General features: G+C 57.3%; 51 protein-coding genes and 2 pseudogenes (1 of these 53 running past the window's edge). 33 read left to right on the top strand and 20 right to left on the bottom strand.

Annotated features, from left to right (window positions below; translation table 11 throughout):
• The 3 genes from ABLU87_RS08235 to yeiP form a co-directional block, all read right to left on the bottom strand.
• Window positions 1-304, bottom strand: partial view of a GTP-binding protein gene (locus tag ABLU87_RS08235; protein WP_128334732.1) — the beginning only. 674 nt of this gene lie to the left of the window's left edge; only the first 304 of its 978 coding nucleotides appear in the window; it begins with the start codon at window positions 302-304; its stop codon lies off the left edge, out of view.
• 118 nt (window positions 305-422) lie between these two features.
• Window positions 423-1,889 (bottom strand): fructuronate reductase, encoded by a 1,467-nt coding sequence (locus tag ABLU87_RS08230; RefSeq protein WP_025106745.1) that lies wholly within the window; start codon window positions 1,887-1,889, stop codon window positions 423-425.
• A 282-nt stretch (window positions 1,890-2,171) separates the two neighbouring features.
• A complete protein-coding gene (gene yeiP, locus ABLU87_RS08225; RefSeq protein WP_004122911.1) occupies window positions 2,172-2,744 on the bottom strand; it encodes an elongation factor P-like protein YeiP in 573 nt (190 codons plus the stop codon).
• A 148-nt stretch (window positions 2,745-2,892) separates the two neighbouring features.
• Between yeiP and ABLU87_RS08220 the strand changes: the two genes are divergently transcribed.
• Window positions 2,893-3,144: a YkgJ family cysteine cluster protein gene (locus ABLU87_RS08220; RefSeq protein ID WP_014230170.1), complete on the top strand. Its 252-nt coding sequence runs from the start codon at window positions 2,893-2,895 to the stop codon at window positions 3,142-3,144.
• A 25-nt stretch (window positions 3,145-3,169) separates the two neighbouring features.
• On the opposite strand, the gene setB is transcribed toward ABLU87_RS08220, so the two are convergent.
• Window positions 3,170-4,351: a sugar efflux transporter SetB gene (setB, locus tag ABLU87_RS08215; protein ID WP_032721873.1), complete on the bottom strand. Its 1,182-nt coding sequence runs from the start codon at window positions 4,349-4,351 to the stop codon at window positions 3,170-3,172.
• Between the two features lie 331 nt (window positions 4,352-4,682).
• On the opposite strand from setB, the gene fruB reads away from it, so the two are divergent.
• From fruB to ABLU87_RS08185, 6 genes are all read left to right on the top strand, one after another.
• Window positions 4,683-5,813, top strand: coding sequence for a fused PTS fructose transporter subunit IIA/HPr protein (gene fruB, locus ABLU87_RS08210; RefSeq protein ID WP_032750633.1), 1,131 nt, complete (start codon window positions 4,683-4,685; stop codon window positions 5,811-5,813).
• A complete protein-coding gene (gene fruK, locus ABLU87_RS08205; protein WP_004103928.1) occupies window positions 5,814-6,752 on the top strand; it encodes a 1-phosphofructokinase in 939 nt (312 codons plus the stop codon).
• A gap of 16 nt (window positions 6,753-6,768) precedes the next feature.
• On the top strand, window positions 6,769-8,457 hold the full coding sequence (gene fruA, locus ABLU87_RS08200) for a PTS fructose transporter subunit IIBC (protein WP_014230167.1): 1,689 nt from the start codon (window positions 6,769-6,771) through the stop codon (window positions 8,455-8,457).
• Between the two features lie 324 nt (window positions 8,458-8,781).
• Window positions 8,782-9,717, top strand: a complete 936-nt coding sequence (locus ABLU87_RS08195) for a pseudouridine kinase (protein WP_025106748.1) — start codon at window positions 8,782-8,784, stop codon at window positions 9,715-9,717.
• The gene (locus ABLU87_RS08190) at window positions 9,710-10,645 is read left to right on the top strand and encodes a pseudouridine-5'-phosphate glycosidase (RefSeq protein WP_128334734.1); all 936 of its coding nucleotides are present in this window, start codon (window positions 9,710-9,712) and stop codon (window positions 10,643-10,645) included. The genes ABLU87_RS08195 and ABLU87_RS08190 overlap by 8 nt, the downstream gene beginning before the upstream one ends.
• Before the next feature lie 95 nt (window positions 10,646-10,740).
• A complete protein-coding gene (locus ABLU87_RS08185; protein ID WP_014230164.1) occupies window positions 10,741-11,991 on the top strand; it encodes a NupC/NupG family nucleoside CNT transporter in 1,251 nt (416 codons plus the stop codon).
• A 31-nt stretch (window positions 11,992-12,022) separates the two neighbouring features.
• Here the strand turns inward: ABLU87_RS08185 and ABLU87_RS08180 are convergent, their stop codons facing one another.
• From ABLU87_RS08180 to ABLU87_RS08170, 3 genes are all read right to left on the bottom strand, one after another.
• A complete protein-coding gene (locus tag ABLU87_RS08180; RefSeq protein ID WP_014839060.1) occupies window positions 12,023-13,114 on the bottom strand; it encodes a sugar kinase in 1,092 nt (363 codons plus the stop codon).
• A 1-nt stretch (window position 13,115) separates the two neighbouring features.
• Entirely contained in the window at window positions 13,116-13,973 is an 858-nt protein-coding gene (gene nfo, locus ABLU87_RS08175; protein ID WP_014230162.1) for a deoxyribonuclease IV, read from the bottom strand.
• Between the two features lie 96 nt (window positions 13,974-14,069).
• Window positions 14,070-15,119, bottom strand: a complete 1,050-nt coding sequence (locus ABLU87_RS08170) for a YeiH family protein (protein WP_047723226.1) — start codon at window positions 15,117-15,119, stop codon at window positions 14,070-14,072.
• Window positions 15,120-15,292: 173 nt separating this feature from the next.
• Between ABLU87_RS08170 and yieE the strand changes: the two genes are divergently transcribed.
• From yieE to cirA, 3 genes are all read left to right on the top strand, one after another.
• On the top strand, window positions 15,293-16,159 hold the full coding sequence (yieE, locus tag ABLU87_RS08165; RefSeq protein ID WP_014839059.1) for a DNA-binding transcriptional regulator YeiE: 867 nt from the start codon (window positions 15,293-15,295) through the stop codon (window positions 16,157-16,159).
• 159 nt (window positions 16,160-16,318) lie between these two features.
• On the top strand, window positions 16,319-17,788 hold the full coding sequence (locus ABLU87_RS08160) for an amino acid permease (RefSeq protein WP_004852681.1): 1,470 nt from the start codon (window positions 16,319-16,321) through the stop codon (window positions 17,786-17,788).
• A gap of 303 nt (window positions 17,789-18,091) precedes the next feature.
• Complete coding sequence (gene cirA / locus ABLU87_RS08155; RefSeq protein ID WP_014230158.1) at window positions 18,092-20,065, top strand: catecholate siderophore receptor CirA; 1,974 nt, start codon at window positions 18,092-18,094, stop codon at window positions 20,063-20,065.
• 110 nt (window positions 20,066-20,175) lie between these two features.
• On the opposite strand, the gene ABLU87_RS08150 is transcribed toward cirA, so the two are convergent.
• From ABLU87_RS08150 to fghA, 3 genes and pseudogenes are all read right to left on the bottom strand, one after another.
• Entirely contained in the window at window positions 20,176-20,286 is a 111-nt protein-coding gene (locus ABLU87_RS08150) for a DUF5431 family protein (RefSeq protein WP_305955786.1), read from the bottom strand.
• A pseudogene (locus ABLU87_RS08145) lies at window positions 20,235-20,387 on the bottom strand (Hok/Gef family protein); the annotation flags it as partial. The gene ABLU87_RS08150 and the pseudogene ABLU87_RS08145, both read right to left, overlap by 52 nt.
• A 236-nt stretch (window positions 20,388-20,623) precedes the next feature.
• Window positions 20,624-21,460, bottom strand: a complete 837-nt coding sequence (gene fghA, locus ABLU87_RS08140; RefSeq protein WP_014839058.1) for an S-formylglutathione hydrolase — start codon at window positions 21,458-21,460, stop codon at window positions 20,624-20,626.
• A 368-nt stretch (window positions 21,461-21,828) separates the two neighbouring features.
• Here fghA and folE point away from each other — a divergent pair, with 368 nt between their 5' ends.
• The 6 genes from folE (at window position 21,829) to mglC (ending at window position 28,802) form a co-directional block, all read left to right on the top strand.
• A complete protein-coding gene (folE, locus tag ABLU87_RS08135; RefSeq protein WP_004103895.1) occupies window positions 21,829-22,497 on the top strand; it encodes a GTP cyclohydrolase I FolE in 669 nt (222 codons plus the stop codon).
• A gap of 15 nt (window positions 22,498-22,512) precedes the next feature.
• Window positions 22,513-23,670 (top strand): DUF418 domain-containing protein YeiB, encoded by a 1,158-nt coding sequence (yeiB, locus tag ABLU87_RS08130; RefSeq protein WP_014230156.1) that lies wholly within the window; start codon window positions 22,513-22,515, stop codon window positions 23,668-23,670.
• A 155-nt stretch (window positions 23,671-23,825) separates the two neighbouring features.
• Window positions 23,826-24,848, top strand: coding sequence for an HTH-type transcriptional regulator GalS (gene galS / locus ABLU87_RS08125; RefSeq protein ID WP_103815424.1), 1,023 nt, complete (start codon window positions 23,826-23,828; stop codon window positions 24,846-24,848).
• 289 nt (window positions 24,849-25,137) lie between these two features.
• Complete coding sequence (gene mglB / locus ABLU87_RS08120) at window positions 25,138-26,136, top strand: galactose/glucose ABC transporter substrate-binding protein MglB (protein ID WP_014230154.1); 999 nt, start codon at window positions 25,138-25,140, stop codon at window positions 26,134-26,136.
• A 119-nt stretch (window positions 26,137-26,255) separates the two neighbouring features.
• Window positions 26,256-27,776: a galactose/methyl galactoside ABC transporter ATP-binding protein MglA gene (gene mglA / locus ABLU87_RS08115; RefSeq protein ID WP_103815422.1), complete on the top strand. Its 1,521-nt coding sequence runs from the start codon at window positions 26,256-26,258 to the stop codon at window positions 27,774-27,776.
• A 15-nt stretch (window positions 27,777-27,791) separates the two neighbouring features.
• A complete protein-coding gene (gene mglC, locus ABLU87_RS08110; protein ID WP_004852662.1) occupies window positions 27,792-28,802 on the top strand; it encodes a galactose/methyl galactoside ABC transporter permease MglC in 1,011 nt (336 codons plus the stop codon).
• Between the two features lie 191 nt (window positions 28,803-28,993).
• Here mglC and sanA read toward each other — a convergent pair whose 3' ends face one another.
• The 5 genes from sanA to ABLU87_RS08085 all read right to left on the bottom strand — a co-directional run bounded on the left by sanA (window position 28,994) and on the right by ABLU87_RS08085 (window position 32,976).
• Entirely contained in the window at window positions 28,994-29,710 is a 717-nt protein-coding gene (gene sanA / locus ABLU87_RS08105) for an outer membrane permeability protein SanA (protein WP_004852661.1), read from the bottom strand.
• A gap of 124 nt (window positions 29,711-29,834) precedes the next feature.
• Complete coding sequence (gene cdd, locus ABLU87_RS08100) at window positions 29,835-30,719, bottom strand: cytidine deaminase (RefSeq protein WP_103815420.1); 885 nt, start codon at window positions 30,717-30,719, stop codon at window positions 29,835-29,837.
• A 127-nt stretch (window positions 30,720-30,846) separates the two neighbouring features.
• Complete coding sequence (locus ABLU87_RS08095; protein ID WP_004122851.1) at window positions 30,847-31,542, bottom strand: CidB/LrgB family autolysis modulator; 696 nt, start codon at window positions 31,540-31,542, stop codon at window positions 30,847-30,849.
• Complete coding sequence (locus ABLU87_RS08090; RefSeq protein ID WP_014230151.1) at window positions 31,539-31,937, bottom strand: CidA/LrgA family protein; 399 nt, start codon at window positions 31,935-31,937, stop codon at window positions 31,539-31,541. The genes ABLU87_RS08095 and ABLU87_RS08090 overlap by 4 nt, the downstream gene beginning before the upstream one ends.
• A 121-nt stretch (window positions 31,938-32,058) precedes the next feature.
• Window positions 32,059-32,976: a LysR family transcriptional regulator gene (locus tag ABLU87_RS08085; protein WP_004852655.1), complete on the bottom strand. Its 918-nt coding sequence runs from the start codon at window positions 32,974-32,976 to the stop codon at window positions 32,059-32,061.
• A gap of 126 nt (window positions 32,977-33,102) precedes the next feature.
• On the opposite strand from ABLU87_RS08085, the gene ABLU87_RS08080 reads away from it, so the two are divergent.
• The 9 genes and pseudogenes from ABLU87_RS08080 (at window position 33,103) to ascB (ending at window position 43,622) form a co-directional block, all read left to right on the top strand.
• Window positions 33,103-34,461 carry an aromatic acid/H+ symport family MFS transporter gene (locus tag ABLU87_RS08080; protein WP_049082278.1) on the top strand — a complete coding sequence of 453 codons (1,359 nt, stop codon included), beginning with the start codon at window positions 33,103-33,105 and terminating at the stop codon, window positions 34,459-34,461.
• 11 nt (window positions 34,462-34,472) lie between these two features.
• A complete protein-coding gene (gene gtdA, locus ABLU87_RS08075; protein WP_025106756.1) occupies window positions 34,473-35,510 on the top strand; it encodes a gentisate 1,2-dioxygenase in 1,038 nt (345 codons plus the stop codon).
• 23 nt (window positions 35,511-35,533) lie between these two features.
• Entirely contained in the window at window positions 35,534-36,232 is a 699-nt protein-coding gene (locus ABLU87_RS08070) for a fumarylacetoacetate hydrolase family protein (protein WP_103815418.1), read from the top strand.
• A gap of 8 nt (window positions 36,233-36,240) precedes the next feature.
• Entirely contained in the window at window positions 36,241-36,885 is a 645-nt protein-coding gene (maiA, locus tag ABLU87_RS08065) for a maleylacetoacetate isomerase (RefSeq protein WP_025106757.1), read from the top strand.
• Between the two features lie 8 nt (window positions 36,886-36,893).
• Complete coding sequence (locus tag ABLU87_RS08060) at window positions 36,894-38,087, top strand: 3-hydroxybenzoate 6-monooxygenase (RefSeq protein WP_046877138.1); 1,194 nt, start codon at window positions 36,894-36,896, stop codon at window positions 38,085-38,087.
• 173 nt (window positions 38,088-38,260) lie between these two features.
• On the top strand, window positions 38,261-39,199 hold the full coding sequence (gene dusC / locus ABLU87_RS08055) for a tRNA dihydrouridine(16) synthase DusC (RefSeq protein ID WP_014230145.1): 939 nt from the start codon (window positions 38,261-38,263) through the stop codon (window positions 39,197-39,199).
• Window positions 39,200-39,351: 152 nt separating this feature from the next.
• The gene (gene bglG, locus ABLU87_RS08050; RefSeq protein ID WP_014230144.1) at window positions 39,352-40,185 is read left to right on the top strand and encodes a transcriptional antiterminator BglG; all 834 of its coding nucleotides are present in this window, start codon (window positions 39,352-39,354) and stop codon (window positions 40,183-40,185) included.
• Window positions 40,186-40,238: 53 nt separating this feature from the next.
• A pseudogene (gene bglF, locus ABLU87_RS08045) lies at window positions 40,239-42,210 on the top strand (PTS beta-glucoside transporter subunit IIABC).
• Between the two features lie 17 nt (window positions 42,211-42,227).
• Window positions 42,228-43,622 carry a 6-phospho-beta-glucosidase gene (gene ascB / locus ABLU87_RS08040; protein ID WP_014230142.1) on the top strand — a complete coding sequence of 465 codons (1,395 nt, stop codon included), beginning with the start codon at window positions 42,228-42,230 and terminating at the stop codon, window positions 43,620-43,622.
• Window positions 43,623-43,685: 63 nt separating this feature from the next.
• On the opposite strand, the gene ABLU87_RS08035 is transcribed toward ascB, so the two are convergent.
• Window positions 43,686-44,420: a class I SAM-dependent methyltransferase gene (locus ABLU87_RS08035; RefSeq protein WP_025106760.1), complete on the bottom strand. Its 735-nt coding sequence runs from the start codon at window positions 44,418-44,420 to the stop codon at window positions 43,686-43,688.
• Window positions 44,421-44,539: 119 nt separating this feature from the next.
• Here ABLU87_RS08035 and mdtQ point away from each other — a divergent pair, with 119 nt between their 5' ends.
• Window positions 44,540-45,979 carry a multidrug resistance outer membrane protein MdtQ gene (gene mdtQ / locus ABLU87_RS08030; RefSeq protein WP_064404490.1) on the top strand — a complete coding sequence of 480 codons (1,440 nt, stop codon included), beginning with the start codon at window positions 44,540-44,542 and terminating at the stop codon, window positions 45,977-45,979.
• Between the two features lie 105 nt (window positions 45,980-46,084).
• On the opposite strand, the gene ABLU87_RS08025 is transcribed toward mdtQ, so the two are convergent.
• Window positions 46,085-46,654: a DedA family protein gene (locus ABLU87_RS08025; RefSeq protein WP_014230139.1), complete on the bottom strand. Its 570-nt coding sequence runs from the start codon at window positions 46,652-46,654 to the stop codon at window positions 46,085-46,087.
• Between the two features lie 155 nt (window positions 46,655-46,809).
• Between ABLU87_RS08025 and ABLU87_RS08020 the strand changes: the two genes are divergently transcribed.
• Entirely contained in the window at window positions 46,810-47,397 is a 588-nt protein-coding gene (locus tag ABLU87_RS08020) for a Yip1 family protein (RefSeq protein ID WP_004122818.1), read from the top strand.
• Between the two features lie 176 nt (window positions 47,398-47,573).
• On the top strand, window positions 47,574-48,521 hold the full coding sequence (gene pbpG, locus ABLU87_RS08015) for a D-alanyl-D-alanine endopeptidase (RefSeq protein WP_014230138.1): 948 nt from the start codon (window positions 47,574-47,576) through the stop codon (window positions 48,519-48,521).
• Window positions 48,522-48,614: 93 nt separating this feature from the next.
• On the opposite strand, the gene ABLU87_RS08010 is transcribed toward pbpG, so the two are convergent.
• Together ABLU87_RS08010 and dld are read right to left on the bottom strand one after the other, a co-directional pair.
• Window positions 48,615-49,169 carry a GNAT family N-acetyltransferase gene (locus ABLU87_RS08010; RefSeq protein ID WP_103815411.1) on the bottom strand — a complete coding sequence of 185 codons (555 nt, stop codon included), beginning with the start codon at window positions 49,167-49,169 and terminating at the stop codon, window positions 48,615-48,617.
• 97 nt (window positions 49,170-49,266) lie between these two features.
• A complete protein-coding gene (gene dld / locus ABLU87_RS08005) occupies window positions 49,267-51,009 on the bottom strand; it encodes a D-lactate dehydrogenase (RefSeq protein WP_046877135.1) in 1,743 nt (580 codons plus the stop codon).
• A 194-nt stretch (window positions 51,010-51,203) separates the two neighbouring features.
• Here dld and bglX point away from each other — a divergent pair, with 194 nt between their 5' ends.
• The 5 genes from bglX to ABLU87_RS07980 all read left to right on the top strand — a co-directional run bounded on the left by bglX (window position 51,204) and on the right by ABLU87_RS07980 (window position 57,411).
• Window positions 51,204-53,501, top strand: a complete 2,298-nt coding sequence (bglX, locus tag ABLU87_RS08000; protein ID WP_071846086.1) for a beta-glucosidase BglX — start codon at window positions 51,204-51,206, stop codon at window positions 53,499-53,501.
• A 166-nt stretch (window positions 53,502-53,667) separates the two neighbouring features.
• The gene (locus ABLU87_RS07995; RefSeq protein ID WP_032693700.1) at window positions 53,668-54,585 is read left to right on the top strand and encodes an ABC transporter substrate-binding protein; all 918 of its coding nucleotides are present in this window, start codon (window positions 53,668-53,670) and stop codon (window positions 54,583-54,585) included.
• 7 nt (window positions 54,586-54,592) lie between these two features.
• Window positions 54,593-55,750: an ABC transporter permease gene (locus tag ABLU87_RS07990; protein WP_128334736.1), complete on the top strand. Its 1,158-nt coding sequence runs from the start codon at window positions 54,593-54,595 to the stop codon at window positions 55,748-55,750.
• Entirely contained in the window at window positions 55,743-56,690 is a 948-nt protein-coding gene (locus ABLU87_RS07985) for an ABC transporter ATP-binding protein (RefSeq protein ID WP_049082270.1), read from the top strand. Before ABLU87_RS07990 ends, ABLU87_RS07985 begins: the two co-directional genes overlap by 8 nt.
• The gene (locus ABLU87_RS07980) at window positions 56,674-57,411 is read left to right on the top strand and encodes an ABC transporter permease (protein WP_046877134.1); all 738 of its coding nucleotides are present in this window, start codon (window positions 56,674-56,676) and stop codon (window positions 57,409-57,411) included. The genes ABLU87_RS07985 and ABLU87_RS07980 overlap by 17 nt, the downstream gene beginning before the upstream one ends.
• On the opposite strand, the gene ABLU87_RS07975 is transcribed toward ABLU87_RS07980, so the two are convergent.
• The gene (locus ABLU87_RS07975) at window positions 57,386-57,499 is read right to left on the bottom strand and encodes a protein YohO (protein WP_004103838.1); all 114 of its coding nucleotides are present in this window, start codon (window positions 57,497-57,499) and stop codon (window positions 57,386-57,388) included. The two genes, ABLU87_RS07980 and ABLU87_RS07975, sit on opposite strands and share 26 nt — an antisense overlap.
• Between the last annotated feature and the right edge of the window lie 172 nt (window positions 57,500-57,671).

Genomic DNA, 57,671 nt, shown 5'->3' with positions numbered 1-57,671 from the left:
GGATCTGTTTAGGATGGCCAAGCCCGGTGGGTTCTATCAGCAGGCGATCGGGTTTGCCCTGGCGCAGCAGGGTGTTGAGCCCGACCTGCATCGGCAGACCGTTCACGCAGCACATGCAGCCGCCGGGGATCTCTTTGAGCAGCGCGCCGCTTTCCGCCAGCAGCGCGCCGTCAATGCCCACTTCACCAAACTCGTTGACCAGCACGGCCCATTTTTCATCCGCGGGCTTATGGGCCAGCAGATGCAGAATCGACGTCGTCTTGCCGCTGCCGAGAAACCCCGTGATCAAATTGGTTTTGGTCACTTTTTCTCCAGGATAAATGTAATGTTGTAACAGTTACGCTATCCTGACGAAAAAAAGGGGAAAAGAGAAGTCTTACCGCGGACAGAAGGGGGATCTGTCCGCTAAAAGGCAGAAATTGTTAAGCGTTCAGCGTGCCGGCAATCGCCTGACGCGCGCCAAAAGCGGCGAGCTGATGCCATGCGGCGGTGATATGCGCGACAAACTGCGGGTTCTGCGGCAGGTCGCGGCCGAAGATCTCTTCAAGCGTAAGCAGGGCCGCCACGCGCTGGTGTTCATCGCTGGCAGAAACCCGTTTCTGCATCTTATCGGCCAGCGGATCGCGAATATCAATCGCATTTCCGGCATCGTCAATACCGCTGACGTAGCGCATCCAGCCGGCCACGCCGAGCGCCAGCAGCGGCCAGCGGCTGCCCCGAGCGAGATGGACGCGAATACCCTCAAGCATACGTTGCGGCAGCTTCTGGCTACCGTCCATGGCGATTTGCCAGGTGCGATGCTTCAGCGCCGGGTTGCTGAAGCGCTCGATCAGGCTGTCAGCGTACGCCGTCAGGTCAACGCCCTGAATGGATAAGGTCGGCGCCTGTTCGTCAAGCATCAGGCGGTAGGCGGCGCTGCGGAAAATCGGATCCTGCATGCAGTCGCTAATGTGCGCATGGCCAGCCAGATAGCCAAGCCAGGCGAGAAACGAGTGGCTACCGTTGAGCATCCGTAGCTTCATTTGTTCCCACGGTAAAACGTCATCGGTCATCTGGACGCCCGCGGTTTCCCAATCCGGGCGACCGGCAACAAAGTTATCTTCAATGACCCACTGGATAAAGGGTTCGCAGCTGATTGCGCAGGGGTCTTCCACGCCTAGCGTCGCGCTAATTTCTGCCAGCGACTCATCGGTGGCGGCGGGCACGATGCGGTCAACCATGGTACCGGGAAAGCTGATGTGTTCGGCGATCCACTGCGCCAGCTCGGGGTCCCGTTTTTCGGCCATTCCCAGCACGGCGTTTTTTACCACATGTCCATTATCGGGAATATTGTCGCAGGAGAGGACGGTAAACGGCGGTAGCCCGCGCTGTCGGCGGCGCGCCAGCGCTTCCACCAGAATGCCGGGAACCGATTGCGGCAGCGTCGGATTTTGCAGATCGTGAATAATGCGCGGCTGCGTCATATCCAGCTGGCCGCTGGCCGGATCGATGCAGTAGCCCTTCTCGGTGATGGTCAGAGAGACAATGGCGACCTGCGGTTCGCAAAATTTCTCAATAATGGCGGCCAGCGAATCCAGTTTCGCATTCAGACACTCATGAACGGCGCCGACAATAATCGGCTGATTGCCCTCGGCGCCTTTTTCCAGCACGGTAAACAGGTGGTCCTGCTGGCGAAGCTGGCTCATCAGCCGATCGCCGCTGAACAGGCTAATCTCACAAATCCCCCAGTCTCCGCCGCTGGCGTTGAGCACCCGATCGGTGAGAAGGGCCTGGTGCGCGCGATGAAACGCGCCAAAACCGAAATGCACAATACGCGAACGCAGCTGACTGCGATCGTATCGAGGAAGCTGTACGCCTTCCGGCAGCGTGGCTGTCGCAATGGTTGTCATTCTTAACACACCTGATTAACCAATAATTAACATGATCAGTGTAAAGATATATGACAACAAATTAAATTGGTGAGCCTTATTTATCCGCTTAATGTGAGCTTGATCATGCAATTCTGTCGCGGTAAACGGTCAGGCCGCAAAGTATGCGCAGAGAGCCGGTGAGATTAGCGGTAACTTCGCTATTTTTGGTATAACAGCTTTTGGCGGAGGGGAGATTGCGGATAAGGGGCTAATAAAAAGGACAGCCGCTGGCTGCCCTCCTGGATATTGCAAACGCGGAGTTTAGTCCGCGCGGCCCATGTAGCGGCTCTCTTCGATATGGATGCGGATACGCTCTCCCGCGCTCAGGTATTCAGGCACCTGAACAACAAGGCCGGTGCTCAGCGTCGCCGGTTTGTTACGCGCGCTTGCGGATGCGCCTTTGATACCCGGCGCCGTCTCAACGATTTCGAGATCCACGGTCTGCGGCAGTTCCAGCGCCAGCAGCTGGCCGTCCCAGGTCAGAACCTGCATATCCGGCATGCCGCCTTCCGGCATAAACAGCAGCTCTTCTTCGATCTGCTCTTTGGTGAAGATATACGGGGTGTAATCTTCTTTATCCATAAAGACGTATTCGTTGCCATCGATATAGGAGAAGTCAACGAAGCGGCGGGTCAGGGTGACGGTATCGACGATGTCGTCGCCTTTGAAGCGTTCTTCCACTTTCAGGCCGGTGCGTACATCGGAGAAACGCATTTTGTACAGCGTCGCTGCGCCGCGGGCGCTGGGTGACTGAATATCAATATTTTTAACAATCAGCAGTTTGCCGTTGTAATTCAGCACCATACCTTTTTTAATTTCATTCGCTCTTGGCATTGCAGTAATCCTGTCACTTAAAGGGTCGAAAATATCGCGTAAAACTACTCGCGCCGGGCCTTTCAGGCAAGTGGAATTCGTCTGTTTTGCTATCTTCAGGTAAAACGTTTAGGCTGGGCTGCTAAAAGCGTTATCGGAAGAGTCGATTATGGAATGCCGCCCTGAATGCGGAGCTTGCTGTATCGCTCCTTCTATCTCCAGCCCTATCCCGGGCATGCCGCAAGGCAAGCCGGCAAACACCCGCTGCGTGCAGCTATCGCAAAATAATCTCTGCGCTATTTTTGGCTCGCCGTTAAGGCCGAAAGTGTGCGCCAGCCTGAAGCCGGAAGCGGAAATGTGCGCCACCAATCGCGAAGACGCCATGACCTGGCTGCTTCATCTTGAGCTGAGCACTTCGTGACGGTGCAAGCCCGCGCGGGATACCCTTAAACGTCTTTAATACGCCACAGGCAGGCCTGAGTGATGACCCCCATCACCAGCGCAATCCAGAATACGGCGTGATAGCTCCAGACTTCCGCAACGACCCCCGCCAGCGAACCGGCGATAATCCAGCCAACGCGCGTGGTATTGGTATAAAGCGTGGTGGCCGCACCCGCCTGTCCGGGCATCAGGTCCTGGAAATAGAGCATGCCGATACCGGCCAGGATACCGATAAAAATGGCGTTCAGCGCCTGTAGGGCCAGCAGCAGTCCGGGGGTATGGACGGTTAGCATGCCAACGTAAAACAGCACGCCGGCCACCGCTGAGATGCGCATCAGGAAACGTTTGCCGAAGCGTTTGGCATAATAGCCCGCAATCAGCATGGTCGGGATTTCCAGCCCGGCGGCGGTGCCCATCATGACCCCGGCCAGCTTCTCCGGTAAATGCAGTTCATTGATGATAAACAGCGGCATATTAATGATGTACAGGCTGTTGATTCCCCACATCAGCGTACAGATGATAAACAGCAGCAGCGCGTCGCGGCGGTTGGTACGCGGCGCTTCAAGATGGCCCGTAGCGATCTTCGGCTCTTTACGCATGCTGGGAAGAAAAAACCAGACCATCGCGCCGCAGACCACAAAGGCAACTGCCGCGCTGAGATACATCACCGTAAAGCCAAAACCCATGGCCAGCGCGTAGGCCAGCGGCGGTCCGATAACCCATGCCAGCGACACCTGAGCGCGCAGAATCGAACTAAACATGACCGCCTCACGGCCCGTTTTATCCGCATGCTCGCGGGCGAGGGCAAACATCTGCGGGTTGGCGGTGGAGCCGAAGCTGCTGAGAAATACCCCGATGAACAGCAAAATAAAGTAGTTACGGTTCCAGGCGAAGAGCACGCAGGCCAGCACGCCCATCAGGCAGCAGAAGACGATCAGCCGCTTGCGGTCGCCTTTGCGATCCGAACGCCCGGCGAGGAACTGGCTCACCAGAATGCCGATCACCGCGCTACCGGTAAAAAAGAAGCCGACCATCGCCGGTCGTACGTGAACCTCGTTCGTCAGAAACAGGCTCAGCGTTGGCGTCTGGAGTGCCCCGGCGATACCCGTCAGGAAGGCGACGATCAGAAAGGCGGAAGAGGTGAAATCAAACCCGCGTCGTGGCAGGGCGGCGCTACTGTTTTGCATGTCGGCGTTCATCGGTTTTCAGGAGTCGCGGAGTTTACGCCGTCACTCAGAAAATGAACAGTACCAGGGCACGAATAAATCAAAAAGATGTTTCAAAATCAAACTTCAGCAGAAAGCTGAAGTTTTCCCGGCCTCGACGCTCCCGCTTCAGCAAAAGTGTGCTGTATCTCTAACTTCTGTTATCAGAAAACGAACTTTTCTTGCCTGGCGGCTAATAAAGGTACAGACTTCTTGAAACGTTTCAGCGTCATCGGGAGATTCTCCGGCAGGTAGATGACGCATTTTTTCTCAAAGTAGCTGAAACGATTCAATTCAGCAGGAGAGGAGAACCATGTTCCAGTTATCTGTGCAGGATATTCATCCCGGTCAGCAGGCCGGTAATAAAGAAGAGGCTATTCGTCAGGTTGCCTCCGCGCTGGTCAGCGCGGGCAACGTGGCAGACGGCTACATCAACGGGATGCTGGCTCGCGAGCAGCAAACCTCCACTTTCCTTGGCAACGGTATTGCGATTCCGCACGGTACCACCGACACCCGCGATCAGGTACTGAAAACCGGCGTTCAGGTGTATCAGTTCCCGCAGGGCGTGACCTGGGGCGAAGGGCAAACCGCCTACGTCGCCATCGGTATTGCCGCCAGCTCGGATGAACACCTGGGGCTGCTGCGTCAGCTGACCCACGTGCTGAGCGACGACTCCGTTGCTGAACAACTTAAGTCCGCGACGACCGCTGAAGAGCTGCGCGCCCTGTTGATGGGTGAAAAGCAGAGCGAAGCGCTGAAGCTGGATAACGAGACGCTGACCCTGGACGTTGTCGCCAGCGACCTGCTGACCCTGCAGGCGCTGAACGCCGCTCGGCTGAAAGAAGCCGGCGCGGTCGATGCTTCCTTTGTTAGCCGTACGATTAATGATAAACCGCTGAACCTCGGTCAGGGCATCTGGCTGAACGACAGCACCGAAGGCAACCTGCGCAGCGCCGTTGCCGTCAGCCGCGCGGCCAGCGCCTTTACCAGCGAAGAGCAGCCGGTTTCTCTGCTGATCACCGTCGCGATGGCCGATGACCAGCCAACTGCGGTGCTTAATCGCCTGAGCAATTTGCTGCTCGACAAAAAAGCTGACCGTTTGCTGAAGGCTGATGGTGCCACGCTGCTGGCGCTGCTGACCAGCGACGACGCGATTGCGGAAGATGTTCTCAGCGCGGAATACGTTATCCGCAACGAGCACGGGCTGCACGCGCGTCCCGGCACGATGCTGGTTAATACTATTAAACAATTCTCCAGCGACATTACCGTCACCAACCTTGATGGTTCGGGCAAACCGGCCAACGGCCGCAGCCTGATGAAAGTCGTGGCGCTGGGCGTGAAAAAAGGTCACCGCTTGCGCTTTACCGCGCAGGGTGAAGATGCGCAGCAGGCGCTGGATGCGATTGGCGAAGCGATCGCCGCAGGCCTTGGGGAGGGCGCATAAATGAGCAGACGTGTCGCAACGATTACTTTAAACCCGGCCTATGACCTGGTGGGTTTTACCCCGGAAATTGAACGCGGTGAGGTTAACCTTGTTCGCACCACCGGTTTGCACGCCGCAGGGAAGGGGATCAACGTTGCAAAAGTGCTGAAAGATCTCGGTATCGACGTCACCGTTGGCGGTTTCCTCGGTAAAGACAATCAGGATGGTTTTCAGCAGCTGTTCAGCGAGCTGGGCATTGCTAACCGTTTTCAGGTTGTTCAGGGCCGTACCCGTATCAACGTCAAGCTGACGGAGAAAGACGGCGAAGTCACCGATTTCAACTTCTCCGGCTTTGAAGTCACGCCGGGCGACTGGGAGCGTTTTGTTAACGATTCCCTGAGCTGGCTGGGCCAGTTCGATATGGTTTGCGTGAGCGGTAGCCTGCCGTCTGGCGTCAGCCCGGAAGCGTTCACTGACTGGATGACCCGCCTGCGTAGCCAGTGCCCGTGCATCATTTTTGACAGCAGCCGCGAAGCGCTGGTTGCCGGTCTGAAAGCGGCGCCGTGGCTGGTTAAACCTAACCGTCGCGAGCTGGAAATCTGGGCGGGCCGCAAGCTGCCTGAAATGAAAGATGTGATTGAAGCCGCTCATGCGCTGCGTGAGCAGGGAATTGCCCACGTGGTTATCTCCCTTGGCGAAGAAGGCGCTCTGTGGGTTAACGCATCCGGAGAGTGGATTGCCAAGCCGCCTTCCGTTGAAGTGGTAAGCACCGTTGGCGCCGGTGACTCCATGGTTGGCGGCCTGATTTATGGCCTGCTGATGCGTGAGTCCAGCGAACATACGCTGCGCCTGGCAACGGCAGTTGCCGCGCTGGCGGTGAGTCAGAGCAATGTCGGTATTACCGATCGTACCCAGTTGGCCGCAATGATGGCGCGCGTCGACTTACAACCCTTTAATTAACAGCAGGAGAGGCATAATGAAAACGCTGCTGATTATTGATGCCGGGCTTGGACAGGCTCGCGCCTATATGGCGAAGACCCTGTTAAGCACTGCGGCGCAAAAAGCGCAACTCGAACTGATTGATAACCCGAACGACGCTGAGCTGGCGATTGTGCTGGGCACGGCGCTGCCGGCCGACAGCGCGCTGAACGGCAAAAAGGTCTATCTCGGCGATATTAACCGCGCCGTAGCGCACCCGGAGCTGTTCCTCGGTGAGGCCAAAAGCCATGCAACGCCTTACAGCGCCCCGGCCGCTGCCGCTGTACCCGCAGCGACCAATGGTCCGAAACGCATCGTAGCGGTCACCGCCTGTCCGACCGGGGTGGCGCACACCTTTATGGCGGCGGAAGCGATTGAAACCGAAGCCAAAAAACGCGGCTGGTGGGTGAAAGTTGAAACGCGCGGCTCCGTGGGCGCGGGCAATGCAATCACCCCGGAAGAAGTTGAACAGGCGGATCTGGTGGTGGTGGCTGCCGATATCGAAGTGGATCTGGCGAAATTCGCCGGTAAGCCGATGTATCGCACCACCACTGGTCTGGCGCTGAAGAAAACCGCTCAGGAGCTGGATAAAGCCGTTGTTGAAGCGAAACCGTATCAGCCTGCGGGTAAATCCCAGGCCGCGGCGGAAGGCAAAAAAGAGTCCGCTGGCGCCTATCGCCACCTGCTGACCGGCGTGTCGTACATGCTGCCGATGGTGGTGGCGGGCGGTCTGTGTATCGCGCTCTCCTTCGCTTTTGGTATTAAAGCCTTTGAAGTGAAAGACACCCTGGCCGCCGCGCTGATGCAAATCGGTGGGGGCTCAGCCTTCGCGCTGATGGTGCCGGTACTGGCGGGCTTTATCGCCTTCTCCATCGCTGACCGTCCGGGCCTGACGCCGGGTCTTATCGGCGGTATGCTGGCGGTAAGCACCGGGTCCGGCTTTATCGGCGGTATCATCGCTGGTTTCCTTGCCGGTTACGTGGCGAAAGCGATCAGTACGAAGCTGAAACTGCCGCAAAGTATGGAGGCGCTGAAGCCAATCCTGATCATTCCACTGGTTTCCAGCCTGATCGTAGGTCTGGCGATGATTTACCTGATTGGTAAGCCCGTTGCCGGGATCCTCGAAGCGTTGACCCACTGGCTGCAAACCATGGGCACGGCGAACGCGGTTCTGCTCGGTGCGATCCTCGGCGGTATGATGTGTACCGACATGGGCGGTCCGGTGAACAAAGCGGCCTACGCCTTTGGTGTTGGTCTTCTGAGTACCCAAACCTATGCGCCGATGGCGGCCATTATGGCGGCGGGTATGGTTCCACCGCTGGCGCTGGGTCTGGCGACGCTGGTTGCGCGTAACAAGTTCGACAAAGCGCAGCAGGAAGGCGGCAAAGCCGCTCTGGTTCTCGGCCTGTGCTTTATCACCGAAGGCGCGATTCCGTTCGCTGCTCGCGACCCGATGCGCGTCCTGCCCTGCTGTATCGTTGGCGGCGCGGTCACCGGCGCGATGTCCATGGCGGTCGGTGCTAAGCTGATGGCGCCGCACGGCGGTCTGTTCGTCCTGCTGATTCCTGGCGCGATTACGCCGGTACTCGGTTATCTGATGGCGATTGTCGTCGGTACGCTGGTCGCAGGGCTCTCCTACGCGGTGCTGAAACGTCCTGAAGTTCAGGTAGTCGAAAAAGCAGCCTGATCGACCTATTAAATCGTTCTCAAGGGCAGAGTCTTCTCTGCCCTTTTTTTATGCCTCATCTCCTCCCGCTCATCCTGCCGTATGTGCTCTCCTTCGCATTTTTAAACTGTTTAAAAACCATACGGGGCATTTTTTGTGATTTTGTTCATGTTCATATGAAATCCCTCTTGCTGACCTCTTTACTTTAAAAACATTGCGCTTAACATAAACACATGTTCACATTCAAACATGTGTTTATTGAGGGGTGATGAATGGGAGTATGCTTATTTATTGATATTCAATAATTCCACTGCCATAGCATTTTTTATGCTGGAGGGTATTTTTATGCCTGAAAATGATTACGTTGTGATTATTGGATCGGCAAATATGGATGTTGCTGGTTATTCCAATGTATCGTTGAACTATGCGGATTCTAACCCCGGGAAAATAAAATATACTCCCGGCGGCGTAGGGCGAAACATTGCGCAAAACATTGCCTTGTTAAATAAAACAGCGTGGCTATTATCGGTTGTCGGTGACGATTTTTATGGCCACTCTCTATTAAAACAAACGGCCCAGTCCGGGGTTCACGTCGATAAATGTCAGGTTATCCAGGGGGAAGGTACTTCAAGCTATTTATCGCTGCTTGATAATACCGGTGAAATGCTGGTGGCGATTAATGATATGAGCATCACAGAACATATTACGCCAGCGTTTTTAAGACAGCATCATGATTTTATCCGCAATGCCGCGGTGATTGTCGTTGATTGCAATATCAGCGAGGCCGCTCTCGCCTGGCTGATGGAAAATAGCGGCGCAACGCCCGTTTTTGTCGATCCGGTTTCAGCCTGGAAGTGCGTGAAAATCAGCCAGCATCTGGGGCGTATTCACACCCTGAAACCGAACCGAATTGAAGCTGAAACGCTGAGCGGCATCGCGCTGTCCGGCACGGATGACGTCGCGCGCGTTGCCGACTGGTTTCATCAGCGTGGCCTGAAGCGCCTGGTGCTGAGCATGGGCGGCGACGGGGTTTACTACAGTGAGAAAGAGGGCGAACGCGGCTGGTCAGCGCCGCTGAAAACTCAGGTCGTTAACGTCACCGGCGCCGGTGACGCCATGATGGCCGGCCTTGCCTGCTGCTGGCTCGACGGCTGTTCATTTTCGCAAGCGGTGAAGTTTGCTCAGGGATGCTCTTCTCTGGCGCTCTCATCGGAATTCACCAATAACCCTGAATTATCTTACGCCAACGTAAAAAAGGTAGTGGAGAAAGAATATGTCTGAATTAAATATTTCCTCTGAATTATTACAGGTTTCTGCGGAAGTTCAGCAGGCGTTGAAAAATAATCAGCCAGTAGTGGCGCTGGAATCGACCATTATTTCTCACGGCATGCCATTTCCGGAAAATGCGCAAACGGCGCTGGAAGTAGAAGAAACCATTCGTCGCCAGGGGGCGGTGCCGGCAACCATTGCGATTATTCATGGCGTCATAAAAGTTGGCTTAAGCCGTGAAGAAATTGAACTGCTGGGTCGCGAAGGGCATAACGTCGCCAAAGTTAGTCGTCGTGATTTACCCTTTGTTGTCGCCGCGGGATTAAATGGCGCGACCACCGTGGCGTCCACCATGATTATTGCCGCAATGGCCGGGATTAAAGTCTTCGCTACCGGCGGTATTGGCGGTGTACATCGCGGAGCCGAGCACACGTTTGATATTTCCGCCGATTTGCAGGAGCTGGCAAATACCAACGTCACCGTCGTCTGCGCCGGTGCAAAATCTATTCTCGATCTCGGTTTAACGACCGAATATTTAGAAACGTTTGGCGTTCCGCTTATTGGTTATCAAACCTCTGCGCTGCCGGCATTCTTCTGCCGAACCAGCCCGTTTGACGTCAGCATTCGCCTCAATAGCGCCAAAGAGATCGCCAAAGCGATGGCGGTGAAATGGCAGTCGGGTCTGAATGGCGGCATGGTGGTGGCGAACCCCATTCCTGAAGCGTTCGCGATGCCGGAAGAGAAAATCAACGCCGCCATCAACCGGGCGGTGAAGGAGGCGGAAGAGCAGGGCGTGGTGGGGAAAGCGAGTACGCCGTTCCTGCTGGCCCGCGTAGCGGAGCTGACCGGCGGAGACAGCCTGAAATCCAATATTCAGCTGGTCTTCAACAACGCCATTCTGGCCTGCGAGATTGCCAAAGAGTATCAGCAGGTAGCCTGACGACAGTTGCGGGCCGTTTGCGGTTGCCCGCCCCGATATCAACGATACCGAAAGCCTGGCTCGCGCCGGGTTTTCCACCAGGTAAGGATATCATTATGGACATTATGAGAAGTCTTCTGGGGATGGTGGTGTTGCTGGCCATTGCCTTTGCGCTGTCAGTCAATAAAAAACGCATCAGCGTCAGAACGGTAGGGGCGGCGCTGCTGCTGCAAATCGTCATTGGCGGGGTGATGCTCTACTTTCCGCCGGGCAAGTGGCTGGTCGAGCAGGCCGCGCTTGGGGTACATAAAGTCATGTCCTATAGCGACGCCGGAAGCGCGTTTATTTTTGGTTCACTGGTCGGCCCGAAGATGGACGTGCTGTTTGACGGCGCCGGCTTTATCTTCGCCTTCCGCGTGCTGCCCGCCATCATTTTTGTCACCGCGCTGATAAGCCTGCTTTACTACCTCGGCGTGATGGGGCTGCTGATCCGGATTCTCGGCGGCATCTTCCAGAAGGCGCTGAATATCAGCAAAATTGAGTCTTTTGTCGCCGTGACCACCATTTTTCTTGGGCAAAATGAGATCCCGGCGATCGTCAAACCGTTTATCAACAAGCTCAACCGCAATGAGCTTTTTACCGCGATTTGCAGCGGGATGGCGTCGATCGCCGGGTCGATGATGATCGGCTATGCCGGTATGGGCGTGCCGATTGATTATCTGCTGGCCGCTTCGCTTATGGCTATCCCCGGCGGGATTCTGTTTGCCCGTATGCTGAGTCCGGCAACCGAAGCATCCCAGGTCACTTTCGACAATCTCTCCTTCACCGAGACGCCGCCGAAAAGCGTTATCGAGGCGGCGGCGTCAGGGGCGATGACCGGCCTGAAAATTGCCGCCGGGGTGGCAACGGTAGTGATGGCGTTTGTGGCGATTATTGCTCTGCTGAACGGTATTATCGGCGGCATTGGCGGCTGGTTTGGCTACGGTCACGCCACGCTGGAGGGAATTTTCGGCTTCCTGCTCGCGCCGCTGGCATGGATTATGGGCGTTGACTGGAGCGATGCGACGCTGGCGGGCAGCCTGATTGGCCAAAAGCTGGCGATAAACGAATTCGTCGCCTACCTCAACTTTTCGCCCTATCTGCAAGCCGGCGGCAATCTGGACGTGAAAACCGTTGCGATCATCTCGTTCGCGCTGTGCGGTTTCGCCAACTTTGGCTCGATCGGCGTGGTTGTCGGGGCGTTTTCGGCCATTTCACCGCAGCGCGCGCCGGAGATTGCCCAGCTTGGGCTGCGCGCCCTGGCGGCGGCCACGCTCTCTAACCTGATGAGCGCCACCATTGCCGGGTTCTTTATTGGTCTGGCATAACAGGCTGCGCGCACCGCGCCTGCGGTGCGCGCTACGCCACGCCGGGAAGTAAATTGAGCGCGTTATCAACGGACAACGAGGGGTTGTTGATACCGTCGCTGGCGCGGGTGATGGCGGTGCAGGCCATGGCGAAAGCGACGCTCTCTTTAAAGTCGCTACCGTCGAGATAGCTATAAAGTAGCCCTGCCATTAGCGCATCGTCGGCGCCGAAGCTGTCTATCGTCGTATGGTCCGGCAGACTCATCCGGAAGCGTTCACCCCCTGCTTCGCTACAGAAAACAGCGTCGTCTTCCGAGCAAATCACCACCCGCTGAGTTCCCCTTTCGTGTAGCCATGCTAGCGCCCGATCGCGATCCGCGTCGTTTTCGATAGCCTGTCCCCAGAGGATCTGGAGTTCGCGCAGCGTGGGTTTGAGGGTGTGGATCTTCCCCAGCCATGGGCGAATGCGGTGCGCTTTAAACTCGGACACGGTATCAACAAATACCGGAATGCCGTTAGCCAGGGTAAATACCCACTCCAGCGACTGCTCCGTCAAATTACAATCGACCAGAACGACGCCGGCATGCGTCAGCAGATCCCGGTACTGATTCAGCAGCTGGGGCGTGAGCGACTGTAAAATATGCGTATCGTTAATCGCCAGCACCGTCTCTTCCTGCGGGTTAGCGATGGAGAGATAGGTGGCGGTGTTATGGCCGTGCAGGCGGATACAGCTTTGCACGTTAACGCCCGCCTGGCGGGTTTGCTCCAGCAGCGTTTCGCCGTAAAAGTCGCTGCCGACGGCGGAAATCAAATGCACATCGCGGCCCAGCAGCGCCAGGTTATGCGCGATATTCCGCGCCACGCCGCCGGCGGAGCACTGGATATTCCCCGGGTTGGAGACCGGTTGAGGATAATGAATATCGGCAATTCCGCGGATATCCATATTCACCGCGCCCAGCGAGACGCAGTACTCCTGCTCGGTAAGGATGTAGCCTTTGCCCTTGATGGCCCCCTTACGCGTGAGGTCCATAATATGCGCGGCCACGCGGGAGCGGCTAATCTGCAGAATATCGGCAATCTCATGCTGCTGAATTAGCGGATTGCGCCGCAAAATTTTGAGGATCTGCTTTTCCCTGTCGTTCATATCAGACCGTGGCCTCTTCCGTTTGCTGCGCCCGCAGCCAGGCGATCTCTTCCGCCCAGATATCAGGATTGATCGTTTCCAGAATCAGCGGGATACCGTCAAAGCGGCGGTCCTGCATAATCCAGCGGAAAGCATCATGGCCAATATTGCCTTCACCCAGGCTGTGGTGACGGTCAACGCGGCTGGCGAACGCGCTTTTCGCATCGTTCAGGTGCATACCGCGCAGATACTGGAAACCCACAATTCGGTCGAAATCAGCGAAGGTTTTTTCGCACTCTTCGGCGCTGCGCAGGTCGTAGCCGGCGGCGAAGGCGTGACAGGTATCAATGCACACGCCGACGCGTGATTTATCTTCCACACCGTCGATGATGGCCGCCAGATGCTCAAACTTAAAGCCCAGGTTACTGCCCTGGCCGGCGGTGTTTTCAATGACCGCCGTGACGCCTTCGGTTTTTGCCAGCGCGATATTGATCGATTCGGCGATACGCGCCAGACATTCGTCTTCCGGGATTTGCTGCAGATGGCTACCCGGATGGAAATTCAGCAGCGTCAGGCCGAGCTGCTGGCAGCGGGAGAGTTCATCAATAAAGGCATCGCGGGATTTTTCCAGCGCGTCCTCAACCGGATGACCGAGGTTTATCAGATAGCTGTCGTGCGGCAGAATTTGCCCCGGGCCGAACTGGTACTTTTCGCAGGCGGCTTTAAATTCAGCAATGGTTTCGTCGCTCAGAGGGGCGGCGCGCCACTGGCGCTGGTTTTTGGTAAAGAGGGCAAATGCGGTCGCGCCGATTTCGGCTGCGCGAATGGCGGCGTTGGCTACACCGCCGGAGGCGCTGACGTGCGCTCCAATATATTTCATAAAAAAACTCCAGTTAAGCCGCTGGGGGGAGGGTAATGATAGCGGCTTAGCCGGAGAGTTACATCATCCTTAATACAACCTGAGTAGCGAGGGGCTTCAGGCCATCAGGCTATGAATGGCCAGGTTAATCGCGCCGCCGCCGACAATCAGCCAGACGAAGAGCATCAGCGCCATCAGCAGCGGTTTGGCGCCGGCTTTTTTCAGCGCGCTGACGTGGGTGGTCAGGCCGAGGGCGGCCATCGCCATCGCCAGCAGTACGGTATCCAGCGTGACCAGCATATCGACAACCGCTTTCGGCAGCAGGTGGAAGGAGTTAAACACCGCCACCAGAATAAACAGGATCGCAAACCACGGAATGGTGATTTTACTTTTCTCACCGCCGTTTGCCGGGGCTAATTGCTTCACGCGCGCGGCGAGGAACAGCAGGAACGGAGCCAGCATCATCACGCGCAGCATTTTTGCAATCACCGCCGCGTTTTCCGCGTCCGGGCCCACCGCGTGGCCTGCCGCGACAACCTGAGCAACCTCATGCATCGTCGAACCCATATAAATGCCGTAGGCTTCCGGCGTGAACCAGTGCGCCAGGAAGGGATAAATCGCCGGGTACAGGAAGATGGCAATGGTACCGAAAATCACCACCGTGGCGACGGCGACCGTGACTTTGCTGGCCTCCGCTTTGACGACCGGTTCCGTCGCCAGTACCGCTGCCGCGCCGCAGATGCTGCTGCCGGCGCCAATCAGCCAGCTGGTATGTTTATCGAGGCCGAAAACCTTTTGCCCAAGAAAACAGGCGATAAAAAAGGTGCTGGAAAGCGTCAGAACGTCAATCACGATACCGCCGACGCCGACGTCGGCAATCTGGGCGAACGTCAGGCGAAAGCCGTATAAGATGATGCCGAGGCGCAGCAGGTGCTGCTTGGCAAAAATCACGCCGCCGTCGCAGGGCTGCCAGATTTTCGGGTAAACCGTGTTACCGATGACCATGCCGAATAAAATGGCCAGCGTGAGGGCGCTGAAGCCCGCGCCGGCGATAGCCGGAAAGCTACCGGCCCACAGCGCTGCGCCGGTGAGCAGGGCGGTGAGCGCCAGTCCAGGTGCAAAGTGCCGCAATGGGCGATGTTTAGTCGGTAAAGTGAGTGCTGTCATAACCTTCTCCTTTGTCTGGGAAAAGCATACGACTCGCTGGTTTAAATATAAAATTGATTATATATTTATAATTAATCGAAATAAGTGGTAAAAACGCGGTTTCGCGGTTTGAGAACGATGGGCCTCAGCCTCACGCCGCGGATCGCGAGTCGTCTATAAAGGCAGGAAAAAATATGCATATCACGCTACGGCAGCTGGAAGTTTTTGCTGAAGTTTTAAAAAGCGGATCGACCACTCAGGCGTCGCAAATGCTGGCGCTTTCCCAGTCGGCGGTTAGCGCGGCGCTGACCGAACTGGAAGGGCAGTTGGGGGTGCAGCTCTTTGACCGCGTAGGGAAAAGGCTGGTGGTCAACGAGCACGGCAGGCTGCTTTATCCGCGGGCGCTGGCGCTGCTGGAGCGGGCGCTGGAGATAGAGCAGCTGTTTCGCGGCGACAACGGCGCGATCCGCGTCTACGCCAGCAGCACCATCGGCAACTATATTCTGCCGGAAATCATTGCGCGCTATCGACGGGATCTGCCGGATTTACCGCTGGAGCTGAGCGTGGGCAATAGCCAGGACGTGATCAATGCGGTGGCCGATCTGCGCGTGGATATCGGGCTGATTGAAGGTCCCTGTCACGCCGCGGATATTATCGCCGAACCCTGGCTGGAAGATGAGCTGGTGGTCTTTGCCGCGCCGGATTCGCCGCTGCTGGCAGGGGAGGTGACGCTGCAACGGCTGGCGGAAGCGCCGTGGATTTTACGCGAGCACGGCTCCGGGACCCGGGAAATCGTCGACTATTTATTACTCTCGCATTTACCGGCGTTTCATCTTGGGATGGAGCTGGGCAACTCGGAAGCCATCAAGCACGCGGTACGCCACGGTCTGGGCATTAGCTGCCTGTCGCGACGCGTGGTGGCGGAGCAGCTTGAAGTCGGATCGCTGGTGGAGCTGACGATTCCGCTGCCGCGCTTAACCCGCACCTTGTGGCGCATTCATCACCGGCAGAAGCATATTTCCAAGGCATTACAGCGATTTCTGCATTATTGCGACGTGTAAAAGCGGACGCCACGCGCGCTGGCGTTTTCGGGATTTCATGCTTTACTAATAATCCATGCTCGATCATGAAGCTCTCTTATAACTTTGCAATTGTATCGGATGGATCACAGACACTCTGCTACAATCTCGCCTCGTTTTTTGGATGGATAGCATTTTCACATGGTTTCGGATACTAAAACCACAGAAGCGCCCGGTTTACGTCGTGAACTGAAGGCGCGCCACTTGACCATGATCGCGATTGGCGGTTCCATAGGTACAGGTCTTTTTGTTGCCTCTGGCGCAACGATTTCTCAGGCGGGCCCGGGTGGGGCGCTGCTCTCTTATATTCTCATCGGCCTGATGGTTTATTTCCTGATGACCAGCCTCGGCGAGCTGGCGGCGTTTATGCCGGTGTCCGGCTCTTTTGCCACCTACGGGCAGAATTACGTTGAGGAAGGCTTTGGCTTCGCGCTGGGCTGGAACTACTGGTACAACTGGGCGGTGACCATCGCCGTTGACCTCGTTGCCGCTCAGCTGGTGATGACCTACTGGTTCCCCGATGCACCCGGCTGGGTCTGGAGCGCGCTGTTCCTCGGCATCATGTTCCTGCTGAACTGGATCTCGGTAAAAGGCTTTGGTGAAGCGGAATACTGGTTCTCGCTGATCAAAGTGGCCACCGTCATCATCTTTATTATTGTCGGCGTGATGATGATCTTTGGCATCTTTAAAGGCGCACAGCCTGCGGGCTGGAGCAACTGGGTTGTCGACGATGCGCCGTTTGCCGGCGGCTTTGCGGCGATGATTGGCGTGGCGATGATTGTCGGCTTCTCGTTCCAGGGAACCGAGCTTATCGGCATCGCGGCCGGCGAGTCGGAAAACCCGGAGAAGAACATTCCGCGCGCCGTGCGGCAGGTGTTCTGGCGTATCCTGCTGTTCTATGTGTTCGCCATCCTGATCATCAGCCTGATTATTCCGTATACCGACCCGAGCCTGCTGCGTAACGACGTGAAAGATATTTCCGTCAGCCCGTTCACACTGGTCTTCCAGCACGCGGGGCTGCTGTCGGCGGCGGCGATTATGAACGCGGTTATTCTGACGGCGGTACTGTCGGCGGGTAACTCCGGAATGTACGCGTCCACCCGCATGCTCTACACCCTGGCCTGCGATGGCAAAGCGCCGCGTATTTTCTCTAAGCTGTCTAAAGGCGGCGTGCCGCGTAATGCGCTGTATGCCACCACGGTGATTGCAGGGCTGTGCTTCCTGAGCTCGATGTTCGGTAATCAGACCGTTTACCTGTGGCTGCTGAATACCTCCGGCATGACCGGCTTTATCGCCTGGCTGGGGATTGCCATTAGCCACTATCGCTTCCGTCGCGGCTACGTGCTGCAGGGGAACGATCTCAACGATCTGCCGTATCGTTCCGGCTTTTTCCCGCTGGGGCCGATCTTCGCTTTCGTGCTGTGCCTGATCATTACCCTGGGCCAGAATTACGAAGCGTTCCTCAAAGATACCATCGACTGGGGCGGCGTGGCGGCAACCTATATCGGCATTCCGCTGTTCCTGGTGATCTGGTTCGGTTACAAGCTGGCGAAAGGAACGCGTTTTGTGCGCTACAGCGAAATGAAGTTCCCGGAGCGTTTTAAAAGCTAAGGTCAGCTGACGCCGTAAGATAAAACCCTCTCATCGAGAGGGTTTTTTTATGTCTGCGATTCTTACATGTTGATACAGTTATTCATAATTTTATTGATAATTGTAATCATTATCTTTATCATTTCCACTAAATTCAGGATGAAGCCAATCCCCGTATCTTGCAGAGGGTCAGACTGACAAGGGGCGACCAGCCACATCTACTGTAAAAAATTGCGCGCATACGCCGTTAGAGCGCTATGCCGACAGTACCTGTGAGCAGGACCTTTTTTGTTTGTTTTGTTGTACACCTCATGGAGATATGGAATGTTCAGGCTAAACCCTTTTGTCCGGGCCGGATTATGCGCGTCCGTCGTATCCCTGGCGTTTCCGGCGCTCGCCGACGTTAACGAAGAAACGCTGGTCGTCACCGCTGCGGCAACTGAACAGAGCGTCAAAGATGCGCCCGCCAGTATTAGCGTTATCACCCAACAGGATCTGCAGCGTAGACCGGTACAAAACCTGAAGGATGTACTGCGGGAAGTGCCGGGCGTGCAGCTCACCAACGAAGGGGATAATCGCAAAGGGGTGAGCATTCGCGGCCTCAGCAGCGGCTATACGCTGATCCTCGTTGACGGCAAACGCGTTAACTCGCGCAACGCCGTTTTCCGCCACAACGATTTTGACCTCAACTGGATCCCGGTTGATGCCATTGAGCGTATCGAAGTGGTGCGCGGGCCGATGTCTTCCCTCTATGGTTCCGACGCCCTCGGCGGCGTGGTCAATATCATTACCAAAAAAGTCGGTCAGCAGTGGACGGGCACCCTCAGCGCGGATACCACCATTCAGGAACACCGCGATCGCGGCGATACGTACAATGGTCAGTTCTTTACCAGCGGCCCGCTGATTGACGGCGTGCTGGGGATGAAAGCCTACGGCAGCCTGGCAAAGCGCGCCAAGGACGATCAGCAGGCTTCCAGCAACGCAGCTGGCGAAACGCCGCGTATTGAAGGCTTCACCAGCCGCGACGGCAACGTCGAATTCGCCTGGACGCCCACTGATAATCAGGACATCACCGCTGGCTACGGGTTCGATCGCCAGGATCGGGATTCCGACTCTCTTGACCGCAACCGCCTTGAGCGCCAGAACTACTCCCTGAGCCACAACGGCCGCTGGGATGTCGGCAATAGCGAGCTGAAATTCTACGGCGAGAAAGTGGATAATAAAAATCCGGGCCAGGCCGGAACGATCACATCTGAGAGTAACTCGGTGGACGGCAAATACGTTCTGCCGCTGGGCATGATCAACCAGCTGCTGACCTTCGGCGGCGAATGGCGTCACGATAAGCTGAAAGATCCGGTCAACCTGAGCAGCGGCGGTAAATCCACTTCCGCCAGCCAGTACGCGCTGTTCCTGGAAGATGAATGGCGGATAATCGAACCTCTGGCCTTAACCACCGGCATCCGTATGGACGATCACCAGACCTATGGCGATCACTGGAGCCCGCGTGCTTATCTGGTCTATAACGCCACCGATACCGTGACCGTGAAGGGCGGTTGGGCGACGGCATTTAAAGCGCCATCCCTGCTGCAGCTGAACCCGGACTGGACCACCAACTCCTGCCGCGGCTCGTGCAGCATTATCGGTAACCCGGATCTGAAACCGGAAACCAGCGAAAGCTTCGAACTGGGTCTTTACTATCGCGGTGAAGAAGGCTGGCTTGAAGGCGTGGAAGGAAGCGTCACCACCTTCCAGAATAACGTTGACGATATGATCGATATCCTGCGTACTTCCAGCGCCAGCGAAGCGCCGGGCTACCCGAATTTTGTCGGCTGGAAAACGGTGAACGGTAAGCGTGTGCCGGTATTCCGCTACTTCAACGTCAATAAGGCGCGTATCAAAGGGGTAGAAACGGAATTGAAGGTGCCGTTCGGCGACGAATGGAAGCTGACGGTAAACTACACCTACAACGATGGCCGCGACCTGAGTAACGGCGGCGATAAACCGCTGCAAACGCTGCCGTTCCATACCGCTAACGGTACCCTCGACTGGAAACCGCTGGACGACTGGTCCTTCTACGTCACCGCCAACTATACCGGCGAACAGCGTTCGGTCAGCGCGACGGGCAAAACGCCCGGCGGCTACACTATGTTTGATATCGGCGCGGCCTGGAACGTCACCAAAAACGTCAAGCTGCGCTCCGGGGTACTCAACGTGGGCGATAAGGATCTGAGCCGCGACGACTATAGCTATACGGAAGAAGGCCGCCGCTACTTTATGGCCGTCGATTACCGCTTCTAACCGGGCGATAAAAGAGGGCTGGCAGATTTCCCTGCCAGCCCTCGCTAAAGGCGCTCAGGGTGAAGCCAGACGGAAAAGCGGTGGGCGAACCCACCGCTCCAGGTGGCTACTTACCGGATTCGTAAGCCATAAAAGCAGCTACCTCCCTGTTCGTATCGCGGTAGCGAATTTCGCAAAGCGATTTTCTTACCATCAGGGTGAACGCTAATAGCGTGATACACACGATGAGCAGACACCAGATCGGGACGTTGGGCGGTACCTTCATGGTTTGTTCTCCTTGCCTTACGGCGGGTAAGAGACTAACCTGATGTTGTCTAGGCATCGGGACAGCCTCGTGGGTGATTACATTACCTTCGGGGCTTTCTTCTTTCTGCCTCAGCACAACGGTAAAACTCAATCCTGCTCTGAGGCGAAAGCCTCAAGCGCCGCCAAAAATCATACCCCCGACGACGGAAAATACACTATCTCTCTGTATATATTAGTTTTTATGACTATTGGATGATGAGGCATTTTGCGTATCAATGCGCCGGGAAGGTGCTTCACGACGCATTGAAAGGATCAGGAGAAGAGGTGCCGGGCATGGAAGCGCAGGTGGTCCTCAATAAATGAGGCGATAAAGTAGTAGCTGTGATCGTACCCGGGCTGAATACGCAGGGTTAACGGCCAGCTTTTCTGACGCGCGGTTTCCGCCAGCACCGCCGGCTGCAGCTGTTCGGCGAGGAATGTATCGCTATCGCCCTGGTCAATCAGGGTTGGAATCGCATCTGACTCGCTGCTGGCCTGCATTAACGCGCAGCTGTCCCAGGCCTGCCAGGCCGCTTCATCCGCTCCCAGATAGGCGGTAAACGCTTTTTTGCCCCAGGGAACCTGGGTCGGGTTAACGATAGGCGCGAACGCGGAAACGCTGACGAAGCGGCCCGGATTCTTCAGCGCCATCACCAGCGCGCCGTGGCCGCCCATGGAATGCCCGCTGATGGCGCAGCGGCCGCTGAGATTAAACTCGCGGGCAATCAGCTGCGGCAGCTCGTCGCGAAGGTAATCGTACATGCGGAAATGCGCGGACCAGGGCGCCTGGGTGGCATTGAGATAAAAGCCAGCGCCTTTCCCCAGATCGTAAGCGCTATCGTCGGCAACGTTATCACCGCGCGGACTGGTGTCCGGCATCACCAGCGCAATGCCCAGTTCGGCGGCGACGCGCTGAGCGCCCGCTTTGGTGGTGAAGTTTTCATCGTTGCAGGTCAGGCCGGAGAGCCAGTAGAGAACCGGCGGCGGCGCGTCAGCGGCGGCGGGAGGTAAAAAGATGCTGAAGGTCATTGCGCAGTTCAGCGTTGCGGAGTCGTGCCGCCAGCGTTGCTGCCGACCTTCAAAACAGCGGTGCTCTTCGAGCAGTTCCATGCAGGGCTCCTTAAGTGTCTCAGGCGTAATTTTCCATAATACAGATATTTCATGCCCTCGTGAGTAACTTTCACTTCCTCCTTTTCGGAACGTATTGCATCATTAATGCAACTTTTAACCAACATGCTGACCTTGCCGCAGCGGCAGGCGTCGCGCTATGGGTCGGCGATTGGCTTGGTTGCGGCAAGGTGAGCAGGGCGTTGCGTGACGCATCGTAGTGCGCTGGTCTGGCGGCGTGGAACGAGAGGTGACGCCAATTTCAACAATTATCGATGCGGCTACTGGATTCTGTGCGTCACCTCACGCACAATGAATACAAACTTTGCCCTCAGAAGAGCAAAGAGCGCCACACCTGCAGGAGAACAAAAATGTCATCACTGAGTAAAGAAGCCATACTCGTTCATGAAGCGCTGGTCGCTCGTGGGCTGGAGACGCCGCTGCGTCCGCCAGTACAAGAAATTGATAATGAAACTCGCAAGCGTCTGATCGCCGGACACATGACCGAGATTATGCAGCTGTTAAACCTTGATCTAAGTGATGACAGCCTGATGGAGACCCCGCATCGCATCGCCAAAATGTACGTCGATGAGATCTTCTCCGGACTGGACTACGCCCGGTTCCCCAAAATCACCGTCATCGAAAATAAGATGCAGGTTGATGAAATGGTGACCGTGCGCGATATCACCCTGACCAGCACCTGTGAACACCATTTTGTGACCATTGACGGCAAAGCCACGGTGGCCTATATCCCGAAAGATTCGGTGATTGGCCTGTCGAAAATTAACCGTATCGTGCAGTTCTTCTCCCAGCGTCCGCAGGTGCAGGAGCGGCTGACGCAGCAGATCCTCACCGCGCTGCAAACGCTGCTGGGGACCAGCAACGTCGCGGTTTCCATCGATGCGGTGCACTACTGCGTGAAAGCGCGCGGCATTCGCGATGCCACCAGCGCCACCACCACCACGTCGCTGGGCGGCCTGTTTAAATCCAGCCAGAATACCCGCCAGGAGTTCCTGCGCGCCGTACGTCACCACAACTAAAACGGAGCAGGGTACATGGAGAGAAATGTCACGCTGGACTTTGTCCGCGGCGTCGCCATCCTCGGTATCCTGCTACTGAATATCAGCGCCTTCGGTTTACCGAAGGCCGCTTACCTCAACCCGGCGTGGTCCGGGAACATTTCCGCCAGCGACGCCTGGACCTGGGCGATTCTCGATCTGCTGGCGCAGGTCAAATTCCTGACCCTCTTCGCCCTGCTGTTTGGCGCCGGACTTCAGCTTCTGCTGCCGCGCGGCAAGCGCTGGATCCAGTCGCGCCTGACGCTGCTGGCGCTGCTTGGCTTTATTCACGGACTGTTTTTCTGGGACGGCGATATTCTGCTGGCCTATGCGCTGGTCGGGCTGGTGGGCTGGCGGATGGTGCGCGACGCGCACGATGTCAAATCGCTGTTTAATACCGGCGTGGTGCTGTACGTTATCGGCGTGGCGGTACTGCTATTGCTGGGATTGATTTCCGGCAATACGCCCAATCGTTCGTGGCTGCCGGACGCGGCAAATTTGCAGTACGAGCAGTACTGGAAGCTAAAAGGCGGCTTTGAAGCGGTGAGCAATCGTGCGGATATGCTGTCGGATAACCTGCTGGCGCTGGGCGCGCAGTACGGCTGGCAGCTGGCCGGTATGATGCTGATGGGCGCCGCGCTGATGCGCAGCGGCTGGCTCAAAGGGCAGTTCAGCCTTCGCCACTATCGGCGTACCGGCGGGCTGCTGATTGCGGCCGGAATGGCGGTCAACTTGCCCTCGATTATTGCCCAGTGGCATCTTGGCTGGGACTACCGCTGGTGCGCATTTTTGCTACAGGCGCCGCGGGAGCTGGGCGCGCCGCTGCAAACCATCGGCTACGCGGCGCTGGCCTGGGGCTTCTGGCCGCAGCTGTGTCAGAGTCGTCTGGTGGGGGCGATTGCCTGCGTCGGGCGCATGGCGCTAACCAACTATCTGCTGCAGACCCTGATTTGCACTACCCTGTTCTACCGCTTCGGCCTGTTTATGAAGTATGACCGCTTACAGCTGTTAGCCTTCGTACCGGCCGTATGGGCGGTTAATATTCTCTTCTCGTGGTTTTGGCTACGTCATTTCCGCCAGGGGCCCGTTGAGTGGCTATGGCGTCAATTCACCCTGCGTGCGTCGGGGACATCATTAAAAGATACATCCAGATAACGATCTGGATCACAATCATTAACAAAATGGATGTAACCGTTTCCATCCCTGTGACCTCACTCACGTAGCGTACGGCACGTCGCTGCCAGAATAGCCTCCTTGCTGAACACAGGAGGTGAGTGTGACGTACTGCAATGCTCTACAGGTCGGTGAGTATGATCACCATTCGTGATGTCGCCCGCCAGGCGGGTGTTTCCGTCGCGACGGTTTCGCGCGTGCTGAATAACAGCGCGCTGGTGAGCCCGGATACGCGAGAAGCGGTAATGAAGGCGGTAACGCTGTTGGGCTATCGGCCAAACGCCAACGCGCAGGCGCTGGCGACGCAGGTCAGCGATACCATCGGCGTGGTCGTGATGGACGTGTCGGACGCCTTTTTTGGCGCGCTGGTCAAAGCGGTTGATACCGTCGCCCAGCAGCATCAGAAATATGTGCTTATCGGCAATAGCTATCATGAAGCGGAAAAAGAGCGTAACGCCATTGAGGTGCTGATTCGCCAGCGCTGTTCAGCGCTGATCGTCCACTCTAAAGCGCTGAGCGACGCGGAGCTGGGGGATTTTATGGAGCATATGCCGGGAATGGTGCTGATTAACCGCATCGTGCCGGGATACGCCCACCGCTGCGTTGGGCTGGATAACGTCAGCGGCGCGCTGATGGCGACCCGCATGCTGCTCAATCATGGTCACCAGCGCATCGGCTACCTCTCTTCCAATCACGGCATTGAAGATGATGATTTACGGCGAGAAGGGTGGTTAAGGGCGTTACATGAACACGGCATTGTCGCTCCCGAAAGCTGGGTGGGATCCGGGTCGCCGGATATGCAGGGCGGTGAGGCGGCGATGGTCGAACTGCTGGGGCGCAACCTTGGTCTGAGCGCGGTTTTCGCCTACAACGACAGTATGGCGGCCGGCGCGCTCACGACGCTTAAAGATAACGGCATTGCCGTACCGCAGCATCTTTCGCTGATCGGTTTTGATGATATCCCCATTTCCCGTTACACCGACCCGCAGCTGACGACGGTCCGTTATCCGATTATGTCGATGGCGAAACTGGCGACAGAGCTGGCGCTACAGGGCGCGGTGGGAAAGCTGGATCGTGATGCCAGCCACTGCTTTATGCCGACGCTGGTGCGCCGACATTCGGTGGCGCAGAGGCAAATTGTGGGGCCGATCACTAACTAATTATCTGCCTGATGTAACCGCTTTCAATATGTGAGTGATTTCACAGTTTGTTAACATTAAGCTGACTATGATTGCTGCGTTTACAAGTCTGAACATACTATGTCACGGTGATTAATCACTTTTACAGCAGTAATCGGCGGTTAAACGATTAATAAAGCCGTTTTTCAGGAGCGTTACCCTACACGGAAGACAGAATTACAGTCGTGAATGTCGCTGTGCAGTAACATAAATGTAACGCTCGCCAGCCATTTTCACACCAAAGACCCTGCATAATAAAACCGGAGATTCCATGAATAAGAAGGTGTTAACCCTGTCTGCTGTAATGGCTAGCATGTTATTTGGCGCCGCGGCTCACGCAGCAGATACCCGTATCGGCGTGACGATTTATAAATACGACGACAACTTTATGTCGGTGGTGCGTAAGGCAATTGAAAAAGATGGCAAATCAGCGCCGGATGTTCAGCTGCTGATGAATGACTCGCAAAACGACCAGTCCAAGCAGAACGATCAGATTGACGTCCTGCTGGCAAAAGGGGTGAAGGCGCTGGCGATTAACCTGGTTGACCCGGCGGCGGCGGGGACGGTCATCGATAAAGCGCGTGGCCAGAACGTGCCGGTGGTGTTCTTTAACAAAGAACCTTCCCGCAAGGCGCTGGATAGCTACGATAAAGCGTACTACGTCGGTACCGACTCAAAAGAGTCCGGCGTGATTCAGGGTGACCTGATTGCCAAGCACTGGAAAGCGAACCCGAACTGGGATCTGAATAAAGACGGCCAGATTCAGTTTGTCCTGCTGAAGGGCGAGCCGGGCCATCCGGATGCGGAAGCGCGTACCACCTACGTGATTAAAGAGCTGAACGACAAGGGCTTCAAAACCCAGCAGCTGGCGTTAGACACCGCCATGTGGGACACCGCACAGGCGAAAGATAAGATGGATGCCTGGCTGTCTGGCCCGAATGCCAACAAAATTGAAGTCGTCATCGCTAACAACGATGCGATGGCCATGGGCGCTGTAGAAGCGCTGAAAGCGCACAATAAGAGCAGCATTCCGGTATTCGGCGTCGATGCGCTGCCTGAAGCGCTGGCGCTGGTGAAATCCGGCGCCATGGCGGGTACCGTACTGAACGATGCCAACAATCAGGCGAAAGCCACCTTCGATCTGGCGAAAAACCTGGCCGATGGTAAAGAACCGGCTGCCGGTACTCAATGGAAAATTGATAATAAGATTGTCCGCGTACCGTACGTTGGCGTTGATAAAGATAATCTGAGCGAATTTATCGGTAAGTAATCGCTTAATAAGCTGCGGGCGTACGCGCTTGTACGCCCGATTATTCCTGATACAGAACCCGTCCCGGCTCGTCGTTAATGCGTCGGCTGGGGTATGCACGCACGCAGCCAGGTATAACTATGGTCAGCAATAATAGCGAACGGTCAGGCGAATATTTGTTGGAAATGAGCAACATCAACAAATCGTTTCCTGGCGTCAAGGCTCTCGATAATGTGAACCTCAAGGTTCGTCCCCACTCTATTCACGCGTTAATGGGGGAGAACGGCGCGGGCAAATCTACATTATTAAAATGCCTATTTGGAATCTATCAAAAAGATTCCGGCAGTATTCTTTTTCAGGGACAAGAGATCGATTTCCATTCGGCAAAAGAAGCCCTGGAAAACGGTATTTCAATGGTTCATCAGGAATTAAACCTGGTATTGCAACGTTCGGTAATGGACAACATGTGGCTGGGGCGTTATCCCACCAAAGGCGTGTTTGTCGATCAGGACAAAATGTATCGTGATACCAAAGCGATTTTCGATGAGCTGGATATTGATATCGACCCGCGCGCTCGCGTCGGAACGCTATCGGTATCGCAAATGCAGATGATTGAAATTGCGAAGGCATTTTCCTATAACGCCAAAATTGTGATTATGGATGAGCCGACTTCTTCGTTAACCGAAAAAGAGGTCAACCATCTGTTTAAAATTATCCGCAAGCTGAAAGAGCGCGGCTGCGGCATAGTCTATATTTCCCACAAAATGGAAGAGATCTTCCAGCTGTGCGATGAAATTACCATCCTGCGCGACGGTCAGTGGATTGCCACCCAGCCGCTGGACGGGCTGGATATGGATAAGATCATCGCGATGATGGTGGGCCGCTCCCTCAATCAGCGCTTCCCGAACAAGGAGAATAAGCCGGGTGAGGTAATTCTTGAGGTGCGCAATTTAACCTCACTGCGCCAGCCATCGATTCGCGATGTCTCTTTCGATCTGCACAAAGGCGAAATCCTGGGGATTGCCGGACTGGTTGGCGCGAAACGTACCGATATCGTCGAGACGTTATTTGGTATTCGCGAGAAGGCCGGCGGGACGATCAAGCTGCACGGTAAGAAGATTAATAACCATAATGCCAATGAAGCCATCAACCATGGCTTTGCGCTGGTGACCGAAGAGCGCCGTTCGACGGGAATTTATGCCTACCTGGATATCGGTTTTAACTCGCTGATCTCCAATATTAAGAAATACAAGAATAAGGTCGGATTGCTGGATAATTCACGCATGAAAAGCGATACCCAATGGGTGATTGATTCGATGCGCGTGAAAACCCCGGGGCAGCATACGCAAATTGGTTCGTTGTCCGGTGGTAACCAACAAAAAGTGATTATCGGTCGCTGGTTATTGACCCAGCCGGAAATTCTGATGCTCGATGAACCCACGCGCGGCATTGACGTTGGGGCGAAGTTCGAAATTTACCAGCTGATCGCCGAGCTGGCAAAAAAAGACAAAGGAATCATTATTATTTCCTCCGAGATGCCGGAGCTGCTGGGTATTACTGACCGTATTCTGGTAATGAGCAATGGTCTTGTTGCCGGAATTGTTGAGACTAAAACCACCACGCAAAACGAAATTCTCCGTCTTGCGTCGTTGCACCTTTAAGATCAGGGGCTCCTCATGAGTGCGTTAAATAAAAAGAGTTTTCTCACCTATTTGAAAGAAGGTGGGATTTACGTGGTTCTTTTAGTATTGCTGGCCATTATTATTTTCCAGGATCCGACTTTCTTAAGTTTGCTGAACTTAAGTAATATTCTGACCCAGTCTTCGGTGCGTATTATTATCGCTCTCGGCGTGGCCGGACTTATTGTCACCCAGGGAACCGACCTTTCAGCCGGACGCCAGGTCGGCCTGGCGGCGGTTATCGCCGCCACGATGCTGCAGGCGGTGGACAATGCCAATAAGGTGTTCCCGGAGATGGCCACGATGCCGATCCCGCTGGTTATCCTGCTGGTGTGTGCGATCGGCGCGGTCATTGGTCTTATCAACGGTATTATCATCGCTTACCTGAACGTGACGCCGTTTATCACCACCCTCGGCACGATGATCATCGTTTACGGTATCAACTCCCTGTATTACGACTTTGTTGGCGCGTCGCCGATTTCCGGCTTCGATAGCCACTTCTCGCAGTTTGCCCAGGGGTTTATCGCGCTGGGCTCATTCCGCCTGTCGTATATCACCTTCTATGCGCTGATTGCCGTGTTCTTCGTATGGATCCTGTGGAACAAGACCCGCTTTGGTAAAAACATTTTTGCTATCGGCGGTAACCCGGAAGCGGCGAAAGTCTCCGGCGTCAACGTCGCCCTGAACCTGCTGATGATTTATGCGCTCTCCGGCGTGTTCTACGCGTTCGGCGGGCTGCTGGAAGCCGGACGTATCGGTTCGGCGACCAACAACCTTGGCTTTATGTATGAACTGGATGCGATTGCCGCCTGCGTGGTCGGCGGCGTATCGTTCAGCGGCGGCGTCGGTACCGTATTTGGCGTGGTGACCGGGGTGATAATCTTCACCGTCATCAACTACGGTCTGACCTATATCGGCGTGAACCCGTACTGGCAGTACATCATTAAAGGGGCGATTATCATCTTCGCCGTGGCGCTGGATTCGCTTAAGTATGCGCGGAAGAAGTAACGATTAGTGAATGAAGGCAGGCGTCAGTTCAGGCGTCTGCCTTTTGCATTTTCTGGATGATAATTTGCCGCCTTCCTGCCACTCGAATTATTCAGGGTATCTATCCTCAGTATCCCGATACTCACTCGCGTAATCAGAAAAGTATTCCCGCTCGATAAGACGCCAGTTATCACGCTCACTTTATGGAGGCTTTACTTCTCTTTTTTCTGCAGCTCCAGCAGCTGCTGCGGCGTGACCGCCGGATAGGACTGTGCGCCGTCGGGCACTTCCTGCAGCGCGGGAATCGGGATCAGCGGGCCTAAAAAGCGCGGTTCGCGTTTAAAAATATAGAGATCCGCCAGCGCGCCGAAGCGGGCGCCGAACTCGCGCAGGCGAACGCTCCACATATCCTTCGGCGACGGCACCGCGTAGCACTGCGCCTGAATCCCCATATGCAGGGCAATAAACAGCGCGCGCTCGCAGTGGAAGCGTTGGGTAATAATAATAAAGTCGTTAGTATCGAAGACCTTACGGGTGCGGACAATCGAATCGAGCGTACGGAAACCCGCATAGTCCAGCACAATATCCGCCGGATCGACGCCGGCTTTAATTAAATCGCGGCGCATGGTCATCGGCTCGTTATAGCTTTGCAGCGCGTTATCGCCGCTGAGCAGCAGATAGTTCACCTTGCCGCTGTTGTAGGCGTTCAGCGCGCCCTGAATCCGGTAACGATAATATTGGTTGATAACCCCGGTACGGTAGTACTTGGCGGTACCGAGCACGACGCCGACCTGGCGGTAGGGCAGGTCCTGTAGCTCATCGTAAATATAGGGAGAGGTTTTCCAGCTCATCCAGCGGTCGAGTCCCAACACGGTTAACAGCAGCAAGCCGAACAGGACTAACAGGCTGTATAACACACGCTTTAACATGGACCTGGCTCAATAGTGGACGAAGGAAGCTTCAGGCTACTTTACCCGTCGGGCAAGCGCAAGAAACCGTCGTTTAATTGCGGGGATTTTCAACAGCGCGGGCCGTTTGGCCCGCAGAATGTGACTAACCTAACAGTACGCGATCGATATTATAGCAGCCCAGCGCCTTCAGCGTCGCCGCGGTGGCGTCCCACTGGATAAGCGCCGCATCGGCCTTCTCGGCCAGGATCGCGCGCTGGATATCCGGGTAATCGTATCCGTTGAGGCTCAGCAGATTCAGCGCACCCTGCAGCGGGGGCAGCGTCGGGTTAAAGGCGGCGTTTTCGGCATAGCTACCGGTGAAAAGAGTACCGTCTTTCAGCTCCAGCGCAACGCCGGATGGTGAGTTGCTGTAAGGCATATGGCAACGGTTGGCCGCCTGAATCGCCGCCTGAGCCAGCGTGTCGCCGCTGAGCGGGAAGCCGTGGTCCTGCTCATCCATCAGCAGGGTTTTTATGTCCAGATCTTTCGGGCCGAAAGCGTCCGGCAAATAGTGCTGCAGCGAATGCGCTTCGCGCCCGGGAAGGTGGATGCGCAGCGACAGGCCGCTGTTCAGTTCGTTCATAAACTGACGACAGTGGCCGCAGGGGGTGTAGTTCACGGTAATCGCCCGCAGGGATTTTTCGCCGCGCAGCCAGGCGTGGCTGATGGCGCTTTGTTCGGCGTGCACGGTCTGCTGCATGGTGGCGCCGAGAAATTCCATATTGCCGCCGAAGTACCAGGTACCGCTGATGCCGCGGGCAATCGCGCCGACGTTAAAATGCGACAGATCGGCCCGCGCGCAGGCCGCCGCCAGCGGCAGCAAAGCAAAGGCCAGCGCGTCTTCATCCAGCCCCGTCGCGCTTTGCAGCGCTGCCACCTGGTCTGCATTCAGCAGGGCCGGGAAATGCGGGTCGGCCAGCATCGGGGCGATGGCCGCTTGCAGGTCCGCCGCCAGTTGGGGAAGAACAGCTTGAAAACGTGGGTGCATGGCGTTGCCTCATAACAATGTAATGGAAATCTAGTGTACGGGTGGTTACAACCTGTATATGTGATAAACATCTCATTGTCATTGCAACTAATCTGTGTTGCATTTAAAAATGTGATTCAAATCACATTTAACCCACCACCGCTAAAATGAGCGGAAACAAAAACGGCGCGACCAGCGAGGTAATAATCCCGCAAAGCACCAGCGCCAGCGAGCTGAACGCCCCTTCCTGATAGTCGAGCTCAGCGCAGCGGGCGGTCCCCAGGGCGTGGGATGCGGTACCCATCGACAGCCCGCGCGAGGCCTTGGTGCGGATGCGCATCACATTCAGCAGGGTGTGGCCAAAGACCGCGCCGAGAATGCCGACGAAAATAACGCAGACCGCGCTGATCGCCGGGATCCCGCCAATGCTGCTGCTCACCGCCATGGCGATCGGCGTCGTTACCGATTTCGGCAAAATAGAGGCGGCAATCTGCGGGGTTGCGCCCATCATCAGGGCAACGGTAGTGCCGGTGACCATCGCCACCACGCTGCCGATAAAGCAGATGGTGATGATTGACTTCCAGCGGGCGCGGATTTGGTGCAGCTGCTCATACAAAGGAAAGGCCAACGCCACCACCGCCGGCTGCAGCAGGTCGTTAAGAATTTTGCTGCCGAGGAAATAGCGCTCGTAGGAGATGCCGGTAATCAGCAGAAAAGGTATCAGCACCACCATCGCGACCAGCAGCGGGTTGAGAAGCGGAAATTTAAACCGCGCCGCCAGCCTGCGGGCAAGGAAAAAGACGGCCAGGGTTAACGGCAGCGACCACCAGATTTCATGGATCATTTTTCACTTCCTTTTTGCCCAACCACTTTGCGCTCACCGTGAACCAGGTGTGAACTCCAGCTGACCACTAAAAAGACCACCAGCGTGCTTATCGCGCAGGAGACCACCACCGGGCCAAACTGCGCGCGCAGTAAATCCCAGTACTGCATGACGCCGACGCCAATAGGTACAAACAGCAGCGCCATATAGCGAATCAGGATGTTGCAGCCGGGGTTGACCCACTGTGCAGGCAAGATTTGCAGCGCCAGCAGAAAAAACAGAATCAACATGCCAATAATGCTGCCGGGAATCGCGATCGGCAGGAGCGAAGAGAGAAAAATGCCCGCATACAGGCAGGCGTAGATGAGCACGAAAGCGCGCAGATACTGCCAGATAATAATCAGTGATTTACTCATGGTAATAACCCTTGATGAACCGCATTCATCATACAATTAAAGCCAAAAATGTGCTACCGATCACATCATGAATTCTGCGCATACCTGCGATAGAGACCGTGAACACCGGACCGGGCGGCGGTCAGAGTGAAGATTGCAGGGACAAGCAATGGAGAAATCGGCTCAGCGCCAGCGACGGCGCTTCACTTTTTCGCCAGAACACCCCAACGCTACCTTTTTGTTCAATGCGCGGCAAATTAAGAATCGCCAGCTGGTGCTGGGCCGCGTAGCGCTGCGCCAGGCGCAGTGAGAGAATCGAGACCATATCGCTGCTCTGCAGCAGATTGCTGGTGACGTTCATCGAGGCGGACTCAATGGTGTTTTCCGGCAGCATCACGCCGTTATCCACCAGCGCGTTGTCGATGCTCAGGCGAATTGGCGTGCCGGTGGGCCAGACGATCCAGCGCCACGGAGAGAGGTCGGCCCAGCTTAATCGCGATTTCTGGGCCAGCGGGTGATCGGGGCGGGCGACAAAGCAGACCGGTTCGGTGTAGAGCACCCGGTAGCTCAGCGGCAGCTCCAGCGCCCGCCCGCCGACGCGCCCGACGACGACATCCACCACCCCGGCGAGCAGGTCGTTAAGCAGCGGCGTCATCACTTTCTCTTCGATATTCAGGTGCAGGGTCGGCATCTCTTTCAGCAGTTCGAGGATCGCCTGTGAGACGCAGTCGGTCGCCACCGGCGAACAGCCGATCATCAGGCTGCCCACCTGTCCTCCCTGTTTAAAACGCTCGATTTCATACTGCGAACGCGACATATCGTTAATCAGTCGCTGGGCGTGCTGAAGCAGCAGCTTTCCGCCTTCGGTCGGGCGCAGACCTTTGCTGTGGCGTTCGAACAAAACCATGCCGACTTCGTCTTCAAACTGGCTGAGCCATTTGGAGAGCGCGGGCTGAGTAATGTTCATCATTTTCGCCACCTGCGTGAGATTGCCTTGCTCCCCCAGCGCCACCAGCATCTGTAAATGGTGCAGCTTCAGTTTCTGCGTCCAGTCTGCCATCAGCGATAACCTCCAGGTTATGTCTATGCCCGAAATACCATTGTACATTTCATTGCCAGAGTTACAAACTCGCAACATAAAAGAAATAAATACAACATCTACCCCTACCTGCTCTGAGGCATGATCATGACTCAACGACTTGAACTACAAAAACTACTCAACGCTGCGCCGGTCGGCGCCCGGCAGTGGCGCGTGATTATCTGCTGTTTTCTGGTGGTGATGCTTGATGGCTTCGATACCGCCGCGATTGGTTTTATTGCGCCGGATATCCGCAGCCACTGGCAATTAACCGCCGGTGACCTCGCGCCGCTATTTGGCGCAGGCTTGCTGGGCCTGACCGCCGGGGCGCTGCTCTGCGGTCCGCTCTCCGACCGCTTTGGCCGCAAACGGGTGATTGAGTTCTGCGTCGCGCTGTTCGGCCTGTTCAGCCTGCTTTCCGCGTTTGCCCCCGATCTACAGATGCTGGTGTTCCTGCGTTTTCTGACCGGCCTCGGCCTCGGCGGCGCGATGCCTAATACCATTACCATGACCTCGGAATATCTGCCCGCCCGGCGGCGCGGGGCGCTGGTGACCCTGATGTTTTGTGGATTCACCCTCGGCTCGGCCTTCGGCGGCGTGGTCAGCGCGCAGCTGGTCCCGCTGATTGGCTGGCACGGTATTCTGGTGCTGGGCGGCGTTTTGCCGCTGCTGCTGGCGGTGGCGCTGATACCGCTGCTTCCTGAATCTCCGCGCTGGCAGATCCGTCGCCAGCTCCCGCAGGCGGTGATTGCCAAAAACGTTAGTGCCATAACCGGCGAACGCTATACCGATACCCATTTCTGGCTTGATGAGCCTGCCGCAGGGGCGAAGGGCAGCATCAGCCAGCTGTTCGCCGGTCGCCAGCTGGCCATCACCTTAATGCTATGGGTGGTGTTCTTTATGAGCCTGTTGATTATCTATCTGCTCTCCAGCTGGATGCCGACGCTGCTTAACCATCGGGGGATTGATTTACAGCACGCTTCGTGGGTCACCGCCGCCTTCCAGATTGGCGGCACCTTTGGCGCGCTGCTGCTCGGCGTGCTGATGGATCGCTTCAATCCCTATCGGGTGCTGGCGCTGAGCTACGGCCTGGGGGCGGTCTGTATCGTCATGATTGGCCTGAGCGAGAACGGCCTGTGGCTGATGGCGCTGGCGATTTTCGGCACCGGGATTGGCATCAGCGGCTCGCAGGTGGGGCTGAATGCGCTAACCGCTACGCTGTATCCCACCCAAAGCCGCGCGACCGGGGTGAGCTGGTCAAACGCGGTCGGCCGCTGCGGCGCCATCGTCGGCTCGCTCTCCGGCGGCGTGATGATGGCGATGAATTTCTCTTTTGACACCCTGTTTTTTGTTATCGCAGTACCGGCCGTCGTTAGCGCCGTGATGCTTGTCCTGCTGACGCTTGCCGTCCGCAACCCAACATCTGTACCTGCCGCGTTGCCTTCTGCTGGCATCGTGAATAAATAAGGAGAACGCTCATGACTCAATCTTCAATGGAAATCAATAAAGACCGTCAGCAGTACTATCAGCATATTTCCGGACAAAACCTGACGCCGCTTTGGGAATCCCTGCACCACCTGGTGCCGAAAACGCCGAATGCCACCTGCGCCCCGGCCTACTGGAATTATCAGGAGATTCGCCCGCTGCTGATGAAAAGCGGCGAGCTGATTGGCGCGAAAGAGGCGATACGCCGCGTGCTGGTGCTGGAGAACCCGGCGCTGCGCGGACAGTCATCGATTACCTCCTCGCTGTACGCCGGATTACAGCTGATTATGCCCGGCGAAGTGGCGCCGAGCCACCGTCATAACCAGTCGGCGCTGCGCTTTGTGGTTGAAGGTGAAGGGGCATTTACCGCCGTCGATGGCGAACGCACCGCCATGCGCGCCGGTGACTTTATTCTGACGCCGCAGTGGCGCTGGCACGATCACGGCAACCCCGGCAATGAGCCGGTGGTCTGGCTCGACGGTCTCGACCTGCCGCTGGTGAACTATCTGGGCTGCGCTTTTGCTGAGGATTACCCGGAAGATCAGCAGCCGGTGACCCGCAAAGAGGGAGACTACCTGCCGCGCTACGCCGCCAATATGCTGCCGCTGCGCCATCAGGTCGGTAACTCTTCGCCCATCTTTAACTATCGCTACGACCGCAGCCGCGAAGCGCTGCACGACCTGACGCGTATGGGCGATGCCGACGAGTGGGACGGCTATAAAATGCGCTACGTTAACCCGGTTACCGGCGGCTATCCGATGCCGTCGATGGGCGCCTTCCTGCAGCTGTTACCGAAAGGGTTTACCTCACGCGCGGCGAAAACCACCGACAGCACTATCTATCACGTGGTGGAAGGTAGCGGCCAGGTCACCATTGGCGAACAGACCTTCGCCTTCCAGGCAAAAGATATCTTCGTGGTGCCGACCTGGCACGCCGTCTCTTTTAACTCTGCCGAAGATACCGTGTTATTCAGCTTTTCGGACCGTCCCGTGCAGGAAGCGCTCGGCCTGTTCCGCGAAGCGCGTTATTAAAAATGAAGAATAAGGAATCCATCATGACTCAATACGTTTTTGCACCCCAGGCCCCGATTAGCGTTCCGGTTGTCGGCAGCGATGAGCAGTTCCCGGTGCGCCGCGTTTACTGCGTGGGCCGCAACTACGCCGCTCACGCGCGTGAAATGGGCTTTGACCCGGATCGCGAACCGCCGTTTTTCTTCTGTAAGCCAGCCGATGCGGTGGTGCCCGTCGCTGCGGGAGAGACGCTGGAGTTACCGTATCCGACGCAAACCGACAACTATCACTACGAAATTGAACTGGTGGTGGCGATTGGCAAGCGGGGAAGCGATATCCCGCTGGAGCAGGCCCATGAGTATATCTGGGGCTATGCCACGGGGCTGGATATGACCCGCCGCGATCGCCAGATGGAGATGCGCCAGATGGGCCGTCCGTGGGAGATTGGCAAAGCTTTTGACCTTTCCGCGCCGATTGCGCCGCTGCATAAAGCGGATACGGCGGACGTGAACCAGTCCGGAATTTGGCTGCAGGTAAACGGGGAAGATCATCAGCGCAGCGATATTCGCCACCTGATCTGGTCGGTCAATGAGACCATCAGCTATCTTTCCGGCTTCTTTGAGCTGCAGCCCGGCGATCTGATTTTCACCGGCACGCCGGAAGGCGTCGGCGCGGTGGTGAAAGGCGATGTCATCACCGGCAACGTAGATGGACTGACGCCAATCGCCGTGCGCGTGGTGTGAGGTGAATGATGAAGCTGTACAGTTTTTTCAATAGCTCAGCCTCCTACCGCGTGCGCATCGCGCTGGCGCTGAAAGGCATCGACTACCAGAGCGTGGGCGTCAATATCCGCATTGGTCAGCAGAACGCGCTGGAATACCGGCGGCTGAATCCGGTTGGCCTGGTGCCAACGTTGATTACTGATGATGGTGAATCTCTCGGCCAGTCGCTGGCGATTGCCGACTGGCTGGATCGGCACTATCCGCAGCCGCTGCTGCTGCCCCAGGAGGACAGCGCGCGGATGCGGGTCCTGGAGATTGTTTACGCCATCGCCTGCGATATTCATCCAATAAACAACATGCGCGTTTTACGCTACCTCAGCGACGAACTGAAGGTAAGCGAAGAGGAGAAAAAGCGCTGGTATGCACACTGGATCCAGCAGGGATTCAGCGCCGTCGAGCAGCTATTGCGCCACGCGAAATCCGGCGCTTTTTGTGTGGGCGATGCGCCCACCCTGGCAGACTGCTGTCTGGTACCGCAGTGGGCCAACGCGCTGAGAATGGGCTGCGATCTCAGCCACTATCCGCGCTGCCAGGCGGTCTATGACGCCTGCACCCGGCTACCGGCGTTTATCGCCGCCGCGCCGGAAAACCAACAAGATAAGATCCCGGCTTAGGAGGCAACATGGCAAAAGTGATGCGAGCAATTATTGTCGGCGGTGGTATTGGCGGAGCGGCCACGGCGCTCTCTCTGGCGCGCCAGGGCATCAAAGTGATGCTGCTGGAAAAGGCGCATGAAATCGGCGAAATCGGCGCGGGGATCCAGCTTGGCCCAAATGCGTTCTCGGCGCTGGACAGCCTCGGCGTCGGCGAAGTCGCCCGCCAGCGGGCGGTATTTACCGACCATATCACCATGATGGATGCGGTAAACGGCGAAGAGGTGGTGCATATTGAAACCGGACAGGCGTTCCGCGACCATTTTGGCGGGCCGTATGCGGTGATCCACCGGGTAGACATCCACGCCACCGTCTGGGAAGCGGCGCTGACCCATCCGGCCGTGGAGTATCGCACCTCGACCCAGGTGGTGGATATCCGCCAGACCACCGATGACGTGACGGTTTTCGATGACAAAGGCAACAGCTGGACGGCGGATATTCTGATCGGCTGCGACGGCGGTAAGTCGGTGGTACGCCAGAGCCTGCTGGGGGATTCGCCGCGGGTGACCGGCCATGTAGTCTATCGCGCGGTGGTCGACGCCGCCGATATGCCGGAAGATTTGCGCATTAACGCGCCGGTGCTGTGGGCGGGTCCGCACTGCCACCTGGTGCATTATCCGCTGCGCGGCGGCAAGCAGTACAATCTGGTGGTGACCTTCCACAGCCGGGAGAAAGAAGAGTGGGGCGTGCGCGACGGCAGTAAAGAAGAGGTGCTCTCCTACTTTAAAGGCATTCACCCGCGTCCCCGGCAGATGCTGGATAAGCCGACCTCCTGGCGGCGCTGGTCCACCGCCGACCGCGAGCCGGTAGAGAAATGGGGCAACGACCGCATCACGCTGGTTGGCGATGCCGCTCACCCGGTGGCGCAGTATATGGCCCAGGGGGCCTGTATGGCGCTGGAAGACGCGGTGACGCTGGGTAAAGCCCTGGCGCAGTGCGACGGCGACGCCGCCCGCGCTTTTGCGCTGTATGAGTCGGTACGTATTCCGCGTACCGCGCGGATCGTCTGGTCGACGCGTGAAATGGGGCGGGTCTATCACGCCGCCGGCGTTGAGCGCCAGGTACGCAACCTGCTGTGGAAAGGCAAGACCCAGAGCGAGTTTTATCGCGGCATCGAGTGGCTGTACGGCTGGAAAGAGGATAACTGCCTGGAACCACGTTAAGCGGTTGTGCATTTCCCGGGGCGCAGACAGAGGTGACCTTGTAGCCCGGCTAAGCGCAGCGCAAGCCGGGAAGCAGCAGCGCCGCCGCCGGGAAAACCGATCTTGGCCCCTTTCAACCCGCATCCAGAGGCGCTAACATAGCGCCTCTTTTTTCCGGGCAATGAAAAAACAATATGCGTGTATTACTGGCGCCGATGGAAGGCGTGCTCGATTCGCTGGTGCGCGAGCTGCTGACCGAAGTAAATGATTACGATCTCTGCATCACCGAATTCTTGCGCGTGGTGGATCAGCTCCTGCCGGTAAAATCGTTCTACAGACTGTGTCCGGAACTGCATAACAACAGCCTGACGCCGTCCGGCACCCGCGTGCGCGTACAGCTGCTCGGGCAGTATCCGCAGTGGCTGGCGGAAAACGCCGCTCGCGCGGTCGAACTCGGTTCCTGGGGCGTTGACCTTAACTGCGGCTGCCCGTCAAAACTGGTGAACGGCAGCGGCGGCGGGGCGACTCTGCTCAAAGATCCCGAGCTTATCTATCGCGGCGCCAAAGCGATGCGCGAGGCGGTTCCCGGCCATCTGCCGGTCACGGTAAAAGTTCGGCTTGGCTGGGACAGCGGCGAGCGGCGGTTTGAAATTGCCGATGCGGTCCAGCAGGCGGGCGCCAGCGAGCTGGTGGTTCACGGCCGCACCAAAGAGGATGGCTATAAAGCGGAACGCATTGACTGGCAGGCTATCGGCGAAATCCGTCAGCGCCTGACTATCCCGGTGGTGGCCAACGGTGAAATCTGGGACTGGCAAAGCGCCCAGGATTGCCTGGCCGCGACCGGCTGCGATGCGGTGATGATTGGCCGCGGCGCGCTGAACGTTCCAAACCTGAGTCGGGTGATAAAATATAACGAACCGCGTATGCCCTGGCCGCAGGTGGTCGAACTGCTGCAAAAATACACCCGTCTGGAAAAGCAGGGCGACACCGGCCTTTATCACGTCGCGCGGATAAAACAGTGGCTGAGCTATTTGCGTAAAGAGTATCTGGAAGCGGCTGACCTGTTCAGCGCGGTACGCACCCTACAGGATTCAACCAGCATAGCGCGCACGATTAACGACTGGCGTAGCTAAACTATCTGACCGGCATCACATTTTTTAGCTTGTCCCATTGAGATTACCCGGCGGACAGTGAAATACTCACTACCGATTGTTACTGCTCCGGCAGGCAAAACCTGATTTCCTGGCATCCGTCGGGGTCAGGTTTTTTTGTTTTTGGGGTTCATATGCAAATCGCCAAAGTACTTAATAATAATGTAGTGGTGGTTGTTGATGAGCAGCAGCGCGAACAGGTGGTCATGGGCCGAGGACTTGCCTTTCAGAAACGCGTTGGTGACTCTCTTGATGAAAGTAAAATTGAAAAGGTCTTCGCGCTGCAGAGCGATGAACTGGTTGGCCGTTTAGGTGAATTACTCAGTCAGATACCATTAGAAGTGATGACGACCTGCGATCGGATCATCGATCTGGCGCGCGGTCGTCTCGGTAAGTTACAGGATAGTTTGTACATTACCCTGACCGACCACTGCCACTTTGCGATTGAGCGGCAGAAGAAGGGCATCGCTATTCGTAATGTGCTGCTGTGGGAAATAAAGCGGCTGTATCCGAAGGAATTTGAGTTAGGGCAGGAAGCGCGGGCGATTATCGCCAAACGGCTCGGGGTTGAACTGGCCGAAGATGAAGCGGGTTTTATCGCCCTGCATCTGGTCACGGCGCAGCTCAACAGCGAAATGCCGGAAGTGATGCACGTCACCCGGGTCATGCAGGAGATCCTGCAGCTGGTGAAGTATCAGCTGACGCTGAACTACGACGAAGAGTCGCTGAGCTACCAGCGCTTTGTCACCCATCTCAAGTTTTTCGCCCAGCGTATGCTGACGCGAACGGTGGTCGAAGATGATGATGTGACGCTGCACAGCGCGGTAAAGGATAACTACCCTAAAGCGTGGAAGTGTGCGGAAACCGTCGCGCGGCACCTGCAAAAGAGCTACCAGCGGCCGCTGACGACGGAAGAAATTATGTTTCTCGCCATTCATATTGAGCGGGTGAGAAAAGAGGGACGCTAAGCGCCGATCGGGCCTGGCGCATAGCTCCCGCGCTACAACTGGATTGTTACTGCATTACGCAGGCAAAACCTGAGCGCAACGCCTACACGGCGTTGTTCTCGGGTTTTTTTATTTTTAATACTCAGTTAACGATGCCTGCGGGCAGCGGAAGTAAGGAAAAACAGCATGGAATATAAAGCACTCGCGCAGGATATTCTCAGCCGGGTTGGTGGCAAAGAGAATATTGTGAGTCTGGTTCACTGCGCAACGCGGCTGCGTTTTAAGCTCAAAGATAGCAAGAAGGCGGATGCCGAAGGACTGAAGGCGAATCCTGGCGTCATCATGGTGGTGGAAAGCGGCGGCCAGTTTCAGGTGGTCATCGGTAACCACGTGCACGATGTCTGGCTGGCGGTGCGCAGCGAAGCCGGACTGACGGATGACAGCGAGCCGGTGGCGGTGAAAGGCGAAAAAGTGTCGATTATCGGCCAGCTTATCGACGTGGTTTCCGGTATTTTCACCCCGTTTATCGGTGTCCTGGCGGCCTCGGGGATCCTCAAAGGGCTGCTGGCGCTGGCGGTGGTTTGCGGCTGGTTAACGACGCAGCAGGCAACCTACAAAATCTGGTTTGCCGCCAGCGATGCGCTGTTCTTCTTTTTCCCGCTGTTTCTCGGCTATACCGCCGGTAAGAAATTTGGCGGCAACGCCTTTATTACCATGGTGATCGGCGGCGCGTTAACCCACCCGCTGATGATTCAATCTTTTGAAGCCAGTATGGTGCCTGACGCCGCGACGGAGTATTTCCTTGGGATTCCGGTGACCTTTATCAATTACAGTTCATCGGTCATCCCGATTATCCTCGCCTCATGGGTGAGCTGCTGGATTGAGCGGCGCAGCAACGCGATACTGCCCTCGTCGATGAAGAACTTCTTTACCCCGGCGATTTGCCTGGCCGTGGTCGTCCCGCTCACGTTTCTGATTATCGGCCCGGTTGCGACCTGGCTGAGCCAGCAGCTGGCCAACGGCTATCAGCTTATCTATCAGGTTGCGCCCTGGCTTGCCGGCGCGGCGATGGGGGCGCTGTGGCAGGTGTGCGTCATCTTTGGGCTGCACTGGGGCCTGATACCGTTAATGATTAACAACCTTGCCGTGCTTGGCCATGATTCGATGATGCCGATGCTGCTGCCGGCGGTGATGGGGCAGGTTGGCGCCGCGCTGGGGATTTTCCTGCGCACCCGCGATGCGCGGCAAAAAGTGCTGGCGGGCTCGGCGGTATCCGCGGGGATCTTCGGCGTGACCGAGCCGGCGATTTATGGGCTGAATCTGCCGCTCCGCCGTCCGTTTATCTTCGGCTGCGTCGCTGGCGCCATCGGCGGCGCGATTGTCGGCTTTAGCGACAGCCACGTCTATTCTTTCGGTTTCGGTAATATTTTCACCCTGGCGCAGATGATCCCGCCGCAGGGCATTGACGCCACGGTGTGGGGCGGCGCGCTGGGGACGGTTGCCGCTTTAATTATCGCCTGCGCGCTCACGTTAGTCGCCGGGCTGCCGCGCAGCACCGCTGAACAGGCGGCCGTTGTGGTGGCTCCGGCCTCGGAAAACGACATCCTGGCGCCGATGACCGGCAGCGTACTGGCGTTGGATCAGGTTCCCGATAGCACCTTCGCCAGCGGTTTACTTGGCCAGGGCGTAGCGATTATCCCCTCAGTGGGCAAAGTTATTGCGCCGTTCTCGGGCGAGGTCGCCTCGATTTTTCAGACGAAACATGCCATCGGTCTGCTGAGCGATAGCGGAATCGAGCTGCTCATCCACGTGGGCATCGACACCGTCAAGCTCGATGGCGCACCGTTCACCGCCCACGTTAAAGAGGGCGACAAAATCAAAGCGGGCGATCTGCTGCTGGAGTTTGACCGTCAGGCGATTCTGAACGCCGGTTACGATCTGGCGACGCCCATTATTATCAGCAACAGCGACGATTTTCGTGCTCTCGACATCGTATCCGCCAGCGCGGTGGATGCCGGTCAGCCGCTGTTGTCCGTAAGCCGTTAATCACAGGAGAGAGATGAATGAAGACATTCCCACAGGCGTTTTTATGGGGCGGCGCGACCGCGGCAAACCAGGTTGAAGGCGCTTATCTGGAAGACGGGAAGGGATTAACCACTTCTGACGTCCAGCCGCGCGGCGTATTTGGCGATGTCGTAGAACGCGTGCCTGGCGATAGCGGTATAAAAGATGTTGCCATCGATTTTTACCATCGTTATCCGGAGGATATCAGCCTCTTTGCCGAGATGGGCTTTAACTGCCTGCGCGTATCCATTGCCTGGGCGCGTATTTTCCCTGAGGGCGATGAGGCGCAGCCAAACGAAGCCGGGCTGGCCTTTTACGATAAGCTGTTTGATGAAATGGCGAAGCACAATATTACTCCGCTGGTGACCCTGTCCCACTATGAGATGCCGTGGGCGCTGGTGAAAAACTACGGCGGCTGGGGCAATCGCAAAGTCATTGGCTTCTTCGAACGCTACGCCCGTACGGTGTTTGCGCGCTACCAGGCGAAGGTCAAACTGTGGCTGACCTTTAATGAAATCAATATGTCCCTGCACGCGCCGATGACCGGCGTCGGTCTGCCGGCCGACAGCAGCAAAGCTGAAGTCTACCAGGCTATTCACCATCAGCTGGTGGCGAGCGCGCTGGCGGCTAAGGCCTGCCATGACATCGTGCCTGAGGGCAAAATCGGCAACATGCTGCTCGGCGGCCTGATGTATCCGCTGAGCTGCAAACCGGACGATATTTTTGAAACCCTGCAGCAGAACCGCAGCTGGCAGTTCTTTGGCGATGTCCAGTGCCGCGGCGCTTACCCGGGCTATATGCTGCGCTATTTCCGCGACAACGGCATTAGCCTTGAGATCGCCGATGCCGATCGCGAAGCCCTGAAAGAGACCGTCGATTTTATCTCCTTCAGCTACTATATGACCGGCTGCGTGACCGCCGACGAAGAGCTGAACAAAAAGTCGCGCGGCAATATTCTCAGCATGGTGCCGAACCCGCACCTGGCAAGCTCGGAGTGGGGCTGGCAGATTGACCCCCTTGGCCTGCGCACGCTGCTGAACGTGCTGTGGGATCGCTATCAGAAGCCGCTGTTTATCGTGGAAAACGGCCTGGGCGCTAAGGATAAGGTGGAAGCCGACGGCAGCATCAACGACGATTACCGGATCAGCTACCTTAACGACCACCTGGTGCAGGCTCGTGAGGCAATAGAGGACGGCGTTGAGCTGATGGGCTACACCAGCTGGGGACCTATCGACCTGGTGAGCGCGTCGAAGGCGGAGATGTCCAAACGCTATGGCTTTATCTACGTCGATCGCGACGATGAAGGCAACGGCACCCTGGCGCGCAGCCGCAAGAAGAGCTTCTGGTGGTATAAAGAGGTAATCGCCACCAACGGCGGCAGCTTAAAAGAGTAATGCCCTGAGCACGAAGCTAACATCAGCCTTATGGCCCGGATAACTTCCGGGTCTTTTTGCCTATTACGCCGGCTTGCGCGCGCGCAGGAGAAAAATCATCGGCCGCTCTTTTTCTTCATCCAGCGCCGGCTGAGCGGCAATCTGCTCCGCCGTCGGTCCCCACTCATCCAGATGCTCGATGATAAAACCGGCGGCGATCAGCTGGTTTATCCAGCTGGAAAGCTTGCGGTGCTGCTTTTTCACCCCGTCGGCAAACCAGTTGCTGATGCGCTCGCCCTCCTGCTGGTAGTGGCTTACCGGCCAACTTTTCTGCCCGTTCTCATCTTCCTGCCAGCCCTGACGCGGCGGGGCGGTATAGATGGGATGCTCGGCGGAGAACAGCAGCGTACCGCCGGGCGTCAGCGCCCGGTAAACGGTGGCGAACAGCGGCGCCACGTCGGGCAGATAGTGCAGCGCCAGCGAGCTATAGACCAGCTCGCAGCTATCGGCGGGCAGGGTAAGCGTCTGAAGATCTTCGCAGCGATAGCGGATACCTTCGCCCTCCGTCATTTCGCGGGCGCGCTCCAGCATTCGGCTGGAGAGATCCAGCCCGTCCACCTGCGCGGCGCCCTGGTCGCGGGCCCAGCGGCAAAACCAGCCGTAGCCGCAGCCAAGATCGACGACGCGTAAACCGGATAACGGCGGAAGCATTTGCTGAAGGGTCGGCCACTCGGGCGCGCCTTCCAGCCCTTTGACTGAACGGTCGAGGGTGGCGTATCCGGCAAAAAAAGCGGGATCGTCATAGATGTTCTGACTCATTGTCACTCCATGAGAAGTTTATTTTTAGTCTGCTAATAGTTACGGCACACGCTTTACTAAACGGCAAGGATGCAAGTAGCTTAATATACCCGACCTTATTTAATCATCTGACCGATTTCATGAACCTGACTTTGAGCAAACGCGCGTTGGCTGGCCTGCCACTGGTTATCGCGCTGGCGGGCTGCGCGCCATCGCACGATACTGGCAAGCCGCTCCAGCAGCAAACCCCGGCATCCCACGTCGCAACGGAACTGCCCGCCGCCGTGAAAAACGGCTGGCCGCAGAGCAACTGGTGGCAGGATTACCATGACCCTCAGCTCAATAGCCTGATTCAGCGTGCCTTAGCCAATGCGCCGGACATGCAGATTGCCGAACAGCGCATCAGGCTGGCGGAAGCGCAGGCACGGATGTCGCAATCCAGCCTGGGACCGAACCTGGATTTTTCCGCCGATATTGAACGGCAGAAAATGTCCTCCGAGGGGCTGATGGGGCCGTTTGCCACCGATACCGACGGCAATACCGGGCCGTGGTACACCAACGGCACCTTCGGACTGACCGCCGGATGGGATCTGGACCTGTGGGGTAAAAACCGCGCGCTGCTTAAAGCGCGCATCGGTGAAGTCAAAGCTCAGGTTGCCGAAGAAGCCCAGACCCGCGAACTGCTGGCCGGCAGCGTCGCCCGCCTTTACTGGCAGTGGCAGACCGAAGCGGCCATTAAAAACGTGCTGACGCAGGTGAAGCGCGAACAGAATAATGTCGTTACCGTGGATACTGCGCTGTATCAACGCGGGATCACCAACTCGGCCGAAGGGGCCGAGAACGATATTAACGTCAGTAAAACCGATCAGCAGCTCGCCGACGTGGCGGGCAATATGAAGGAGATTGAAGCGCGGCTGATGGCGCTGACCAACAGCCAGAGCCAGGCGCTGAATCTTCATCCAGCGGATTTACCCGCCGTCAGCGCGCAAATGCCTAACCAGCTGGGCTATGAGCTGCTGGCGCGACGCCCGGACCTGCAGGTCGCGCACTGGTATATCGAGGCTTCATTAAGCGAAGTTGATGCCGCGAAAGCCGCGTTTTATCCGGATATCAACCTGATGGCCTTCCTGCAGCAGGATGCCCTGCATCTCAGCGATCTGTTCCGCCACTCTGCCCAGCAGATGGGCGTCACCGCCGGGCTGACCCTGCCGATCTTTGATAGCGGCCGCCTGAACGCGAATCTGGATATCGCCAGCGCGCAAAATGGCCTGTCGATAGCGAAGTACAACAAAGCGGTGGTCGATGCGGTTAATCAGGTGGCGAAAACTGCCAGCCAGATGGAAACGCTGATGGCGAAAAATCAGCAGCAGCAGCAGGTTGAAAAAGATGCTCAGCGGATGGTCGCGCTGGCGCAGGCGCGGATGAACGCCGGGATTATTTCCGGCTCGCGCGTCAGCCTGGCGAAGCTGCCGGCGCTGCAGGAGCGCGTCACCGCGCTGCGTCTGCACGGCCAGTGGCTTGATGCCAGCATCCAGCTGACCTCCGCGCTGGGCGGCGGGTATCATCAGGCGGCGAAGTAGTTCTGTTTCCCCGGCTCGCGCTGCGCTTAGCCGGGCTACAGGCCCATGCGATCTGTGGGGTTGTCGCCCGGATAAGGCGTTTACGCCGCCATCCGGAAACTCTCGTCACTCTTTCTTCTTTGCCTCGCGGCGCTTTAGCCACCAGTGCGCCGCAACCACCAGCACCACCGCCAGAATCAGCCAAATCCAGTGCTTCAGATGCGCATCCAGATGATGCAGCCACGGGCCAATCGCTTCCCCGCCGAGATAGCCGAGCGTGGTAAAAATTAACGCCCAGATAATCGCGCCGACAATATTCAGCGGCAGAAACACCTTCGGCGGCAGGCGGCTGGCGCCAATCAGCAGCGGGCCGATAACCCGAAAGCCGTACATAAAGCGGGTGCCAATGACAAACAGGTAGGGGCGACGCTGGATCATCCGCTGGGCCTTTTGGATCCGCTTTTTCTGGCGTGCGAATCGCCGCAGAATCCGTCCGCCAAAGCGCCTGCCGAGTAAATAAAGCAGCTGATCGCCAATCATCCCCCCGAGGGCGACCGAGATAACCACCAGCCAGAACTTCAATAATCCCTGATGTGCCGCCACGCCGCCGAGCAGCGTGATGGTTTCGCCTTCCGCCACGCTGCCAATGACCAGCGCCGCGTAGCCGTACTGGGAAATCAGGTTATTGATATCCATATAAAGATTAACTCCATAAAACGTCAGTCCCTTAATCATACACCCTGATGATAAAAATGCGGGGGAAGCGCATTTTTCTCGCTGTACACAAAATAATCTACAAGGTGAATTATACTTGGATCAGTGCTGTACCACGCCGTGACAAGGGGGACGCTATGAACCATGTCTGGGGGCTCTTCTCTCATCCTAATCAAGAGATGAGCGTTATTAAAAGCGAAAACGAAACCGTTTCGCATCACTATACGCACCATGTGCTGGTCATGGCGGCGGTTCCGGTTATCTGCGCCTTTATTGGCACCACGCAGCTGGGCTGGAACTTCGGCGACGGCACGGTGGTAAAACTGTCGCTGATGACCGGGCTGGCCCTGGCGGTGCTGTTTTACGCCGTGATGCTCGCCGGGGTTGCGGTGATGGGGCGGGTTATCTGGTGGATGGCACGAAGCTATCCGCAGCGGCCTTCCCTTAAGCGCTGTATGGTTTTCGCCGGCTATGTCGCCACGCCGCTTTTCCTCAGCGGACTCGTGGCGCTCTATCCGCTGGTGTGGCTGTGCGCGCTGGTCGGGACCGTCGCGCTGCTTTACACCGGCTATCTGCTGTATCTCGGTATTCCCACGTTCCTGGGGATTAACAAAGAAGAGGGGTTGAGCTTCGCCAGCTCGACTCTGGCGATAGGGGTGCTGGTGCTGGAAGTGCTGCTGGCGATCACCGTTATTCTCTGGGGATACGGATATCGGCTCTTCTGATTTAACTCATTGCCGGCATAAATAGATTTTTATGTCGGCAATGCAGCATTTGTTCACGATTCTTATTAGCCAGCTCGCGTTCTGACAAGGTATGATGATTTTTGCCAGCGGCGTCATCACCCCAGCGCCGCGGCGTACGTTCATAACGTGCAAAAATACTTTTCAGAATGTTCACGATGACCAAATTTCGAGTTTCTTTGCTCAGCCTGACGTTGCTGCTGGCTGTGCCTTTTGCGCCCCAGGCGTTGGCTAAAACCTCCACGGCGGTGACCGCCTCCCAGCCGGATATCGCTTCCGGCAGTGCGATGATCGTCGACCTTGCCAGCAAAAAAATCATCTATGCCAGCCAGCCGGACCTGGTTCGCCCGATGGCGTCGATCACCAAGGTGATGACCGCGATGGTGGTCCTTGATGCCCATCTGCCGCTGGATGAGATGCTGACCGTTGATATCAGCCAGACGCCTGAAATGAAAGGGATCTATTCACGGGTGCGTCTGAACAGCCAAATCAGCCGCCGCAATATGCTGCTGCTGGCGCTGATGTCGTCGGAAAACCGCGCCGCCGCCAGCCTGGCGCACCATTACCCGGGCGGCTACGACGCCTTTATCCGCGCGATGAACGCCAAGGCGCAGGCGCTGGGGATGACCCGCACCCGCTACGTTGAGCCCACCGGTCTGTCGATTCATAACGTCTCTACCGCCCGCGATCTGACTAAGCTGCTAATAGCCAGCGAGCAGTATCCGCTGATTGGCCAACTGAGCACCACCAAAGAAGATATGGCGACATTCGCCCATCCGGCCTATACGCTGCCGTTCCGCAATACCAACCATCTGGTCTACCGCGATAACTGGAATATTCAGCTGACCAAAACCGGCTTTACTAACGCGGCGGGCCACTGCCTGATTATGCGTACGGTGATTAATCAGCGCCCGGTGGCGCTGGTGGTGATGGATGCGTTTGGCAAATATACCCACTTCGCCGACGCCAGCCGCCTGAGAACGTGGATTGAAACGGGAAAAGTGATGCCGGTTCCGGCTTCCGCGCTCAGCTATAAAAAGCAGCGTGAAGCGCAGATGGCCGATGCGATGCTGAAAGGCGGCGCGCAGACCGCACAGAACGATTAACCCCCATTTCCCCGGATTACGGCGTAAACGCCTTATCCGGGCTACAGAACCGCGCTGAACCGTAGCCCGGCTAAGCGCAGCGCGAGCCGGGGGTTACTCCGGCAGCGTCCAGTCGCCATCGCCGAGCGGGCGCTGCATAATCAAGGTATCCCGCCAGTCGCCCATCTTATAGCCGACGCTGCGCAGCTGACCCGCCACGCTAAAACCGAACTTTTTATGAATCGCAATCGACCCGGCGTTACTGTGGCCGTCGCCGATAATCGCCAGCATTTGTCGCCACGGTCCCTGTTCGCATTTCTCAATTAACCGGGAGAGCAGGGCGCTGCCGATACCGTGTCCCCCCATTCCCGCCTCAACGTAAATCGACTCTTCCAGGGTGTAGCGGTAGGCCGGACGCGGGCGGTAAAAGGTGGCGTAGCAGTAGCCGACGATGGTGCCGCGCCACAGGGCAACCAGCCACGGCAGCCCGCTATCGCGCACGGTTTTGATTCGCTTGCGCATCTCATCCACGGTTGGCGGGATCTCTTCAAAAGAGGCGCGTCCATTGAGCACGTGCCAGACGTACAGCGCGGCGATAGCGTGGGCGTCATCGGGCAGCGCTTCGCGGATCTCTAAGTCAGCGTCGTGTAGCTTATCCACTGCGGACATGATGGGTTAATTCCTTAAACGGGTTTGCCGGAGAGGAAATTTCTCCGGCGTGCAGCGTAATACAGAAGCCCCGCGGCTGAACAGTCCCCCGTGCGGATTATTGCGGTTCGGTCGCGCTCGTCGGTTTATCCTGCGCTTCGCCCCAGTATTTTTGCTTACTGGTTTTGCCAATCCCCGGGTTCATGCTGTTGGTGGGATCGTTTTCGCGATAGAAGCGTTTTAAGCTTTCCGGCGCTTCATACAGATGGCCGACGTTATGCTCGGCCGGATACTGGGCGCCCCGCTCCTTCAGCAGCGCCAGCATTTTCTCTTTCAGTTCGTGGGCATCGACGCCTTTTTTCACGATGTAATCCTGATGGAAAACGTGGCACATAAAGTGGCCGTAATAGAGCTTATGCACCAGCTGGCTATCGATATCGGCGGGAAGATGCTCAAACCATTCGGTGTCGTTACGGCGCAGGGCGATGTCCAGCGCCAGAATATCTTCCACCTCATCGGCGTGAACCGCCTGGTAGCGGATCGCCGCACCCGCGGCGGCAAAGCGGTGCAGGAAGGCTTTGCTGCCTTCTTCTGCGGTGCAGACGAAGAAATCCCCTTCGGCATCCTGGAAATATTCCCCGAGCCAGGCCTGAGCCTCTTCGATGCCGTCGCCCGCCATTTTCAGCAGCAGATGGTGTTCGTATTTATCGCGCCAGGTTTTCATTCGCTCCGGCAGGTGCGACGGGAAGACGTGACCCAGCTTTTGCATAAAGCGGTCGGTGAAGTGCGGCTTAAACAGCGACACTTTCTCCAGCATCGCGTCGGTGCGGCCCTTCATGGTAAAGAAGAACGGCATTTTATCGGTGCCGAGCTTGTCGATCATCAGGAAGGTGTCTTTCCCGTACTGCTCGGCGATGTCGTAAATATCGCGGTGCATATACTCGCCCGCCACCGGCAGATGGTTGAACTCGGCGAGAATATGGCGGCGAATTTCGGTCAGCACGTCCGGGCGGTTGGTGCCGATGTAGAACACCTGCTGGCGTTTTTCCGCCGGGAAGGTATCGAGGCGCACGGCGAACACCGCCAGCTTGCCGGCGCAGCCCGAGGATTCAAACAGGCGGTCCGGGTCGGCGTTGTAGCGCGCCGGGGTATCGGCATTCACGTCGCGCACGCGGGTGACGTAATCATGATCGTGGGCGTGGCGGCCGTCGTGGCGCACATCCTCATCTTTAACCCGTTCGTCGTCGAGGCGGCTGAGGATTTGCTCCGGCGTGGTGCCGAGGTCAATGCCGAGGTGGTTCACCAGCGTCAGCTTGCCGTTTTCATCAATTTGCGCGTACAGCGACATTTCGGTATACGCCGGGCCGCGCTGTACCAGCGAGCCGCCGGAGTTGTTGCAGATCCCGCCGACCACCGATGCCCCGATGCAGGATGAACCAATGACCGAGTGCGGTTCGCGACCCAGCGGCTTCAGCGCTTTTTCCAGCGAATAGAGCGTCGTGCCGGGATAAGCCAGCACCTGCTCACCTTTATCCAGCAGATGCAGTTTATCCAGGCGCAGGGTGCTGATAATGACGATATCGCGGTCATAATCGTTACCGTTCGGCGTTGAGCCTTCGGTCAGGCCGGTGTTGGCCGCCTGCATCAGAATGATTTTATCGGCGTTGACGCAGGCGTTCAGCACGCGCCACAGCTCCAGCAGGGTACCGGGAAAGACCACCGCCAGCGCGTCGCCCTGGCCGGAGCGAAAGCCTTTACGGTAGCGCTGGGTTTTAGCCGGGTCGGTGAGCAGATGGGACGAGCCGACCAGACGGGCGAGTTCAGCCAGAAAAGCGTTGTTATAGGTTGTTGCAGATGACATGTTCCACTCCTTGTGGTGGTACAAAATTATCAAAAATAAGAATAGCGCTTTGTATGACAATTTGATGCATCAATGTTTCGAAAAATCAGAGAACAACGCGCGCTTTATTCAGGCGTCTCGTTTATGTTTATGGCAGACTTCGATTTTTGCTATCTTTTCGCCGATCTGGTCGACTGGAACAATGAGGGATAAAAATGAAATGGCTTTGTACTGTAGGCGTCGCTGTGAGCCTGGCGCTGCAACCGGCGCTGGCGGATGAATTGTTCGGCAATCATCCCTTAACGCCGCAGGCGCGGGATGCGTTTGTGACGGAACTACTGACGAAAATGACGGTGGATGAAAAAATCGGTCAGCTGCGCTTAATTAGCGTCGGCCCGGATAACCCGAAAGAGGCCATCCGCGAGATGATCAAAGAAGGCCAGGTGGGGGCGATTTTTAACACCGTGACCCGCCATGATATCCGCATTATGCAGGATCAGGTGATGGAACTCAGCCGCCTGAAAATCCCGCTCTTTTTCGCCTATGACGTGCTCCACGGCCAGCGTACCGTCTTTCCGATTAGCCTTGGCCTGGCCTCCTCTTTTAACCTCGACGCGGTGAACACCGTCGGGCGGGTGTCGGCTTACGAAGCGGCCGATGATGGCCTGAACATGACCTGGGCGCCGATGGTCGACGTCTCCCGCGACCCGCGCTGGGGCCGCGCTTCGGAAGGGTTCGGGGAAGATACCTACCTGACCACCGAGATGGGCAGGGCGATGGTGGAGTCGATGCAGGGGAAAAGCCCGGCGGATCGCTACTCGGTGATGACCAGCGTCAAGCACTTTGCCGCCTACGGCGCGGTCGAAGGCGGCAAAGAGTACAACACCGTTGATATGAGCCCGCAGCGCCTGTTCAACGACTATATGCCGCCCTACAAAGCGGGGCTGGATGCGGGCAGCGGCGCGGTTATGGTGGCGCTCAACTCGCTCAACGGTACCCCGGCGACCTCCGACGCCTGGCTGCTTAAGGACGTGCTGCGCGACCAGTGGGGCTTTAAAGGCATCACCGTCTCCGACCATGGCGCTATCAAAGAGCTGATCAAACACGGCGTGGCGTCGGACCCGGAAGACGCGGTGCGCGTGGCGCTGAAGTCCGGCATCAATATGAGCATGAGCGACGAGTACTACAGCAAGTATCTGCCGGGACTGGTGAAGTCCGGTAAGGTGACGATGGCGGAGCTGGATGACGCGACCCGCCACGTGCTGAACGTGAAATATGATATGGGCCTGTTTAACGACCCGTATAGCCACCTGGGGCCGAAAGATTCCGATCCGCAGGATACCAACGCCGAAAGCCGCCTGCATCGCAAAGAAGCGCGCGAAGTGGCGCGCGAAAGCCTGGTGCTGCTGAAAAACCGCCTCGATACGCTGCCGTTGAAAAAATCGGGCACTATCGCGGTAATCGGCGCGCTGGCCGACAGCAAGCGCGACATGATGGGCAGCTGGTCGGCGGCGGGCGTGGCCGATCAGTCGGTCACCGTGCTGACCGGTTTGCAGAATGCGCTGGGCGACAAAGGTAAGATTATCTATGCCAAAGGCGCTAACGTCACTGACGATAAAGGCATCGTCGACTTCCTCAATCTGTACGAGAAAGCGGTGCAGGTTGACTCGCGCTCGCCGCAGGAGATGATTGACGAAGCCGTGGCGGCGGCGAAGCAGTCCGACGTGGTGGTTGCCGTGGTGGGCGAGGCGCAGGGCATGGCCCACGAAGCCTCCAGCCGCACCGACATCACCCTGCCGCCGAGCCAGCGCGCCCTGATTAGCGCGCTGAAAGCGACCGGTAAACCGCTGGTGCTGGTGCTAATGAACGGTCGTCCGCTGGCGCTGGTGAAAGAGGATCAGCAGGCTGATGCGATCCTCGAAACCTGGTTTGCCGGTACCGAAGGCGGCAACGCCATTGCCGATGTGCTGTTCGGCGACTACAACCCGTCTGGCAAGCTGCCCATGTCCTTCCCGCGCTCGGTCGGGCAGATCCCGACCTACTACAGCCATCTCAACACCGGTCGCCCGTACAATGCGGATAAGCCAAACAAGTACACCTCGCGCTACTTTGATGAAGCCAACGGCCCGCTCTATCCGTTTGGCTACGGCCTGAGCTACACCACCTTTAGCGTTTCCGACGTGAAAATGTCGGCGCCGACCCTGCAGCGCGACGGCAGCGTGACCGCCAGCGTGCAGGTAACCAATACCGGCAAGCGCGAAGGGGCGACGGTGATTCAGCTTTATCTGCAGGACGTTACCGCCTCCATGAGCCGTCCGGTGAAAATGCTGCGCGGCTTTAAAAAGGTGACCCTCAAGCCGGGCGAGACGCAAACCGTCAGCTTCCCGATTGACGTTGAAGCGCTGAAGTTCTGGAACCAGCAGATGAAGTACGACGCCGAGCCGGGTAAATTCAACGTCTTTATCGGCGTCGACTCCGCCCGCGTGAAGCAGAGCGAGTTTGAACTGCTGTAATGGTGATTTGTCGCCCGGGTGAGGCTGCGGCCGCCACCCGGGAACAGGCATTCCTTACCCCAAAGGCCGATTTATCGGCCTTTTCTTTTTCCGCTCCGCCCCAAATGAACTACGCTTTTTGCTTAAGCTCCTGTTAATGGAGCGCAAATTAAAGAGGGACGCGAGGATGATTAAGGCAAGTATGTGGTCCGGCACGCTGGCGCTGGCGGCCCTGATAAGCCTGCCGCTGCAGGCGGCGGAGCCGGTTAAGGTCGGCTCAAAAATTGACACCGAAGGGGCGCTGCTCGGCAATATTATTTTGCAGGTTCTGGAAAGCCACGGGGTGAAAACCGTCAATAAAATCCAGCTCGGCACCACCCCGGTGGTGCGCGGGGCGATAACCGCCGGAGAGCTGGACATTTACCCGGAATATACCGGCAACGGCGCGTTCTTCTTCAAAGAGGAGAACGACCCGGCGTGGAAAAACGCGCAGCAGGGATACGAAAAAGTCAAAAAGCTGGACGCGGAAAAGAATAAGCTCGTCTGGCTTACCCCGGCTCCGGCCAACAACACCTGGACTATCGCCGTCCGTCAGGATCTGGCGGAGAAAAACCACCTCGCCTCATTAAGTGACCTTGCCGGCTATCTGAAAAAGGGCGGTGACTTTAAGCTGGCCGCCTCGGCGGAATTTATTGAACGGCCGGACGCGCTGCCGGCGTTTGAAAAAGCCTACGACTTCACGCTCAAGCAAAATCAGCTGCTGTCGCTGGCGGGCGGCGATACGGCGGTCACCATCAAAGCGGCGGCGCAGCAAACCTCCGGCGTGAATGCGGCGATGGCCTACGGTACCGATGGCCCGGTCGCCGCGCTGGGTTTGCAAACCCTGAGCGACCCGAAGGGCGTGCAGCCGATTTATGCGCCCACGCCGGTCGTACGTGAAGCGGTGTTAAAAGCGTATCCGCAGATAGCCGACTGGCTACAGCCGGTCTTCGCCAGCCTGGATGAAAAGACGCTGCAAAAGCTGAACGCCAGTATTGCGGTTGAAGGCCTGGATGCGAAGAAAGTCGCCGCCGACTATCTGCAACAGAAAGGGCTGCTGAAGTAGGGCGCGCGTGACCACTCGTTACTGTAACCGGGTTGCGCTGCTGCTGGCATTCCTCCTGCTGCTGGCGATGGCGCTGCCGTTTATCAACTATGCGCCTAACCGGCTGTTATCCGGCGAGGGGCGCTGGCTATGGCAGGTCTGGCCGTGGCTGGCGGGCGTACTGGGGGCGGCAGGGCTGCTGATAGCGCTGCTGAGCTGGCGTCCCGGGCGTCTCCCACTGCTGGTTATCTTCCTGCTGGCGGATCTGCTGCTGCCTTTATTGCTATGGGGAGCCGGCAGTGCGGCGGTACAGCTGGCTCAGAGCGGTTCTCCGCTGGCCCGCACCTCGCCGGGAAGCGGCCTGTGGCTGGCGCTGGCCCTGTGCCTGCTTATCGCCAGCGATGCCGTTCGTCGCCTGACGACCCGAGCCCTGTGGCGCTGGCTGCTGAACGCGCAGGTCTGGCTGCTGCCCGCGCTGCTGCTGGGGCTCGGCGCGCTCGATGGCCTCTCTTTGCTGAAAGAGTATTTCAATCGCCGCGAGGTGTTTGACGATGCGCTGTCCCAGCATGTGACGCTGCTGTTGGGGACCCTGCTGCCGGGGCTGCTGATTGGCTTGCCCGTTGGCGTCTGGCTCTGGCGCTACCCCCGCTGGCAATCGCCGGTTTTTGCCGTTCTCAACGTGATTCAGACCGTTCCCTCCGTCGCGCTTTTTGGCCTGCTTATCGCGCCGCTGGCCGGACTGGCGCGCCAGTTTCCGTCGCTGGCGCAGCTCGGCGTTTCCGGCACCGGCATCACGCCGGCGCTGATTGCGCTGGTGCTGTATGCGCTATTGCCGCTGGTGCGCGGGGTGACGATCGGCCTTCAGCAGGTGCCGCGCGAAGCGCTGGAGAGCGCGACGGCGATGGGGATGAGCGGCGTGCAGCGCTTTCGTCAGGTACAGCTACCGCTGGCGTTGCCGGTGTTGTTGCGCAGCCTGCGGGTGGTCAGCGTACAAACCGTGGGTATGGCGGTGGTGGCGGCCCTGATTGGCGCGGGCGGCTTCGGCGCGCTGGTTTTCCAGGGGCTGCTCAGCAGCGCGCTGGATCTGGTGCTGCTGGGGGTTATCCCGACCATCGCGCTGGCGGTGGTGGTGGATGCGTTATTCGCGCTGTGGGGCGCATTACTGAAAGGAGAGGCCCGTGATTGAGTTCGACGGCGTCAATAAAGCCTTTGGCGGAGAGCCTGCGGTGAAAAACCTCAATCTGCATCTGCGCGAGGGGGCATTTTCGGTGCTGATTGGCACCTCCGGCTCGGGGAAGTCGACCACGCTGAAGATGATTAATCGCCTGGTGGAGCACGACAGCGGGACGATCCGTTTCGCCGGGCAGGATATTCGCCAGCAGCCGGTGCTCGAACTGCGCCGCAGAATGGGCTACGCCATCCAGTCCATCGGCCTGTTCCCCCACTGGACGGTGGCGCAGAACATTGCCACCGTCCCGCAGCTGCAAAAGTGGTCGCGGCAGAAGACCCAGGCGCGGGTCGATGAGCTGATGGCCTTGCTGGGGCTGGAGCCGGGCCTGCGCGAACGCTACCCGCATCAGCTTTCCGGCGGCCAGCAGCAGCGCGTCGGCGTGGCGCGCGCGCTGGCCGCCAACCCGGAAGTGCTGCTGATGGATGAACCCTTCGGCGCGCTCGATCCGGTGACGCGCGAAGCCTTGCAGCAGGAGATGATCCGCATTCATCGCCTGCTGGGACGCACTATTGTGCTGGTGACTCACGATATCGATGAGGCGCTGCGGCTGGCGGACCATCTGGTGTTGATGGACGGCGGCGAAGTGGTACAGCAGGGTGAGCCGATGCAGATGCTGCTGGAGCCAAAAAATGCGTTTGTGGAGACGTTCTTTGGCCGTAGCGAACTGGGCGTGCGCCTGCTGTCGCTACGCGGCGTGAGTGATTATCTGCGCCGCGATGAGCGCCTGGCGGGGGACGCGTTGAACGTGACGATGACCCTGCGCGAGGCGCTGTCGCAGTTCGTTGCTCATCGCCGCGAGGTGCTGCCGGTGGTCGATGAGCAGGGAGAGGCCTGCGGGACGCTGCATTTTGCCGACCTGCTGCGCGAGGAGGCCCGGCGTGAAGGTGCTGCGTGATCCGCTGCTGTGGCTCAGCGCCATGTTTATCGCGCTGCTGCTGGCGTTGCCCTACAGCGCGCCGCTGTTCAGCGCGCTGTTTCCCGAACTGCCGCGTCCGGTTTATCAGCAGGAGAGTTTTGTTTCTCTTACCCTGGCGCACTTTTGGCTGGTGGCGCTCTCCAGCCTCGCGGCTACGGTGGTGGGCGTCGTCGCCGGGATTGCGGTCACCCGTCCGGCGGGGCATGAGTTTCGCCCGCTGGTGGAGACGATTGCCGCAATGGGGCAGACGTTTCCGCCGGTCGCGGTGCTGGCGATTGCGGTTCCGGTGATGGGGTTTGGCTGGCAGCCCGCGCTTATTGCGCTGGTGTTGTACGGCATCTTACCGGTTTTGCAGGGCACGCTGGCCGGGATTGGGGCGGTACCGTCCGGTGTGTTAGCTATCGCTCAGGGAATGGGGATGACCGGCTGGCAGAGGCTGATAAAAGTTGAGCTGCCGCTGGCGGCGCCGGTGATGCTGGCCGGAATTCGTACCTCGACCATCGTCAATATCGGTACGGCGACCATTGCTTCAACCGTCGGCGCGAATACGCTCGGCACGCCGATTGTTATCGGCCTCAGCGGATTTAATACCGCTTATGTGATTCAGGGGGCGCTGCTGGTGGCGCTGGCGGCGATTATCGTCGACCGGGGGTTTGAACGGCTGAACCAGCGAATCAGCCGACACCACCGCGAACAATAAATGAATAACCGGCCAGCATCACGCCGCCGATGCCGCTGATGGCCATAAATAAGAACAGGGTAATCACCGCAATTTTCGCTGGCTTCATAATAGGCTCCTGATGTTAACGCAGGGATTATACGGTGAAGCGCAGGTGTTAATAAAACATTAATTGCTTTTTAGCTACGACAACCCCCCCGGCTTGCGCTGCGCTTAGCCGGGCTACGGTTCATCACCGTCTGCGGGCCGGTAGCCCGGGTAAGGCGTTTACGCCGCAACCC

It is taken from the genome of Klebsiella sp. CB_Kp196 (assembly GCF_040061575.1).
Lineage (GTDB): Bacteria > Pseudomonadota > Gammaproteobacteria > Enterobacterales > Enterobacteriaceae > Klebsiella > Klebsiella michiganensis.
The sequence above is the reverse complement of the archived record's forward strand: the minus strand, read 5'-3'. Positions and strand labels throughout refer to the sequence as shown.

Coding starts and splice junctions, on each gene's coding strand:
- ABLU87_RS08185 (WP_014230164.1), top strand. CDS start 10,741: ATGGACATTATGAGAAGTCTTCTGGGGATGGTGGTGTTGCTGGCCATT.
- mglB (WP_014230154.1), top strand. CDS start 25,138: ATGAATAAGAAGGTGTTAACCCTGTCTGCTGTAATGGCTAGCATGTTA.
- ABLU87_RS08035 (WP_025106760.1), bottom strand. CDS start 44,420: ATGAGTCAGAACATCTATGACGATCCCGCTTTTTTTGCCGGATACGCC.
- ABLU87_RS08180 (WP_014839060.1), bottom strand. CDS start 13,114: ATGAACGACAGGGAAAAGCAGATCCTCAAAATTTTGCGGCGCAATCCG.
- ABLU87_RS08195 (WP_025106748.1), top strand. CDS start 8,782: ATGCCTGAAAATGATTACGTTGTGATTATTGGATCGGCAAATATGGAT.
- setB (WP_032721873.1), bottom strand. CDS start 4,351: ATGCAAAACAGTAGCGCCGCCCTGCCACGACGCGGGTTTGATTTCACC.
- ABLU87_RS08070 (WP_103815418.1), top strand. CDS start 35,534: ATGACTCAATACGTTTTTGCACCCCAGGCCCCGATTAGCGTTCCGGTT.
- cdd (WP_103815420.1), bottom strand. CDS start 30,719: ATGCACCCACGTTTTCAAGCTGTTCTTCCCCAACTGGCGGCGGACCTG.
- yeiP (WP_004122911.1), bottom strand. CDS start 2,744: ATGCCAAGAGCGAATGAAATTAAAAAAGGTATGGTGCTGAATTACAAC.
- maiA (WP_025106757.1), top strand. CDS start 36,241: ATGAAGCTGTACAGTTTTTTCAATAGCTCAGCCTCCTACCGCGTGCGC.
- bglX (WP_071846086.1), top strand. CDS start 51,204: ATGAAATGGCTTTGTACTGTAGGCGTCGCTGTGAGCCTGGCGCTGCAA.
- bglG (WP_014230144.1), top strand. CDS start 39,352: ATGCAAATCGCCAAAGTACTTAATAATAATGTAGTGGTGGTTGTTGAT.
- pbpG (WP_014230138.1), top strand. CDS start 47,574: ATGACCAAATTTCGAGTTTCTTTGCTCAGCCTGACGTTGCTGCTGGCT.
- galS (WP_103815424.1), top strand. CDS start 23,826: ATGATCACCATTCGTGATGTCGCCCGCCAGGCGGGTGTTTCCGTCGCG.
- nfo (WP_014230162.1), bottom strand. CDS start 13,973: ATGAAATATATTGGAGCGCACGTCAGCGCCTCCGGCGGTGTAGCCAAC.
- ascB (WP_014230142.1), top strand. CDS start 42,228: ATGAAGACATTCCCACAGGCGTTTTTATGGGGCGGCGCGACCGCGGCA.
- yeiB (WP_014230156.1), top strand. CDS start 22,513: ATGGAGAGAAATGTCACGCTGGACTTTGTCCGCGGCGTCGCCATCCTC.
- yieE (WP_014839059.1), top strand. CDS start 15,293: ATGCATATCACGCTACGGCAGCTGGAAGTTTTTGCTGAAGTTTTAAAA.
- mdtQ (WP_064404490.1), top strand. CDS start 44,540: ATGAACCTGACTTTGAGCAAACGCGCGTTGGCTGGCCTGCCACTGGTT.
- ABLU87_RS08080 (WP_049082278.1), top strand. CDS start 33,103: ATGACTCAACGACTTGAACTACAAAAACTACTCAACGCTGCGCCGGTC.
- ABLU87_RS08230 (WP_025106745.1), bottom strand. CDS start 1,889: ATGACAACCATTGCGACAGCCACGCTGCCGGAAGGCGTACAGCTTCCT.
- gtdA (WP_025106756.1), top strand. CDS start 34,473: ATGACTCAATCTTCAATGGAAATCAATAAAGACCGTCAGCAGTACTAT.
- ABLU87_RS08095 (WP_004122851.1), bottom strand. CDS start 31,542: ATGATCCATGAAATCTGGTGGTCGCTGCCGTTAACCCTGGCCGTCTTT.
- fghA (WP_014839058.1), bottom strand. CDS start 21,460: ATGGAACTGCTCGAAGAGCACCGCTGTTTTGAAGGTCGGCAGCAACGC.
- fruK (WP_004103928.1), top strand. CDS start 5,814: ATGAGCAGACGTGTCGCAACGATTACTTTAAACCCGGCCTATGACCTG.
- ABLU87_RS08010 (WP_103815411.1), bottom strand. CDS start 49,169: ATGTCCGCAGTGGATAAGCTACACGACGCTGACTTAGAGATCCGCGAA.
- ABLU87_RS08190 (WP_128334734.1), top strand. CDS start 9,710: ATGTCTGAATTAAATATTTCCTCTGAATTATTACAGGTTTCTGCGGAA.
- dld (WP_046877135.1), bottom strand. CDS start 51,009: ATGTCATCTGCAACAACCTATAACAACGCTTTTCTGGCTGAACTCGCC.
- mglA (WP_103815422.1), top strand. CDS start 26,256: ATGGTCAGCAATAATAGCGAACGGTCAGGCGAATATTTGTTGGAAATG.
- fruB (WP_032750633.1), top strand. CDS start 4,683: ATGTTCCAGTTATCTGTGCAGGATATTCATCCCGGTCAGCAGGCCGGT.
- ABLU87_RS08085 (WP_004852655.1), bottom strand. CDS start 32,976: ATGGCAGACTGGACGCAGAAACTGAAGCTGCACCATTTACAGATGCTG.
- ABLU87_RS08025 (WP_014230139.1), bottom strand. CDS start 46,654: ATGGATATCAATAACCTGATTTCCCAGTACGGCTACGCGGCGCTGGTC.
- ABLU87_RS08160 (WP_004852681.1), top strand. CDS start 16,319: ATGGTTTCGGATACTAAAACCACAGAAGCGCCCGGTTTACGTCGTGAA.
- ABLU87_RS08220 (WP_014230170.1), top strand. CDS start 2,893: ATGGAATGCCGCCCTGAATGCGGAGCTTGCTGTATCGCTCCTTCTATC.
- cirA (WP_014230158.1), top strand. CDS start 18,092: ATGTTCAGGCTAAACCCTTTTGTCCGGGCCGGATTATGCGCGTCCGTC.
- sanA (WP_004852661.1), bottom strand. CDS start 29,710: ATGTTAAAGCGTGTGTTATACAGCCTGTTAGTCCTGTTCGGCTTGCTG.
- fruA (WP_014230167.1), top strand. CDS start 6,769: ATGAAAACGCTGCTGATTATTGATGCCGGGCTTGGACAGGCTCGCGCC.
- ABLU87_RS08170 (WP_047723226.1), bottom strand. CDS start 15,119: ATGACAGCACTCACTTTACCGACTAAACATCGCCCATTGCGGCACTTT.
- ABLU87_RS08090 (WP_014230151.1), bottom strand. CDS start 31,937: ATGAGTAAATCACTGATTATTATCTGGCAGTATCTGCGCGCTTTCGTG.
- ABLU87_RS07995 (WP_032693700.1), top strand. CDS start 53,668: ATGATTAAGGCAAGTATGTGGTCCGGCACGCTGGCGCTGGCGGCCCTG.
- mglC (WP_004852662.1), top strand. CDS start 27,792: ATGAGTGCGTTAAATAAAAAGAGTTTTCTCACCTATTTGAAAGAAGGT.
- folE (WP_004103895.1), top strand. CDS start 21,829: ATGTCATCACTGAGTAAAGAAGCCATACTCGTTCATGAAGCGCTGGTC.
- ABLU87_RS08020 (WP_004122818.1), top strand. CDS start 46,810: ATGAACCATGTCTGGGGGCTCTTCTCTCATCCTAATCAAGAGATGAGC.
- dusC (WP_014230145.1), top strand. CDS start 38,261: ATGCGTGTATTACTGGCGCCGATGGAAGGCGTGCTCGATTCGCTGGTG.
- ABLU87_RS07975 (WP_004103838.1), bottom strand. CDS start 57,499: ATGAAGCCAGCGAAAATTGCGGTGATTACCCTGTTCTTATTTATGGCC.
- ABLU87_RS08060 (WP_046877138.1), top strand. CDS start 36,894: ATGGCAAAAGTGATGCGAGCAATTATTGTCGGCGGTGGTATTGGCGGA.